This is a genomic window from Citrobacter sp. Cb031 (genome assembly GCF_030336725.1).
Taxonomy (GTDB): domain Bacteria; phylum Pseudomonadota; class Gammaproteobacteria; order Enterobacterales; family Enterobacteriaceae; genus Citrobacter; species Citrobacter braakii.
In genome coordinates, this window is record NZ_JAOWDA010000022.1 from 57,672 (window position 1) to 115,342 (window position 57,671).

The window sequence follows — 57,671 nt, forward strand, 5'->3', positions numbered from 1 at the left end:
TCTTTCAACGTGGTACGCGTCGCCCCACTCGGCGATCCTATCCATATCGAAACGCGTCGCGTAAGTCTGGTATTGCGTAAGAAAGATCTGGCGTTATTAGAAGTGGAAGCGGTTTCCTGTTAATACAGTGAGTCTATAAAAATGAAAAAACTAACCATTGGTTTAATTGGCAATCCTAATTCCGGCAAGACTACTTTATTCAACCAGCTTACCGGCGCACGCCAGCGTGTAGGCAACTGGGCTGGCGTTACCGTTGAGCGTAAAGAAGGTCATTTCGCAACGACGGACCACCAAGTCACGCTGGTTGATTTACCCGGCACCTATTCTCTGACGACAATCTCATCCCAGACCTCTCTCGATGAGCAGATCGCCTGTCACTATATTTTAAGCGGCGACGCGGATCTCTTGATCAACGTGGTCGATGCTTCAAACCTTGAACGCAACCTCTACCTGACGTTGCAACTGCTTGAGCTGGGCATCCCCTGCATCGTCGCGTTGAATATGCTGGATATTGCCGAGAAGCAGCAAATCCGTATCGATATCGATGCCCTCTCCGCTCGCCTTGGCTGCCCGGTGGTTCCGCTGGTATCCACCCGCGCCCGCGGCATTGAAGCGCTGAAACTGGCGATCGATCGCTACAAAGAAAACGACACCGTCGAGCTGGTTCATTATGCCCAGCCGCTGCTGCAGGAAGCGGATTCCCTCGCCGATGCGATGGCCAAAGATATGCCGTTAAAACAGCGCCGCTGGCTGGGCCTGCAGATGCTGGAAGGTGATATCTACAGCAGGGCCTACGCGGGTGATGCCGCGCAAAACCTTGATGCCGCCATTGCACGTCTGAGCGAGACAATGGACGATCCGGCACTGCATATCGCCGATGCGCGCTATCAGTGCATTGCCGCTATCTGCGATACCGTCAGCAACACCCTGACGGCAGAGCCGAGCCGCTTCACCACCGCAGTAGATAAAATCGTCCTCAACCGCTTCCTCGGGCTGCCGATTTTCCTGTTCGTGATGTACCTGATGTTCCTGCTCGCCATCAACATTGGCGGCGCGCTGCAACCGTTGTTTGACGTCGGCTCCGTAGCGCTCTTTATCCATGGTATTCAGTGGATTGGCTACACGCTGCACTTCCCGGACTGGCTCACTATATTTTTGGCGCAAGGTCTTGGCGGCGGGATTAACACCGTGCTGCCACTGGTACCGCAAATCGGCATGATGTACCTGTTCCTCTCCTTCCTTGAAGACTCCGGTTACATGGCGCGCGCCGCGTTTGTAATGGACCGTCTGATGCAGGCGCTGGGGCTGCCGGGCAAATCGTTTGTCCCGCTGATCGTCGGCTTTGGCTGTAACGTACCGTCGGTGATGGGCGCACGTACGCTGGACGCCCCGCGTGAACGTCTGATGACCATCATGATGGCGCCGTTTATGTCTTGTGGCGCTCGCCTGGCGATTTTCGCCGTCTTTGCCGCAGCGTTCTTTGGTCAGAACGGTGCGCTGGCGGTCTTCTCACTGTACGTACTGGGCATCGTTATGGCGGTATTGACCGGTCTGATGCTCAAACACACCATCATGCGTGGCGAAGCAACGCCGTTCGTGATGGAGCTGCCGGTGTACCACGTGCCGCACATTAAGAGTCTGATTATTCAGACCTGGCAACGCCTGAAAGGCTTCGTTCTGCGTGCGGGTAAAGTCATCATCATCGTCAGCATTTTCCTCAGCGCGTTTAACAGTTTCTCGCTGAGCGGAAAAATCGTCGACAACATCAACGACTCTGCTCTGGCTTCCGTCAGCCGCGTAATCACGCCGGTCTTCAAGCCGATTGGCGTTCACGAAGATAACTGGCAGGCAACCGTAGGTCTGTTCACCGGCGCGATGGCGAAAGAAGTGGTTGTCGGTACGCTGAACACGCTCTATACCGCAGAAAACATTCAGGAAGAAGAGTTCAACCCGGCAGATTTCCACCTCGGTGACGAGCTGCTCGGCGCGGTAGATGAGACCTGGCAAAGCCTGAAAGACACCTTCAGCCTGAGCGTACTGGCTAACCCTATTGAAGCCAGCAAGGGCGACGGTGAAATGGCTACGGGTGCAATGGGCGTGATGGGCGAAAAATTTGGCAGTGCTGCCGCCGCTTACAGCTACCTGATTTTCGTGCTGCTGTATGTGCCGTGTATTTCGGTAATGGGCGCTATTGCACGTGAATCCAGCCGTGGCTGGATGAGCTTCTCGATTCTGTGGGGCCTGAACATCGCCTACTCTCTGTCGACGCTGTTTTATCAGGCGGTCAGCTACAAAGAGCACCCGACCTACAGCCTGGTGTGCATTTTAGCTGTCATCCTGTTTAACATTGTGTTGCTGGGCCTGCTGCGTCGAGCTCGCAGTCGCGTGGATCTCGCACTGCTGGCGACCAACAGGACGGCAAGCTCCTGCTGTTCCAGCACCACTGGCGACTGCCACTAAGGTTATCGACAATGGCATCGCTTATTCAGGTTCGTGATTTATTGGCTTTGCGGGGACGCATGGAGGCAACTCAAATTAGCCACACGCTGCACACCCCGCAGCCCATGATTGACGCCATGCTGAATCAGTTAGAAAAGATGGGCAAAGCGGTGCGGATTCAGGAAGATGCCGACGGGTGTCTTTCCGGAAGCTGCAAGAGCTGCCCGGAAGGTAAAGCCTGCCTGCGCGAGTGGTGGGCTTTGCGCTAGTTCGATGCCGGATGGCGCTACGCTTCCGGTCTAAAAATGACTGCAAACGTCCTGGCCGGATAAAGCGTTTATGCTGATATCCGGCTTTTTGCGTAATGGATTCCACAAAGATGTCTCTGTTTCAGCAAAGCAGATCTATCCTCCAGCCTGGCGCGCATCGTTATCAACTCGTGGATGATTACTGGCGACCAGGGAAGTAGAGTCTCGTCATCTTGTTTCTCAGGTGACGGATCGCCATGAATACTGACACGACTGCTACGCCGCATGACGCGATTTTTAAAACGTTCTTAAACCACCCTGCTACCGCACGCGACTTTCTTCGACTCCATCTTCCAGCCTCTTTGCAAAAACTGTGCGATCTGAAAACGCTACAACTGGAATCGGGCAGCTTTATTGAGGACGATTTGCGCGCGTACTATTCCGATGTGCTGTGGTCATTAAAAACCCGCGAAGGCGATGGCTATATTTACACCATCATTGAGCATCAGAGTACCGCCGATGCCCATATGGCATTTCGGCTGATGCGTTATGCCATTGCGGTTATGCATCGTCATTTGGCTGCAGGTCACAAGAAACTCCCGCTGGTGATACCCATGCTTTTTTATCATGGCGCGGCTAGTCCATACCCCTACTCACTCTGCTGGCTGGACGAATTTGACGACCCAAAGGCTGCCAGACAACTTTATACCGCAGCGTTTCCACTGATCGATATCACCGTGGTTCCCGATGACGAGATCATGCAGCATCGCCGGATGGCGCTGTTGGAACTCATCCAAAAACATATTCGTAAACGCGATTTGATGGGGCTGGTAGAAAAACTGGCCATCCTGATTATTAAAGGACACGCTAATGACAGCCAGTTGAAAGCCTTGTTTAATTATCTAATGCAGGTCGGGGACACCACACATTTTACCGAGTTTCTTCATGAGGTCGCCGAACGTTTACCCCAACATAAGGAAAAGTTGATGACTATCGCCGAAAGATTACGACAAGAAGGGCATCTTAATGGTCTTCAGGAAGGTCATATGAAAGGGTTACAAGAGGGATTACAAGAAGGGTTACAAACGGGCTTACAACAAGGTAAACGAGAGGAAGCTTTACGTATTGCATCAACCCTGCAGGCTGATGGTATCGACCCGCTGACCATCTTCAGAATTACCGGCCTGACCGCTGAGGATCTGGCTACGCGCAGCCATTAATCTCAAGCCCGGTAAGCGTGGCTCTACCGGGCAACACAACAGATTTATAGGCGTTTTTTTAACGCCACCAGCGCTGCACAGAACTCTGCAGGATGCGAGATAAACGGTGCATGCGCCGCTTTAGCAAATATCAACGACTCGCTATGCGGCCACAGGGCATCGAGCATTGGGACCACTTTGCGCGGAACCAGTCCATCGAGATAGCCGTACAACCGCAGAAAAGGCATGTCCACAGCGCACAGAGGCTCACGCAGATCGACCGTTTTCAGAATCTCCAGTCCGCCATTGAGCACCTCGACCTTCGGCATGGGTAACGCCAGCACTGTTTTCTTCAGTGCCCGCGCATCCTGACGCGCGGTGTCCGTGCCCATCGTCTGCAACGCCAGAAAACGTTCCACCGTACGCTGGAAATCTTCGCTCAACTGCTGCTGGAAACCTGCCAGCACTTCTGGCTTGATACCCGGCCACTCGTCACGCGCGCTAAAGCAAGGGGAAGACGCCACGGTCACCAGCGCCTGAACACGTTCAGGATGGGTTAACGCCACCTGGCTTGCGACCAGCCCGCCCAGACTCCAGCCGAGCCAGATGGCTTTCTCCGGTGCCTGTTTTACTACCCGCTCAGTCATCTCTTCCAGCGACATTGCGCCGAACCCCTGGCTGCGACCAAATCCCGGTAAGTCGACAAGATGCAGCATGAAATGCGAACTCAATTCCTCGCTTATGCAATGCCACACTTGCGCATTCAGTCCCCATCCGTGCAGCAGCACAAGATGGCAATTTCCCGAACCCTGGGTCTGCCACCAGATGTCATTCATCAGTTATTGTTCTCTTTTAGCCTGAAAGGATGCTTCTATGCTAACAGTACCGGGATTGTGCTGGCTATGCCGAATGCCCCTGACGTTAGGGCATTGGGGGATCTGTTCAGTCTGCACACGGGCAACGCATCAGCACGTCAGCCGGTGCCCTCAATGTGGACTCCCTGCCGCACATACCGTCGTTCCCTGCGGGCGCTGTCTGCAAAAACCACCGCCGTGGCAGCGACTAGTTACCGTCAGCGACTATGCTCCGCCATTGAGCGGGCTTATCCACCAGCTCAAGTTTTCCCGACGTGGCGAAATGGCCCCCGCTCTTTCACGCTTGCTGTTGCTGGAGGTATTACAGGCCCGGCGTGTCAGCGGTCTTCCTCTGCCGGACAGGCTCGTCAGCGTCCCGCTCTGGCAACGCCGGCACTGGCGCAGAGGGTTTAATCAGAGCGACTTACTGTGTCGTCCCCTGGCACGCTGGCTAGGCTGCGACTGGGACAGCCGGGCCATCACGCGGGTTCGGGCAACCGCCACACAGCACCATCTCAGCGCCCGATTACGTAAACGTAACCTGAAAAACGCCTTTCGCCTTGAATTGCCAGTGCAGGGACTCCATATGGTCATTGTGGATGATGTCGTCACTACCGGAAGTACCGTCGCGGAAATCGCGCAGCTGCTTTTACGCAACGGCGCGGCGACTGTCCAGGTATGGTGCCTGTGTCGAACCTTGTAGAGCCTCGATGATGGGCGTATTATAACCAAGTAAAATAGTCAACTATTAGGCCATTACTATGATCCATATTTCCGATGCTGCACAAGCGCACTTTGCCAAACTGCTGGCAAATCAGGAAGAAGGGACACAAATCCGCGTATTTGTGATTAATCCCGGCACGCCTAACGCTGAATGCGGCGTTTCTTATTGTCCGCCGGACGCCGTGGAAGCAACCGACACCGCCATTAAATTTGACCTGCTGACCGCATATGTTGATGAACTGAGCGCACCGTATCTGGAAGATGCAGAAATCGATTTCGTTACCGACCAGTTAGGCTCCCAGCTGACCCTGAAAGCACCAAACGCCAAAATGCGTAAAGTTGCCGATGATGCGCCGCTGATGGAACGCGTGGAGTACATGCTGCAATCGCAGATCAACCCACAGCTGGCAGGTCACGGTGGTCGCGTCTCTCTGATGGAAATCACCGATGAAGGCTACGCTATTCTGCAGTTTGGCGGCGGATGTAACGGCTGTTCAATGGTGGATGTAACGCTGAAAGAAGGTATCGAGAAGCAGCTGCTGGCTGAATTCCCTGAACTGAAAGGCGTTCGCGATTTAACCGAACACCAGCGCGGCGAGCACTCTTACTACTAACGCCCCAACCTGTAGAGTTTCCGTAGGCCCGTTAAGACGCATCCGCGCCGCCATCGGGCATTGATGCCGGATGGCAGCGTAATCGCTTTATCCGGCCTACAACCTTGCATTTATCCGCATATTTCCTGCAACAATCCCCCTCATAATTTGACCAGCCTCTCATAATTTAAATTTTGCCTGCCCAGGTGATTTTCAAGCGCCGTATGTTACCCGTATCATTCGCATCAGCACCTAACACACACATAACAGCCAGCTAAACTGATTAGTTTTGAAGGCAACCAGCATTGGTGCTGAGAATGCTCTGTTCCCGGTCGGGACAATCGGAATTTGTCATTTAAACACTGACGTTACCCATAACAAAGTAAAGGCCAGGTAAATCATGCCATTAGTCATCGTTGCTATCGGTGTAATCTTGTTACTCCTCCTGATGATCCGTTTCAAAATGAACGGTTTCATCGCTCTCGTCCTGGTGGCGCTTGCTGTCGGATTGATGCAAGGGATGCCACTGGATAAAGTCATCGGTTCGATTAAAGCCGGCGTCGGCGGAACCCTTGGCAGCCTCGCCCTGATTATGGGTTTTGGCGCCATGCTGGGCAAAATGCTGGCGGACTGCGGCGGCGCACAGCGCATCGCAACCACCCTGATTGCTAAATTCGGCAAAAAACATATTCAGTGGGCGGTGGTATTAACCGGCTTCACCGTCGGTTTTGCCCTGTTCTACGAAGTCGGCTTCGTGCTGATGCTGCCGCTGGTGTTCACCATCGCCGCTGCTGCCAACATCCCGCTGCTGTATGTTGGCGTGCCGATGGCTGCTGCGCTGTCCGTAACTCACGGCTTCCTGCCGCCGCACCCAGGTCCGACCGCTATTGCCACCATTTTCCATGCAGATATGGGTAAAACCCTGCTGTTTGGTACGATTCTGGCAATCCCGACCGTTATTCTCGCCGGTCCGGTGTACGCTCGCTTCCTGAAAGGCATCGATAAGCCAATCCCGGAAGGTCTGTACAGCGCGAAAACGTTTACCGAAGAAGAGATGCCTGGCTTTGGGGTCAGCGTCTGGACCTCCCTGGTACCGGTTATCCTGATGGCGATGCGCGCCGTGGCGGAGATGATTCTGCCAAAAGGCCACGCTTTCCTGACGGTGGCAGAATTCCTGGGTGACCCGGTTATGGCAACGCTTATCGCGGTGCTGATTGCAATGTTCACTTTTGGTCTGAACCGTGGACGTTCGATGGATCAGATCAACGACACGCTGGTGTCCTCCATCAAAATCATCGCGATGATGCTGTTGATCATTGGTGGTGGCGGTGCCTTCAAACAGGTCCTGGTGGATAGCGGCGTGGACAAGTACATCGCGTCAATGATGCACGGTTCAAACGTTTCTCCGCTGCTGATGGCATGGTCTATCGCTGCGGTACTGCGTATCGCACTGGGCTCCGCAACCGTTGCAGCGATCACCGCTGGTGGGATTGTGGCACCGCTGATTGCAACGACCGGCGTAAGCCCTGAGCTAATGGTTATTGCGGTTGGTTCCGGTTCCGTCATTTTCTCCCACGTGAACGATCCAGGCTTCTGGTTGTTCAAGGAGTACTTCAACTTGACCATCGGTGAAACCATCAAGTCATGGTCAATGCTGGAAACCATTATCTCCGTCTGCGGTCTGGTAGGGTGTCTGCTGCTGGGTATGGTGGTCTGATAAAACTGTGCCGGGTGGCGCTTCGCTTACCCGGCCTACCTGCTATCACCCTAATAAAGCCGGGGAAATCCCCGGCTTTATTACTTCTTCTTCGCGGCCGCTTTTCGGCGCTTATCCAAATCCTTAATCAGCTTGTTCACACCGTCATCGGCAAACATCTGCTCCAGCGTGGCGGTGAGCTTACGCCGCCAGTTTTTGTACTGGTCGCTGGTCCCCGGAATATTGACGGGCTCAGCCATATCCAGCCAGTCTTCCGGTTGCAGGCCCAACAGCGCACTGTTGCTGTCAGCGATGTAGCGTTGCATGCCGCGATTAAGAATCGGCGTCATCGACATCAGTGACGCCTTGTGACCAGCACGTTTTGGCAGGCACCCGTATTTGTGCAGCGCGTCCAGCAGCCCCTGTTTCGCCAGTTCTCTGTCCTGATACAACCCACGCAGCACGACTTCATCCGGGTACAGACCCAGCGCCTTACCCAGCGTCAGATCGCCGCTATCCCAATAACCTTTAAGCGTAGGAAGGTCATGCGTCGCCGCGACTGCCATTGATTGTTCCGGGTACGCTTTCGGCGCGCGGAAGTTTTTCTCATGGTCATTCTCAAAATAAAGCACTTTGTATGAGTACACGCCGCTGTCACGCAGCTTGCTGACGATCTCTACCGGCACAGTCCCCAGATCTTCACCAATTACCATGCAGTGATGACGTTTACTTTCCAGCGCCAGAATTGAAAGCAGATCGTCGACCGGATAATGCACGTAGGCGCCGTGATCGGCAGTTTCACCGTAAGGGATCCACCACAGACGCAGCATCGACATAACATGGTCGATACGCAACGCACCGCAGTTCTGCATATTGGCACGCAGCAGTTCGATAAACGGTTCGTAAGCGCGTGCCGTGATGATATGCGGATCCATCGGCGGCAATCCCCAGTTTTGCCCGAGCGGACCGAGAATATCCGGCGGTGCGCCAACCGAGGCTTTCAGGCAATACAACTCGCGGTCGCACCAGGTTTCCGCCCCGCCTTCGGCTACGCCGACAGCCAGATCGCGATATAATCCAATCGGCATCGCAAAGCCCTGGCTGGTTTTCCAGCAATCAGCAAACTGGGTATACGCCAGCCACTGCAACCACAGGTAGAAATCCACTTCATCACGATGCTCTTCGCAAAAGCGTTTTACCTCTGGCGAATCCACCGACTGGAAAGCTTGCGGCCACACCGGCCAGCCCCAGCGCAGTGCGTCCTCTTTCACCTGATGCGCATGCAGCGCATCAAAGGCCGCCTGCCAGTACAGGCTATCCCCTTCCTGAATCACAAACTGGCGAAATGCCGCCATCTGCTCATCGTCACGTGCAGAGAAGCTTTTCCACGCCATACGCAGCGCTGTCATCTTCAATGCGGTAACGGCAGAATAATCAACCCACTCGGTATCACGCGCACGTTGCAGAGCTTGCTGAGTCGCGGGTTTCTGCCACCAGGCCTGCGCCTTTTTACTCAGGCGAAAATCGTCTACTGCGTTCACATCTATATAAATAACGTTCAACCAGCGGCGTGACGACGGGCTGTACGGACTGGCACTCTCCGGGTTCGCCGGATACAGCGCGTGAATCGGATTCAGGCCGATAAACGCGCCGCCGCGTTGCGCCACCTCCACCAGCATGGCACGGAGATCGCCAAAGTCGCCAATCCCCCAGTTTTTTTCTGAACGCAGGGTATAGAGCTGAACGCATGCGCCCCACAGCTTCTGCCCGGCTAACAGAGCCTGCGGCTCATAGCAGCGTTTCGGCGCGACGATGATGCGGCAATGGGTACGCAACTCCCCCTGGGTGAGGGTAAGCGTGTGATACCCTTCCGGCAGCTTCGCCGGAAGGTTGAACGATTTACCGCCGACGGCATGCCCTTTGTGCTGCACGCCCTCTTCGGTGGTCAGCAGCCAGGTAAACTCTCCGCGTCCCTCAACTGCCAGCGGCATTTTCTTACCAGCGGTATAGACCATGACATTCGGCACCGGGGTCACCGCCACCTGAGCGGTGGCGGTGGAGCGATGCATAGCGTCAAGCAAACGCCGCTTGGTTTCGACGCCAATAGACTGCGGTTTACCGTGGGCATTAATGTAATTGGGGCTAATCCCCGCCGCCAACGCGGCATTATCCAGACGTTTGCTTTCCATCGCGATTCCTTAACGTTTCGCCTGCCAGATACGAGTCTGATAATCGCGGATGGAGCGATCCGAACTGAACATGCCGCAACGCGCGGTATTCAGAATCGCCGCCCGGGTCCAGGCTTCCTGGTCACGATACAACACGTCAACCTGCTTCTGGGCTTCAACGTAGGCCGCGAAGTCCGCCATTACCAGATACGGGTCACCGCCCTGCTTGCCGATACTGTGCAGCATCTGGTCGAAGGCATGTTTATCGCCGTCGCTATACTTCCCGCTTTCCAGCTCTTTCAGAACAGCATCCAGCACTTTATCTTTCTTACGCCATTTCACCGGGTCGTACCCTTTGGCCTTGAGCGCCTTCACCTCTTCCACGGTATGACCAAAGATAAAGATATTCTCGTCACCGACCTTCTCGGCGATTTCGACGTTTGCGCCATCCAGCGTACCGACGGTTAACGCACCGTTCAGCGCCAGCTTCATGTTACCGGTGCCGGAAGCCTCTTTCCCTGCGGTGGAGATTTGCTCAGAGATATCCGCCGCTGGGATCAACATTTCCGCCGCCGAGACACAATAATCCGGCAGGAATACGACCTTCAGCTTGTCGCCCACTTGCGGGTCGTTATTGATGGTTTCTGCAACCTTGTTAATGGCGAAGATGATATTTTTCGCCAGGTAGTAACCCGGAGCGGCTTTCGCGCCAAACAGGAATACGCGCGGCACGCGATCGGCCTGCGGGTTCTCACGGATTTCTTTGTATAACGCCAGAATATGCAGCAAGTTGAGGTGCTGACGCTTGTACTCATGCAGGCGTTTAATCTGAATATCAAAGAGAGCGTTAGTCGTTATCTCAATACCGGTACGCGCTTTAATAAACTTCACCAGACGCACTTTGTTCGCCAGCTTGATGTCACGATACTGCTGACGAAACTTCGCGTCGTCGGCGTATTTTTCCAGGTTAATCAACTGATCGAGGTCGTTGGCCCACTCTTTTTTCAGCGATTTATCCAGCAGCGCGGCAAGTGCCGGGTTGCACTGCTTAATCCAGCGACGCGGAGTAATCCCGTTAGTGACGTTATGGAATTTGTTCGGCCAGAGCTGATGATATTCCGGGAACAGATCCTTCACCACCAAATCGGAGTGCAGCGCCGCCACGCCGTTAACCGCAAAGCCGCTGACCACGCACATGTTGGCCATACGCACCTGTTTGTTGTGCACCACCGCCAGCTTCGCCCAAACTTCAGCGTCACCCGGCCAGGTTTTATCGACCAGCGTCTTAAAGCGGTCGTTAATCTCTTTGATGATTTGCATATGGCGCGGCAGTAGTGCTTTCACCAGCTTCTCGTCCCAGCACTCCAGCGCCTCTGGCATCAAAGTGTGGTTGGTATAAGCAAAGGTCTTACTGGTAATAGCCCACGCATCGTCCCAGCTCATCTGGTGCTCATCAATCAGCACACGCAGTAGCTCAGGGATGGCGATGGTCGGGTGAGTATCGTTGAGCTGAATCACCTCAAAATCAGCCAGCTCATGCAGTTTACGCCCTGCCAGATGATGGCGGCGCAGAATGTCAGCTACGGAGCAAGCGCACTGGAAGTATTGCTGCATCAGGCGCAGCTTTTTACCCGCAGTGTGGTTGTCGTTCGGGTACAGCACTTTGGTCAGTTTTTCAGCGTCGATGCCCTGCTGCTCTGCGCGCAGGAAATCGCCGTCATTAAATTTGGTCAGGTTAAACGGATGTGCGTGGCTGGCCTGCCACAGACGTAGCGGTTGCGCCACGCCGTTACGGTAGCCGAGAACCGGTAGATCCCAGGCCTGGCCGGTGATAACAAACCCCGGCTCCCAGTGCCCTTCTTTGGTGACCTTGCCGCCAATCCCTACTTGCACATCCAGTGCTTCGTTGTGACGGAACCACGGATAGCTGCCGCGATGCCAGTCATCCGGGGCTTCCATCTGCTGCCCATCGGCAAATGACTGACGGAACAGGCCGTACTGGTAGTTGAGACCATAGCCCGTCGCCGATTGACCGACTGTCGCCATCGAATCAAGAAAGCAGGCCGCCAGGCGTCCCAATCCACCGTTACCCAGTGCCGGGTCGATCTCTTCTTCCAGCAGGTCGGTCAGGTTAACGTCATGCGCTTTCAGCTCATCGCTCACGGCCTGATACCAGCCGAGATTGAGTAAGTTGTTGCCGGTCAGACGGCCAATCAAAAACTCCATCGAGATGTAGTTAACATGGCGCTGATTTTTTGCCGGCTTCGCCGCAGGCTGGGCGCTGAGTAACTCAGCCAACGCCCCACTCACTGCCTGCCACCACTGGCGCGACGTCATTTCTTGAGCCGACAGTAAACCGAAGCGCTGCCACTGACGCGTCAGGGCAGCCTGAAATTGATCTTTGTTGAAAGTAGGCTGTGACATAGGGGTTCCAGATCCTTAGGTAATAAAACAACGTTATCGCTAGTTTGCCAGGCTCGTTGTTGACCTTCCTCATCCTGGCACGGATTAGGCAGGGAGGAGGAGCGGGGATGAGCATAAAAGTGTGATCGCTGCCACTTAAAGAGGGTGTTATCGCCCGTAAATTCGCGTAAGTCCGGCATAACGCCCCTGTAATGCCCAACGGACGACGCATTAATAACAAGAGATAAATCGACAATATCAAATAGAGGGGTGACGATGGGAAACAATCTGTAAACAGAGAAATAGTTTCTAACCTGAAATATCCAAGGTGGATAAGATAATTCACATAAAACTTTTAAGTCGGCCACAAAATTCGGCTCTTTACATTAAGCAACTGAGTAACCTTATAAAATGGGAGGTATTTTTCGGCTCAGCCAAAATACCGACGGATCCAGTCGCCACGCCTGTTGTGACTCTTTAAAGCAATTAATGTAATAGATGTTTAGATTTGTGACATAGTGCAAAATCAGACACACAAAAAGTCCGCTTAGCTTGCATAAAACACTAATCTGGCCGACCTTATATCTATTAATTACGAAGCGCAAAAAAAATCATTTTTCCCCATTTTCACACAGTGAAGTGACTAACTTATGTTGATTCCGTCTAAATTAAGTCGTCCGGTTCGACTCGACCATACGGTGGTTCGTGAGCGCCTGTTGGCTAAACTTTCCGGCGCGAACAATTTCAGGCTTGCCCTGATAACAAGTCCTGCTGGTTATGGAAAAACAACGTTGGTTTCACAATGGGCAGCGGGGAAGAACGACTTAGGCTGGTACTCTCTGGATGAAGGCGATAATCAACAAGAGCGCTTTGCCAGCTATCTGATCGCCGCTATCCAGCAGGCAACCGGTGGACACTGCACCACCAGCGAAGCGATGGTGCAAAAGCGCCAATACGCTAGCCTGACGTCACTGTTTGCGCAGCTATTTATTGAACTGGCCGAGTGGCACCGCCCGCTCTACCTGGTAGTGGATGATTATCATCTCATCTCCAATCCGGCAATTCACGAAGCGATGCGTTTCTTCCTGCGTCATCAGCCTGAGAACCTCACGCTGGTCGTGCTGTCGCGCAACCTGCCGCAGTTGGGTATTGCCAACCTGCGAGTACGCGATCAATTGCTGGAGATAGGCAGCCAACAGCTGGCGTTTAACCACCAGGAAGCCAAACAATTTTTTGATCGACGTTTGTCCTCACCTATCGAAGCGGCAGAAAGCAGCCGGATGTGCGATGACGTTGCTGGCTGGGCCACGGCGTTACAGCTGATTGCCCTCTCCGCCCGCCAGAACAACCATTCTGCGCACCAGTCCGCACGCCGCCTCGCCGGGATCAACGCCAGCCATCTGTCCGATTATCTGGTTGATGAAGTGCTGGACAGCGTCGACCTCGGCACCCGTCATTTCCTGCTGAAAAGCGCCATTCTGCGCTCAATGAACGACGCACTGATCGTCCGGGTCACTGGGGAAGAAAACGGCCAGATGCGGCTGGAGGAGATTGAGCGCCAGGGATTATTCTTGCAGCGGATGGATGACGTCGGTGAGTGGTTCAGCTACCACCCGCTGTTTGGCAGCTTTTTACGCCAGCGCTGTCAGTGGGAGCTGGCAAGCGAACTGCCCGAAATACACCGCGCCGCCGCTGAAAGCTGGATGGCGCAAGGCTTCCCCAGCGAAGCTATCCACCACGCGCTGGCGGCCGGCGACGCCCATATGCTGCGCGATATCCTGCTTAACCATGCGTGGGGACTGTTTAACCACAGCGAGCTGACGTTACTGGAAGAGTCGCTGAAAGCCCTGCCGTGGGAAAGTCTGCTGGAAAATCCGCGTCTGGTTCTGCTGCAAGCCTGGCTGATGCAAAGCCAGCACCGCTACGGCGAGGTTAATACCCTGCTGGCGCGCGCTGAGCAGGAAATGAAAGGCGACATGGAACCGACGCTGCACGCCGAATTTAACGCCCTGCGTGCGCAGGTCGCGATTAACGACGGAAATCCTGACGAAGCCGAGCGCCTGGCAAAGCTGGCGCTGGATGAGTTACCCATCGCCTGGTTCTATAGCCGTATCGTCGCCACCTCGGTACATGGTGAAGTCCTGCACTGTAAGGGCGCTCTCACGCGTTCTCTGGCGTTGATGCAGCAAACCGAGCAAATGGCGCGCCACCATGACGTCTGGCATTACGCACTGTGGAGTTTAATCCAGCAAAGCGAAATTTTGTTTGCCCAGGGCTTTTTACAGGCCGCCTGGGAGACTCAGGAAAAAGCGTTTCAGCTGATCAAAGAGCAGCATCTGGAACAGTTGCCGATGCACGAGTTCCTGGTGCGTATTCGCGCGCAGCTGCTGTGGGCATGGGCGCGCCTGGACGAATCGGAAGCGTCTGCCCGCGCGGGTATTGAACTGCTTTCCACATTCCAGCCGCAGCAACAGCTACAGTGCCTGGCGCTGTTGATTCAATGTTCGCTGGCCCGGGGGGATCTGGACAATGCGCGTAGCCTGCTCAACCGCCTGGAAAACCTGCTGGGTAACGGTCACTATCACAGTGACTGGATCTCGAACGCCGATAAGGTACGGGTGATTTACTGGCAAATGGTGGGCGACAAAAATTCGGCCGCCAACTGGCTGCGCCACACGCCGAAACCGGAATTCGCCAATAACCACTTCCTGCAAAGCCAGTGGCGCAACATCGCCCGCGCGCAGATCCTGCTGGGCGAGTTTGAACCGGCTGAGATTGTGCTGGAAGAGTTGAATGAAAATGCGCGCAATCTGCGCCTGATGAGCGATCTGAACCGTAACCTGCTGCTGCTTAATCAGCTCTACTGGCAGGCAGGACGCAAAAATGACGCACAGCGCGTGTTACTCGACGCGCTGCAGCTGGCGAACCGCACCGGATTTATCAGTCACTTTGTCATTGAAGGTGAGGCCATGGCGCAGCAACTGCGTCAGCTGATTCAGCTCAATACCTTACCGGAACTCGATCAGCACCGCGCCCAGCGTATTTTGCGTGAGATTAACCAGCATCACCGCCATAAATTCGCCCACTTCGATGAAGGATTCGTTGAGCGTCTGCTTACTCACCCGGAAGTACCGGAGCTTATCCGCACCAGCCCGCTGACCCAGCGCGAATGGCAGGTTCTGGGACTGATTTATTCGGGCTACAGCAACGAGCAGATCGCCGGAGAATTGGCCGTCGCGGCAACGACCATCAAGACGCACATCCGCAATTTGTATCAAAAGCTCGGCGTCGCACACCGCCAGGATGCGGTGCAACATGCGCAGAAACTGCTGAAAATGATGGGGTATGGGGTTTAGTTAATGCCTGATACGCTACGCTTATCAGGCTTGGAATTAACTTAGCACAGCTCTAACTGAATATGATGGTCCGCAATAACCTGCATCACGCCATCTGGCGGCAGCGTGTCGGTATACACCGCATCCACCATGCTGATACTGCCCATATTCACCATCGCGTTACGCCCAAACTTCGAGTGATCCACCACCAGCATCACATGCCGTGAATTCTCAATAATCGCGCGCTTGGTGCGAACTTCGTGATAATCAAACTCCAGCAGGGAGCCATCGCTATCGATACCGCTAATCCCTAAGATGCCGAAGTCCAGGCGGAACTGAGAAATAAAGTCGAGGGTCGCTTCGCCCATAATACCGCCGTCGCGGCTACGCAGTTCGCCACCGGCGAGTATGATGCGAAAATCCTCTTTCGCCATCAGCGTATTCGCTACATTGAGGTTGTTGGTCACAATGCGTAAATTGCTGTGATTGAGCAGCGCGTGAGCCACCGCTTCCGGCGTGGTGCCGATATCAATGAACAACGTAGAACCGTTCGGGATCTGCGTGGCAACTTTGCGGGCAATGCGCTCTTTTTCCGCCGTCTGTGTCGCTTTACGGTCATGCCACGGGGTGTTGACCGAGCTGGAGGGCAGCGCCGCGCCACCGTGATGGCGCAAAATCATGTTCTGATCGGCCAGATCGTTAAGATCGCGGCGAATCGTCTGCGGGCTGACGGAGAAATGCTCCACCAGCTCCTCAGTACTGACGTATCCCTGTTTCTTTACCAGCTCGATGATCGCGTCATGTCGTTGTGTTTGCTTCATTATTATTCCCTGAAATTACGTTCGTTTTCGTACATTCATAGTATCGGCAAACGCCATTGCCAGACCCACGGCCAGCCCGGCGATATGTGCGCCGTTCGCCATCGACATGCCGAACACATCAAACCAGCCGGCAACAATCCAGATCAAAGCAAAGATAATCAAACCACGCTGCAGGAAAATACCACTTTGTGGATCGCGCTCGCCGCGCAACCACACATAACCCATCAGCGCATATACCACGCCAGACAGCCCACCAAACCACGGGCCGCTAAATTTCTGCTGAACGTAGCCGCTTAGCAGGGCGCTGATCACGGTAATTACAATCAGTTTTCCGCTGCCCAGACGCTTTTCTACCGCACCGCCGAGATACCACCACCACAGCAGGTTGAACAGAATATGCATCAGCGAGAAGTGCATAAAAGCGTGGGTGAAATAACGCCAGAATTCAAATTTCAGCGAAGGGTCAAACGGCCATGCCAGCCAGAGCATCACGGTCTGGTCGCCCAGCGTGTTCATCGCGATAAACACCAGCACACACGCTGCCATCACCACCCAGGTTACCGGGCCTGCGCGTTCGCGCAATGTGGCCAGGAACGGATAACGCTGATAGCGCAGACCGCTGTCAGTATGACCCGACTGCCAGCTTGCCGCGAGGTAACGCGGATCGCCTGGATTCTCCAGAAATCGCGCCAGCTCAGCATGCACGCGCTCAGCCTGGGCCTCATCCGCCAGCCAGACATCCGTTTGCTGATGTTGTTGAATCGTCAGGATAACGCCCTGTGTCGCCATATAATCAACAAATGCCTGCGCCACGCGGGGGTTAGCAAAAGAGGTAATCATCAACATGGTTGCTGTCGCTTATTCCACACAAAAGAGGACAGTATATATACCCTTCTTACTTCGAGCTGCATCTTTGTTGGCTTTCCTCACTCACTCCGGTCACATACTGTTCGTACGCGCCCGGAGATTTGCTGCGTCGCCGTCGCGATGCAACTCGAATTAATTTGGGTATAGTCTTACGAACCGTATGCCACTTCTGCCGGAAAATGTCGATGCCAGGCGTCGAAGCCGCCGTCAACACTGTAAACCGCGTCATAGCCCTGCTGAAGAAGATATTGCGCCGCGCCTTTACTGCTGTTGCCGTGATAACACATTACTAACACGGCGGTGTCGAAATCATGCTCGCGCATAAATGACCCCAGCGTGTCGTTCGTCAGATGAAACGCCTGCGGGGCGTGACCCATCGCATAGCTTTGCGGGTCGCGGATATCCACTAACACCGCGGCCCCCTGGTGCAGCTTCTGATGCGCTTCTTCGACATTAATACATTCAAACTGATCCATTGCTCTCTCTTCTTTATATTGCAGGTGACGCTTTTCAGACATGTTACTTCTTAGTGTACGTCCCGACGGCAGTTAAACGCCATAATGTTATATGTATCACTGTAAATTGTTTATCCGATGTTACCAATGGCGCGATTCTTTGCTATTATGCTCGATAACGAACATTAATGAGCTATAACGAAAGTGCGAGAGGCCAGCATGGAAACCAAAGATCTGATTGTGATAGGTGGAGGCATCAACGGTGCCGGTATCGCGGCAGATGCCGCTGGACGCGGTTTATCCGTGCTGATGCTGGAAGCGCAGGATTTAGCCTGTGCCACCTCTTCCGCTAGCTCCAAACTCATCCACGGTGGCCTGCGCTACCTGGAACACTACGAATTTCGCCTGGTGAGCGAAGCGCTGGCCGAACGTGAGGTGTTGTTGAAAATGGCACCGCATATCGCCTTCCCGATGCGCTTTCGTCTGCCCCATCGCCCGCACCTGCGTCCAGCGTGGATGATCCGCATTGGTCTGTTTATGTACGATCATCTGGGCAAACGCACCAGTTTACCGAGTTCGACCGGTTTGCGTTTTGGCGCAGATTCCGTAATGAAACCTGAGATTGTGCGCGGTTTCGAATATTCCGACTGCTGGGTAGACGATGCGCGACTGGTTTTGGCAAACGCCCAAATGGTCGTACGCAAAGGCGGAGAGGTGTTAACCCGCACTCGCGCTACCTCCGCTCGCCGTGAAAACGGATTGTGGATTGTTGAAGCTGAAGATATCGATACCGGTAAAAAGCATACCTGGCAGGCGCGTGGTCTGGTCAATGCCACCGGCCCATGGGTGAAAGAGTTCTTCGACGACGGCATGCATCTGCCATCGCCGTACGGTATTCGTCTGATTAAAGGCAGCCACATCGTAGTGCCGCGCGTCCATACCCAGAAGCAAGCTTATATTCTGCAAAACGAAGATAAACGTATTGTGTTTGTCATCCCATGGATGGACGAATTCTCGATCATCGGGACGACTGACGTCGAATACAAAGGCGACCCGAAAGCGGTAAAAATTGATGAGAGTGAAATCAATTACTTGCTGAAGGTCTACAACGCGCACTTTAAGAAACAGCTGGGCCGTGACGATATCGTCTGGACCTACTCGGGCGTACGTCCGCTGTGCGATGACGAGTCCGACTCGCCGCAGGCTATCACCCGTGATTACACGCTGGATATCCACGATGAAAACGGCAAAGCGCCGCTGCTGTCGGTCTTTGGCGGTAAGCTGACGACCTACCGTAAGCTGGCCGAACACGCGATGGAAAAACTGGCGTCGTACTATCAGGGAATCGGTCCGGCGTGGACAAAAGAGTGCATTCTGCCAGGCGGTGACATCGGCGGCGATCGTGAAGATTACGCGGCCAAACTGCGCCGTCGCTACCCGTTCCTGACCGAGTCGCTGGCGCGCCATTATTCGCGCACCTACGGCAGTAACACCGAATGGATTATCGGGGAAGCCACCTCGCTTGCCGAGTTAGGTGAAGACTTCGGCCATGAGTTCTATGAGGCCGAGCTGAAATATCTGGTCGATCACGAATGGGTGCGCCGTGCGGAAGATGCGCTGTGGCGTCGCACGAAAGAAGGTATGTGGCTGAACGCTGAACAGCAGTCGCGCATGACCCAGTGGCTGGTGGAGTACATTGAGAAACAGCAGCTGTCGCTGGCGTCTTAAGATACTCGATATAAAACTGTAGGCCCGGTAAGCGTCAGCGCTACCGGGCCTTTTGCCGGATGGCGGCTAACGCCTTATCCATCCGGCCTACAGATCGTCCTGCCCTTGTTACAACCGCACCGAGTCGATATGCCAGATGTTTTCGGCGTACTCTTTGATCGTCCTGTCCGACGAGAAGTAGCCCATGTTGGCGATATTAATCATCGACTTGGTGGTCCACTCTTCCGGGTGGCGATACAGTTCGTCAACCTTATCCTGGCAGTCAACGTAGCTGCGATAATCCGCCAGAACCTGATAGTGGTCGCCAAAGTTGATCAGCGAGTCAACCAGGTCACGATAGCGCCCCGGCTCCTCAGGACTGAATACACCGCTGCCAATCTGCGTCAGCACCTGGTGCAGCTCTTCGTCTTTCTCGTAATACTCACGCGGCTTGTAGCCCTGGCTGCGTAAGGCTTCGACCTCTTCCGCCGTATTACCAAAGATAAAGATATTTTCTGCGCCCACATGCTCCAGCATCTCGACGTTGGCACCGTCCAGCGTCCCAATGGTCAGCGCGCCGTTGAGGGCAAACTTCATATTACTGGTACCAGAGGCTTCGGTCCCGGCCAGCGAAATCTGCTCAGACAGGTCGGCAGCAGGAATAATCACCTGCGCCAGGCTGACGCTGTAGTTAGGAATAAACACCACTTTCAGCTTGTCACCAATTTGCGGATCGTTGTTGATCACTTTCGCGACGTCGTTGATCAGGTGAATGATGTGCTTCGCCATATAATAGGCCGAAGCCGCTTTACCGGCGAAGATATTCACACGCGGCACCCACTCGGCGTCAGGATCGGCCTTAATGCGGTTGTAGCGGGTGATCACATGCAGCACGTTCATCAACTGGCGTTTGTATTCGTGAATACGCTTGATCTGCACATCAAACAGCGATTTCGGGTTCACCACCACGTTAAGCTGCTGGGCAATGAGCGTTGCCAGACGTTTTTTATTCTCCAGTTTCGCACGGCGCACCGCCTGATTTACCAGCGGGTAATCGCAGTGCTGTTCAAGCTCGCTTAGCTGGCTGAGATCGGTTCGCCAGGTGCGGCCAATGTTCTCATCCAGTACCTCAGAGAGCGATGGGTTAGCCAGCGCCAGCCAGCGGCGCGGCGTCACGCCGTTGGTGACGTTACAGAAGCGAGTCGGGAAAATCTTCGCAAAGTCAGCAAACAGCGACTGCACCATCAGGTTGGAGTGCAGCTCAGAAACGCCGTTAACCTTGTGGCTCACCACCACTGCGAGCCATGCCATACGCACCCGGCGGCCATTGGATTCATCGATAATCGACGTCCGTCCCAGCAGACTGGTATCGTTCGGATACTGTTCCTGCAACGTCTTCAGGAAGTAGTCGTTAATCTCAAAGATGATTTGCAGATGGCGCGGCAGAATTTTGCCCAGCATATCGACAGGCCAGGTCTCCAGCGCTTCGCTCATCAAGGTGTGGTTGGTATACGAGAAGACCTGGCAGCAGACCTCAAACGCATTATCCCAACTGAATTTGTGCTCATCGATCAGCAGACGCATCAGCTCAGGAATCGACAGTACCGGATGGGTGTCGTTGAGGTGAATGGCGATCTTATCCGCCAGGTTGTCGTAGGTTTTGTGCAGTTGATAATGGCGGTTCAGGATGTCCTGCACCGTGGAGGAGATCAGGAAATACTCCTGGCGCAAACGCAGCTCGCGTCCTGAATAGGTGGAGTCATCCGGATACAGCACGCGGGAGACGTTCTCGGAGTGGTTTTTATCTTCCACCGCCGCAAAGTAGTCACCCTGGTTAAATTTACCGAGGTTGATTTCGCTACTGGCCTGGGCATTCCACAAGCGCAGCGTATTGGTGGCGTCTGTGTCATAACCGGGAATAATTTGGTCGTAGGCTACCGCGAGGATCTCTTCAGTTTCTATCCAGCGCGTTTTCTTGCCTTCCTGCTGAATACGCCCGCCAAAGCGCACTTTGTAGCGCGTATTGTGGCGTTTGAATTCCCACGGGTTACCGTATTCCAGCCAGTAGTCTGGTGACTCTTTCTGTCGGCCATCAACAATGTTCTGTTTGAACATGCCGTAGTCATAACGAATACCGTAGCCGCGTCCCGGCAGACCCAACGTTGCCAGTGAGTCCAGGAAGCAGGCCGCCAGGCGCCCGAGGCCACCGTTGCCAAGACCAGGGTCGTTTTCTTCATCGATCAGATCTTCAAGATCCAACCCCATACCTTCCAGCGCATTTTTGACATCGTCATAAATACCCAACGATAACAGTGCATTGGAAAGTGTGCGGCCAATCAGAAACTCCATTGACAGATAATAAACCTGTCGAGTTTCCTGGGATAATTGCGCACGGTTAGAACGCAGCCAGCGCTCCACGAGACGATCGCGCACCGCGAACAACGTGGCGTTCAGCCACTCATGTTTATTGGCAATGACCGGGTCTTTACCAATCGTGAACATCAGCTTGTAGGCGATAGAATGCTTAAGTGCCTCTACGCTGAGTGTGGGCGATGCATAAGTAAATGGAGCATTCATATAGGTGATTCCTGGATATCTATTTCAAACGATAGTAAAGCTCACGGTATGACTTCGCCGCGACTTGCCAGCTAAAATCCATGGTCATGGCCTGACGTTGTACAAACCGCCACAGCGAAGGCCGGGACCACAATACGAAAGCACGCCGGATCGCGCGTAGCAGCGACCAGGCATTACTATCTTCAAATACAAACCCACTGGCGATACCATCCGCCAGGTTTTCCAGCGAACTGTCAGAGACCGTATCAGCCAGCCCACCGGTGCGCCGCACCAGCGGCAGCGTGCCGTACTTCAGTCCATACAACTGCGTTAAGCCACACGGCTCAAAACGGCTGGGGACCAATATAACGTCGGCCCCACCCATGATGCGGTGCGAGAAGGCTTCGTGATAGCCAATCTGTACGCCCACCTGTCCCGGATGTTCCGCCGCCGCGGCGAGGAAACCTTCCTGTAAAACCGGATCGCCCGCGCCGAGCAATGCCAGTTGTCCACCCTGCTCTAACAACCCCGGTAGCGCTTCCAGCACCAGATCCAGCCCTTTCTGACTGGTCAGGCGGCTGACTACGGCAAATAGCGGCACTTTGTCGTTAACCTTAAGTCCCATCGCGATCTGTAGCTGGCGTTTGTTCTCCGCCTTCTCTTCCAGCGTTTCACGCGTATACCGCGACGCCAGCAGCAGATCGGTTTCCGGGCTCCAGATTTTTTCATCAACGCCGTTCAGCACACCGGAAAGACGTCCTTCACGATGACGCTGCTGCAACAGACCTTCCATGCCGTAGGCAAACTGCGGCTCGGTAATTTCCCGCGCGTAGGTCGGACTGACCGCCGTAATGTGGTCGGCGTAGTACAACCCGGCCTTCAGGAAAGAAATCTGCCCGTTAAACTCCAGTCCGTGCACGTTAAAGAACGACCATGGCAATTGGATGTCATCCATATGCTTTGCATAAAACATGCCTTGATACGCCAGGTTGTGCACGGTGAACACCGATTTCGCCGGATGGCCGCGCGCCGCCAGATACGCCGGGGCCAGACCGGCATGCCAGTCGTGCGCATGCACCACATCCGGGCGCCAGAATGGGTCAAAGCCACAGGCCATTTCACTGCCGACCCAACCCAGCAGCGCAAAACGCAGCACGTTATCGGTATATGCAAACAGGTTAGTGTCGTGATACGGGCTACCGGGACGGTCATAGAGATGCGGCGCGTCAATCAGGTAAATGCCCACACCGTTGAAATGCCCGAACAACAGCGTAATACGTCCGGCGAAGGTATCGCGACGCGTCACTACCTGCGCATCGGGAATGCCGCGACGGATATCAGGAAACGCCGGGAGCAGCACGCGGGCATCCACACCGTCCGCGATTTGCGCTGCGGGTAACGCCCCAATAACATCCGCCAGTCCCCCGGTTTTTAACAAAGGGAACATCTCTGAACAAACGTGTAAAACCTGCATTATCGCTCCTGTTTGATCTGCAGTTTGCGCAGCATTTCACGCGTGACCAGTACAATACCTTCCTCTGAACGGTAGAAACGACGAGCATCTTCTTCCGCGTTTTCACCAATCACCATGCCTTCAGGAATAACGCAGGCGCGGTCGATAATGCAACGACGTAAGCGGCACGAACGTCCCACCCACACTTCAGGTAACAACACTGCCGAATCAATGTTACAGAATGAATTCACCCGCACTCGCGGGAACAGAACGGACTGCACTACCACCGAACCAGAAATAATACAGCCGCCAGAGACCAGCGAGTTCAGCGTCATTCCGTGGCTACCGGAACGGTCCTGAACAAATTTCGCCGGCGGCAGTGATTCCATATGTGTACGGATTGGCCAGTCCTGGTCGTACATATCCAGTTCAGGCGTCACCGAAGCCAGATCGAGGTTTGCTTTCCAGTAGGCTTCCAGCGTTCCCACATCGCGCCAGTACGGCTCGGATTCCGGGTCAGACTGTACGCAGGACAATGGGAATGGATGTGCATATGCCATGCCAGCTTCGGTGATTTTCGGGATGATGTCTTTGCCAAAATCGTGACTGGATTTTTCATCGAGGTCATCTTCCGCCAGCAGTTCATACAGATAATCGGCGTCGAAGATGTAGATCCCCATACTGGCAAGCGATTTGGTCGGATCATTAGGCATCGCTGGCGGGTTGGCGGGTTTTTCAACGAACTCGATAATTTTATCGGTGTCGTCCACGTCCATTACGCCAAACGCGCTGGCCTCTTCAATAGGCACTGGCATACAGGCCACTGTGCAACGCGCGCCTTTCTCAACGTGGTCGATCAGCATGCGTGAGTAGTCCTGCTTATAAATATGATCGCCCGCGAGGATCACCACATATTCCGCTTTATAGCGTCGAATGATGTCCAGGTTTTGGGTCACCGCATCCGCCGTACCGCGATACCAGTTTTCACCCTGCATCCTCTGCTGGGCAGGCAGCAGATCGACGAACTCGTTCATCTCTTCACTAAAGAACGACCAGCCGCGCTGAATATGCTGCACCAGCGTGTGTGACTGGTACTGAGTGATCACGCCGATACGGCGGATCCCGGAATTAAGACAGTTGGATAAGGCAAAATCGATAATGCGGAACTTACCGCCAAAGTGCACGGCAGGCTTGGCACGCTTATTGGTTAAATCTTTCAGGCGAGTACCGCGGCCACCGGCCAGGATCAGGGCAACAGATTTTAATGGCAGCTGGCGCGCCAACATTACACGATCGTTCTTCTCTAAACTTACCATGACTAACTCCTTTTTATCTTCTCTGGAACACACACAGTCCGTGCGCAGGTCCCTGCCAGACCGCCGTAAGAACCGGATTATCCTCTCCGGCAAATGGGGGAATGGCGTGCCATTCCCCTTCAGGTAAAACGATATCTGTCACCTCAAGCGTGGCGTTTATTGCAATCAGGAAACGATCTGAAAGCAGGATTTGCATCTGCCTCGGGCCGTTATGCCACTCATCCGCACTTAAGGGTTGTGCGTACTTATTCAGCCAACGAACATTGCCATCGCCCTCTTCCCACCAGCAATCGCCTGTTAATGCAGGTATTTGCCGACGCAGATGAATCAACGCGGCGGTAAATGTGGTTAGCCCACTGTTTGCCTGCTGCCAGTCCAGCCAGGTTAAGGCGTTATCCTGGCAGTAAGCGTTATTATTACCGTGCTGGCTATGACCATGCTCATCACCCGCCAGCAGCATCGGCGTCCCCTGGGAGAGCAACAGCGTGGTTAACAGCGCATGAATGCTGTCGCGCCGCCGCTCAATCAGGTCCAGCGAGCCGCCTAATCCTTCTTTACCATGATTGTCACTGTAGTTATTGCTAGTGCCGTCGCGATTTTCCTCACCATTCGCTTCATTGTGCTTATTTGTGAAGCAAACGCAGTCGCGTAGCGTAAAACCGTCATGCGCGGTCACCAGATTGACCGTGGCGCTGGGATTGCGGCCCGGGCGTTTAAACACGTCGCTGGATGCGGCAAAACGTCCGGCAAACTCGCCCAACGAGAGATTACGCTGGAGCCAAAAACGTCGCGTTGCATCGCGGAAATGGTCATTCCACTCGGCAAACGGCGGGGGGAAATTCCCCACCTGATACCCGCCTTCACCAATATCCCACGGTTCCGCAATCAGCTTGGCGCGTGAGAGCAGCGGACAGTTTTGGATCGCGGTAAACAGCGGAGCATCCTGACGAAACTCAGGCGTACGCCCCATGACGGAAGCCAAATCAAAACGAAAACCATCCACATGGCAGGTTTCAACCCAGTAGCGCAGGCACTCGCATGCGTATTCCACAACGCCAGGATGGCTCAGATTGATGGTGTTCCCACAACCGGTCCAGTTGTAGTAATCGCCATCATCTCTGATCCAATAATAGCTACGGTTATCAATTCCGCGCAGCGAGAAGACAGGTCCTTCGAGATCCAGCTCGGCGCTGTGGTTTAAAACGATGTCGAGAATGACCTCAATACCCGCTTTGTGCAGCGCTTTTACCGCGTCGCGAAACTCATCAAGCGCACTCTCCGGCGAGCTGGCATAGGCCGGATGCAGCGCATACATCGCCACCGGGTTGTAGCCCCAGTAGTTTGACAGGCCCAGTCGCTGAAGCCGCGGTTCGCTGGCGAAATGCGCCACCGGTAACAGCTCCAGCGCGGTAATGCCGAGGCGCTTGAAATAGTCGATCATCACCGGATGACCCAGCGCTTTGTAGGTCCCGCGCATCTCTTCCGGCAGGTCAGGATGCAAATACGTCAGCCCTTTGACATGCGCTTCGTAAATTACGGTATTGCCCCACGGCGTGCGCGGCGGGGCATCATCCTCCCAGTCATAATGGTCGGACACCACCACGCCCTTCAGCGCGATGGCGGCATTATCATGATGATCCGGTTCATTCAGCCCACCGTGCAGCAGTGGGTTATCTTTTAACTCGCCATCCACCCGACGCGCGCAAGGGTCAAGCAGCAGTTTCGCCGGATTAAACCGGTGGCCCTGCTGCGGTTGCCACGGACCATGTACGCGATAGCCATAGCGTAGACCGGGACGGGCGTTGGCCAGATAGCCGTGCCAGACATCGCCGCTACGCCCCGGCAGGTCGTAGCGGAGTTCGCAGCCTTGCTCATCGAATACGCATAATTCAACGCGTTCAGCGTGGGCCGAAAAGAGGGTGAAATTGACGCCATGGCCGTCATACGTTGCACCATGGGGGGTGGCGTTGCCGGTTGCCAGTTGCGTCATTATCCCTCCCGCACCAGCCAGATCGTTGCCAGCGGTGGCAACGTCAGGCTCAGTGAGTGCTGACGACCATGACTGGCGATTTCATCGCTGTGCACCGCGCCGCCGTTACCGGTATTGCTACCGTGATAATGCATCGAGTCGGTATTGAGGATTTCGCGCCATTTGCCCGGCTGATTGATACCGAAGCGATAGCCGTGGCGAGGTACTGGCGTAAAGTTGCTGATAACGATGATTTCATTACCGACTTTGTCACGACGAACGAAAGCCAGCACCGAACGTTCTTTGTCATCCACCACCAGCCACTCGAAGCCATAGGCGTCAAAATCAAGCTCGTGCAGCGCTTTGTGATGACGATAAGTAAGGTTCAGATCGCGCACCAAACGCTGTACGCCGTGGTGCCAGTTATCGCCGCCTTCCAGCAGATGCCAGTCGAGGCTGGCGTCGTGATTCCATTCACGCCCCTGAGCAAACTCGTTGCCCATAAACAGCAGTTTCTTACCCGGGAAGGCCCACATCCAGCCGTAGTAGGCGCGCAGGTTGGCAAACTTCTGCCATGCGTCTCCCGGCATGCGATCGAGAATTGATTTTTTACCGTGTACCACTTCATCGTGCGACAGCGGCAGGACAAAGTTTTCGGTGTAGTTGTACAGCATGCCGAAGGTCAGCTTATCGTGATGGAACTGACGATGAACCGGATCCAATTTCATGTAGTCCAGCGTGTCGTGCATCCAGCCGAGGTTCCACTTATACCAGAACCCTAAACCGCCCATATCCTGTGGCCTTGAAACGCCGGCAAAGTCGGTGGACTCTTCCGCCATGCTCACGGCCCCCGGCACCTGCTCGCCAAGAATACGATTGGTATTGCGTAAAAACTCAATGGCTTCGAGGTTTTCACGACCGCCAAATTCGTTCGGGACCCACTCCCCTTCTTTACGGCTGTAGTCGCGATAAATCATCGACGCCACGGCATCTACGCGCAGCGCATCGATACCAAAACGTTCAATCCAGTACAGGGCATTGCCCACCAGATAGTTACTGACTTCACGGCGACCGTAGTTGTAGATCAGCGTGTTCCAGTCCTGGTGATACCCTTCGCGCGGGTCGCTGTGCTCATACAGATTGGTGCCATCAAACTCTGCCAGACCAAAGTCGTCCGACGGGAAATGGCCCGGCACCCAGTCGAGAATGACGTTCAGTCCGGCCTGATGCGCGGCATTCACAAAATAGCGGAAATCATCACGCGTCCCGAAACGACGGGTCGGCGCATACATACCGGTAGGTTGGTAGCCCCAGCTACCGTCGAACGGATGCTCATTAATCGGCAACAGTTCGAGATGGGTAAAGCCCATCCACTTGACGTAAGGCACCAGTTGATCCGCCAGTTCGCGGTAGCTCAGCCAGAAGTTGTTATCGGTATGACGACGCCATGAGCCCAGGTGCACTTCATAGATAGAGATCGGCGCATCAAACTGGTTGGCTTTTTTTCGCTCCTCGCTTTGCACCACTTTTTCCGGCAGACCGCAGATAAGCGACGCGGTTTCCGGGCGCATTTGCGCTTCGAAGGCGTAAGGGTCCGCTTTGATTCGCAGCTTACCGTTCGCATCGATCATCTCGTATTTATACAGTTGACCATGCTGCGCGCCGGGGATAAACAGCTCCCAGATACCGCTTTCTTTACGCAGGCGCATCGGGTGGCGACGGCCATCCCAGTAGTTGAACTGCCCAACCACTGACACGCGTTGAGCGTTAGGCGCCCAGACGGAGAAGCGCGTACCGGTTACGCCATCCATGGTATCCGCATGCGCGCCCAGCGTTTCGTAAGGTCGCAAGTGCGTACCTTCAGATAACAGCCAGGCATCCATATCCTGGATCAGCGGGCCAAAACGATAAGGGTCATCAATCAGATTCTCCTGTCCATGCCAGACAACAGCTAACTGATAGCGAAAGAAATTTTTACGGCGGGGAAGTACAGCACAGAAAAAACCGCGAGAGTCGAGGCAGTCCAGCTTGCCGACTTTGCGTCCGGTTTTGGGTTCGATCACCCACACTTCGGTGGCGTCAGGTAATAGGGCGCGGACTTCAAGTCCAGCGTCAGTTTGGTGCATACCGAGTACGGAAAAAGGATCCGCAAAATGGCCTGCAATTAGCGCATTAATCACGTCTCTATCGATACGAACGGACATGGTTGTCATCCTGTTTTATGGTGTCACGCCTTCCAACTGATCTTCGACATCAGGTAGTGACACTTTTTTTGACCTGAACGGCGCAGCACAATTGTGCATCCTCTCTGCGTCGTCCCACCTTCAGGCAACAACTTAATACCTCCGGTACTAAGTCACCCTTAAAGAATAGCCAATGCTTTATCTTACTCCTGGTAAAAAATGAAACATCTGCGCTTACTCCTGTATTACGCAAAAAAATGGGTGACTCAGCACCCATTGTTAAAACACGCAATCACTCTGCCGGAAAGCCGTATTGACTGATCCGGCCAGGTGGTTCGCGTCGTTTGTAGGCCTGATAAACGTGGCGTCATCAGGCAGTCCCACATTACGCCAACTGACGCAGCATACGGCGCAATGGCTCCGCAGCCCCCCACAGCAACTGGTCGCCCACGGTAAAGGCTGACAGGAACTCCGGTCCCATATTCAGCTTACGCAGACGGCCTACTGGCGTGGTCAGCGTGCCGGTAACGGCCGCCGGGGTTAACTCACGCATGGTGATATCCCGATCGTTTGGCACGACTTTGGCCCACGGATTGTGCGCTGCCAGCAGTTCTTCCACGGTCGGAATAGACACATCTTTTTTCAGTTTAATGGTGAACGCCTGGCTGTGGCAGCGCAGCGCACCGACGCGCACGCACAGACCATCAACCGGGATCACGGAAGAGGTGTTAAGAATTTTGTTGGTTTCAGCCTGTCCCTTCCACTCTTCGCGGCTCTGACCGTTATCAAGCTGTTTGTCGATCCACGGAATCAGGCTACCGGCCAACGGTACGCCAAAGTTATCAACCGGCAGTTCACCGCTGCGGGACAGGGTCGTCACTTTACGTTCGATATCGAGAATAGCAGAGGAAGGGGTTGCCAGTTCATCGGCCACATGGCCATACAGATGCCCCATCTGGGACAGCAGTTCGCGCATATGGCGCGCGCCGCCGCCGGAGGCCGCCTGATAGGTCGCCACGGAAACCCAGTCAACCAGGTCATTGGCAAACAGGCCACCGAGGGACATCAGCATCAGGCTAACGGTACAGTTACCGCCGACAAAGGTCTTAATACCTTTGTTCAGGCCGTCAGTGATGACATCCTGGTTAACCGGATCGAGAATGATGATGGCATCGTCTTTCATACGCAGCGAAGAGGCCGCGTCAATCCAGTAACCCTGCCAACCGCTTTCACGAAGCTTTGGATAGATTTCGTTGGTATAATCGCCGCCCTGACAGGTCACGATGATATCGAGCGCCTTCAGCGCATCCAGATCAAAAGCGTCCTGAAGCGTGCCGGTCGTGGTTCCACCGAATGTCGGTGCCGCCTGCCCGAGCTGGGAAGTAGAAAAGAAAACAGGGCGAATGGCGTCGAAGTCACGCTCCTCAACCATGCGTTGCATGAGAACAGAGCCGACCATACCGCGCCAGCCGATAAAACCAACATTTTTCATAGCGTTTTTTTCCTGCAGAGATGTGTGCTGTGTATGCTAACCAGTATCCTACTGGCCTATCCTTCACCATACAAAAAGCAGCCAAAGTCGCAAGTGAAATTAATCAATGATAGCGAAGCCATCAGTAATGCGACTTATCTCGCTGCGCAAGCAAGCAGAAAGTCCGCGGTAATAGTAAGGGAATTTGAGTTATGAATGAAATTATTTCAGCGGCAGTTTTATTGATCCTTATTATGGACCCGCTCGGAAATCTGCCCATTTTCATGTCCGTATTGAAACATACCGAACCGAAACGCCGCCGCGCGATTATGATTCGCGAGCTGTTCATTGCGCTGTTGGTGATGCTGATATTCCTGTTTGCTGGCGAGAAAATACTGGCATTTCTTAACCTGCGCGCGGAAACCGTATCGATCTCCGGGGGCATCATTTTGTTCCTGATCGCCATTAAGATGATTTTCCCCAGCGCCACCGGGAATAGCACAGGGCTTCCGGCAGGCGAAGAGCCGTTTATCGTGCCACTGGCGATCCCGCTGGTAGCGGGTCCAACAATCCTGGCTTCATTAATGCTGTTATCACATCAGTATCCGAACCAGATGGGGCATCTGGTGATTGCGCTGCTGATCGCCTGGGGTGGTACTTTTGTGATTTTGCTGCAGTCTTCGCTGTTTTTACGCCTGCTGGGCGAGAAAGGGGTTAACGCACTGGAGCGCCTGATGGGGCTGATTCTGGTGATGATGGCTACCCAGATGTTCCTCGACGGCGTACGGATGTGGATGAAGGGGTGATCTCTACTTTTTGGCTCAGATAGCATCTTACCCGGAGAACAGTTCCGTTCACGTTATGCTCATTACTTCTCTGAGATCTCGTCACCAGTGAACGTGTTAAGGGGGCTACGCAGCCCCCTTAACAATCCAGGCTCTCCGGCACCGCTGTAATTTCAGGTATTCCTTACGCTTTTAACTCGCTGAAAAAACGTATTTTCATTTCTGCGAGGTGCCTTCCGGAATACCCTCTTGTCAGCATCGCGGATAAACATTATCTTCTCGCTGCACCTGCAAAATCAGGTGCCAGGATTGGTCCCCTGATTACCTCATTCGCGATAAAATTCACTTTTGTCGTGCGACCAGCTACACCTCAATGGTGGGCTGGACGGTGGCGTCGTAAGACGCGCCGGTATCCAATGAGGCCGGTAGGACCAACTCCGTTCAGCCCGCCACCAAAAGGTTGGTCCCTTAGGTGGCGGTAAAATTTGACTCATTGGAGGCTGCCCTATGGCGACTACCCCTCTCTTTTCACACTCTTTATTTACCCTGCCCTTTAGCCATGCCACGGATTTCACCGAACTGGCGGATAACTGCGAGCGTTTTGTCGAAGGGCTGGTTGAATGCCATGACCCGGTTGAAAAACTGGCGGTTTGTGCACGTCTGTCGGCCTGTCTCGCGTTATTGCAACCGACCTTAACGGAGCCTGTACCGCAGCATCTACAGTCCAGTCTGACGGTAGAAACATTCCCGACCCGTTTTCCCCTTTTCGAGCCGGAACCAGACCAGATGGGGCGCTACTGTCAGTTATTAACGCACCTGCTGATGAGTAAAACGCTGTCTGACGAGATGGAACGAGTGGCGGGTGACTTACTGCAGGATCTGGTGGGCTATTTCGCCGATACGCTAAAAGCGCCGCGCTGGCTGAAAACAGAAGAAGGGCTGGTCGTGCTATAAAAAAGCCGGGTAGCGCTTGCGCTTACCCGGCCTACGGTGTGGATGTGTGCTCATTTCCAGGCCCGGTAAGCGCAAGCGCCACCGGGCAATGCCATCAGCTCAACAGCTGAAAGGCAATCATACCGACAATCGCACCGACCGTGCCGAGGATGGTTTCCATCATCGTCCAGGTCTTCAGCGTTTGCGCTTCGGTCGCACCGGTAAATTTACCGAATAACCAGAAACCGGCGTCGTTAACGTGGCTGACCACGATAGAGCCGCCCGCGATACAGATAGACAGTGCCGCCATCTGGGCACCGGAGTAGTTCAGTTGCTCAATCACCGGCATCACCAGACCGACCGCCGTTAAGCAGGCCACAGTCGCGGAACCCTGAATGATACGCACCGCCGCCGCCAGCACGAAGCAGGTGATGGCAATCGGCAGGCCCATACCGGTTAACGCTTCGCCCAGCGCCGGACCGACGCCAGAATCAACCAGAACCTGTTTGAACACACCGCCCGCACCAATCACCAGCAGAATAATCCCCGCCGGCTGCAGCGCATGGCCACAGATCTCCATCACGCGGTCTTTTGGCATGCCCTGGCGCACCGCCAGACCGTAAATCGCCACCAGACAGGCAACCAGAATCGCGGTAAACGGGTGACCGATAAACTCGAACCATTCATAGGTTGTAGAACCGACCGGAACAAAGCGTGCGGCGATAGTTTTCAGCCCCACCAGCACCAGCGGCAACAGGATAAGCGATAAGCTGAAGCCAAAGGATGGCATTTTGCCTTCGCCCAGATGCGGCTCGGAAATATCTTCCGGTACGTGCAGCTCGACGTAACGGCTGATGAAATTCCCCCACAGCGGCCCGGCGATAATCATGCCCGGAATCGCGGCACACAGGCCAATCAGGATCATCCAGCCAAAGTCGGCGTGCATCTGAGAGGCCAGCAGCATCGGCGCAGGCCCTGGCAGCAGGAATGCCGCAGCAGCCGCTACGCCCGCAAACAGCGGGATCACAAGCTTAACCAGGTTTGTCCCCGTATGGCGCGCCATTGAGAATGCCACGCTAATCAGCAGCACAATCGCCACCTCAAAGAACAGCGGCAGCGCGCAAATCAGACCGGCCAGGCCAATCGCATAATGTGCGCGGCTGTGACCGAAGGATTTCAGCATTTTGACGGCAATCTGATCGACAGCTCCGGTCTCATGCAAAATCTTGCCGAACATCGCCCCCAGCGCCACAACAATCGCCAGGAAACCGAGCGTGCCTCCCATCCCTTTTTCCATGGTCGCCGCGATTTTATCGAGCGGCATACCGGAAAAGAGACCTGCACCAATGGATACCACCATCAAAGCAACGAAGGCGTGCATACGCGCCTTCATCACTAAAAACAGCAATAATAAAACGGACCCTACTGCTGTTAAAACAAGCGTTAATGTACTCACTACTTACTGCCCTGGTTAATAACCTCAATGGTGCTGGCGACCACACCGTCCAGTGGTTGATCGATATCGACCACCAGTACATCGTTTTCATTCGCACCCGGTTCTTCCAGCGCTTCAAACTGGGTCACCAGCATCTGCGTTTTGAAGAAGTGACCTTTACGCGCTTTCAGGCGGCTTTCGATAACGTCAAAATCCCCTTTCAGATAGATGAAAGAGAGGTTCGGGTTACCGTCGCGTAGCTGGTCGCGATAGACTTTTTTCAGGGCGGAACAGACGATCAGCGAAACCTTGTTGGTACGCTGCATCGCAAAGGCGGCGTCATTCAACGCCTGTAACCACGGTTTGCGGTCGTCATCGTTGAGTGGCTCACCAGAAGCCATTTTCATGATGTTGCTGCGCGGATGGAGAAAATCGCCATCAAGAAACGCGGCCTGCAGTTGATGCGCCACTTCGCTGGCGACAGCAGATTTACCGCTGCCCGATACGCCCATCAGAACGTAAACGTGGTGATCATGATTAGTCGTGCTCAAAGCGTTGCCCCCACTGGTACAAGAATCAGGAAATTGTTACGGGTAACTGTTATCGGTAACATTGTCCAGCCGGATAAATAGAGAAGCAATATCCATTCGTGCTCGAAGTGTATAAGTGTGAGCTACTTCAAACTTGTTGGCTTAAATAGATCCGCCCGGTGACAAGGTGAAACCTAAATCTAACATTTTAGGTGTGACGGCCTCACCGCGGATGCGCGCCAGCAGACGTTCTGCGCCAATACTGCCCATGCGTTCACGCGGCGTGAGCACGCTCGCCAGACGCGGCTCCATCACCTGCCCGATGTCGTGACCGTGGAATCCGGCAATCGCCATGTCATCAGGGATTTTCAGCCCTAAACGCTGGCATTCGAAGGCCGCCCCTACCGCCAGGTCATCGTTGGTACAAAAGACACCATCAAGCTGCGGGTATTCACGCCGCGCCTGACGGATAAGTTCAATACCGGAGGAGTAGGAAGAGGACTGCTCCACCATCACGCTGTACGGCACCAGGTCGGCATCGCGCATTGCCTGCTCGTAGCCTCTCTGTTTGATGATAGTACGTTCATCAAGGCGTGCGCCAAGATAGGCAACATGACGGTGCCCGCGGGCGATGATAGCGGCTGTCATCTGACGCGCGGCTTCGAAGTTGTCGAAGCCCACGGCAATATCAAGACATGGGGACTGGCTGTCCATCAGCTCAACCACCGGGATACCGGCAACCTCAATCATTTTCAGCGTACGGGGCGTATGGCTACGTTCGGTGAGGATCAGGCCATCAATATTCCACGACAGCATCGATTCCAGACGCTCTTGTTCCATCTCAGGCTTATAGCCGTAGTGCGCCAGCATGGTTTGATAACCATGAGCGTCAGTGACAGCCTCAATGCCGCGTAGCACTTCAGCAAAAACCTGGTTAGTAAGAGACGGTAACAGCACGCCGATAGCGCGGCTGGTGGCGTTAGAAAGGATATCAGGAGCGCGATTGGGAATATAACCCAGCTCATCAAGTGCAGCGGCAATTTTGCCCCGCAGCGCCACGGAGACCTGCTCCGGGTTACGCAAAAAGCGGCTGACCGTCATTTTGGTTACGCCCACGCGGTCGGCTACATCCTGAAGTACGGGTCTTTTCTTTTTCATCGTCCTGAAGCGTTAAAAAGGGATAGATTCCCCCAGTTTACCACGGACGTGCGTGAACCTTCGCAGAGAAAAAAAGGAGTTTTTTAATGTGAGAAATACACAAAATCATTCGAGTTGCATCAAGGCGGCGACGCAGTAAATCCCCGGGAGCGTACATTAAGTACGCGACCGGGGTGAGCGAGGAAAGCCATCACAGATGCGGCTTGAAGGATGCCGTGTATTTTTATACAGGCGGCAGGTCAAACAGTAACACTTCGCTGTCGCTGTCGGCATGAATAGAAATGGCCTGCTCATCCCAGATTGCCAGACCATCGCTGGTGGTCGCTTTGGTCCCGTTAATTGTCACGTTACCTTTTACTACCTGGATCCAGACGCGGCGTTCAGCGGCAATCTGATGCACCGACTGCTCATCTTTGATCAGTGCCCAACGGTAAAGCTCCATATCCTGGTACACTTTCAGCGACCCATCACGGGCATCCGGCGACAGCACAAGTTGTTTACCCTGAGCGGCATCAAAACGGCGCTGCTCATAGCGTGGGGTAATACCGTTTTCCTGCGGCATGATCCAAATCTGATACAGATGCAGCTTCTCTGTATTGCTCGGGTTGTACTCCGAGTGACGGATCCCCGTCCCGGCGCTCATTATCTGGAACTCACCGGCCGGAACCTGCTCTTTGTTCCCCATGCTGTCCTGATGTTCCACCGCGCCTTCCAGCACGTAAGTCAGGATTTCCATGTCTTTATGGGGATGAGTACCAAAGCCCTGGCCTGCGTCGATCACGTCATCGTTAATCACGCGCAGTGCCGAGAACCCCATAAAGTTTGGGTCATAGTAGTTGGCAAAAGAGAAGGTATGCCAGGAATCGAGCCAGCCATGATTAGCGTGGCCACGGTCATTAGCTTTGCGTAAGTAGATCATTGTGTTCACCCCCAGATGTTTTCGATGGAGTAAGTGTGGACTCAATCCGCCGGGGATCATAGAGGGTGAAAATTGACTCCTCTGTTCAAAAAAAATGAACAAGTCCAGAGGAGTCTGCGCAGGCTATTTGGCGAGAGTTATCGTCGCCGGAGAAGCCTGTTCAAAGGCGCGTTCGAGGAGTTCCAGGTTGGTAAGAACTTCAGATTCCTTGACGTAATTAGGCGTACCGGCTGTCAGCGTCTGGTAAAGCGCATCATAGACGCGACCATAGTCCCCCACTTCCGGCTGCACCTCTTCTTTTACCGTCAGGCCGTCATCATTGACGTACTCCAGCATCCCAATGGAATCGTCAGCAGCGAAACCTGGCTCACCTGGCATGATATTGGCCTTCAGGCTGGTTTCCTGCTGGTCGATGCCGTACTTCACAAACGAGCCTTTGGTACCGTGAACGATAAACTTCGGATAGTCGATTTTCACCAAGTGACTGGTTTTAACAATGGCTTTCAGAGAGCCGTAGAACAGCTGTGCTTCAAAGGTATCGTCCGGGTTCGCTTTGTTGCGCAGGCTGCGGATGTCATAGGCCACGCAATCGGGACGACCGAACAGCGAGATAATCTGATCCATGGTGTGTACGCCCAGACCATAGAATGCGCCGTCCTGCGGCAGTCCCGGCTTGGTTTCCGCCACGGGGCGGTAGTAATCGAAATGGCTTTCAACCTCAACAATTTCGCCGAGCTTGCCGCTCTCAATCGCTTTTTTAGCGGTGAGGAAGCAGGAATCAAAACGACGGTTCTGATATGGCGTAACGGTCAGCCCTTTGCTTTGCGCCAGTTCGAACAGTGCTTTTGCTTGCGCAAGCGTCGGCGTGAAGGGTTTCTCAACCAGCACGTTTTTACCCGCTTCCAGCGCGCGTTTGGCGTATTCAAAATGGCTGTCAGCATGGGTACAGACGATCACCAGCTTCACCTGCGGATCGTTTAAGATCTCGTCAAGGTCACTGGTGAAGTGAATATGTGAATATTGTGGCGCCTGCTCTTCCGGCTTGGCGTGGCGGCGAAAAATGTGCGCGACATGCCAGCTATTTTTGCGGTTGAGGACGTACGGCAAATGGTAGCGAGTGGTGCTTTTACCAAAACCAATAAATGCGCAGTGTAAGGCCATGAGACGATCCTTTCGAAGGTGATTGTCTACACCATAGCGCAAAGCGGCTGGAGACTGAATGTTGGATTCTTTGCCGGATGGCGCTTGAACTGCACCACAGGGCGACAGGATCGGCCGTCGGCGTCGCAGGCAGTTTGTTCACGGCAAGCGCGCAGGGCCCGGAGCGTACTAAATGTACGTGAGGAGCACGAGCACTTCCCGGGGACGAAATGGCAAGTAAGCCAGGCAGACACAAAACCTCAAAAAAAAAGCCAGCAAAAGCTGGCTAAAGTAATACTGGAAGCAATGTGAGCAATGTCGTGCTTTCAGGTTCTCCGTAGGGGTTCCCCTGAACGCAGAGCAATAATAATCATTCTCATTCGCACTTGTCTACTTCTTTTTGCAAAAAAATGCAGTTGACGGAATTTTCTTTCTCAGCGAGTGTAAATACACAATTAACCCTGCTGGAGATAAGGAATGAGTGAGATAGTGATACGCCACGCTGAACCGAAAGATTACGACGCAATTCGTCAGATCCACGCCCAGCCGGAGGTGTACCACAACACGCTACAGGTTCCTCATCCTTCCGTGGAGATGTGGCAGGAGCGGCTAGCCGATCGACCCGGTATAAAACAGCTGGTCGCTTGCATTGATGAAATTGTCGTTGGTCATTTGTGCATCGACGTTGCCCAGCGTCCGCGGCGCAGCCACGTGGCCGATTTTGGTATCTGCGTGGATGCTCGGTGGCACAATCGCGGCGTTGCCAGCGCGTTGATTCGCACGATGATCGACATGTGCGACAACTGGCTGCGCGTCGAGCGTATTGAGCTAACGGTATTTGTTGATAATGAGCCGGCCGTGGCGGTGTATAAGAAATACGGCTTTGAAATCGAAGGCACAGGTAAGAAATACGGCCTGCGCAATGGTGAATACGTTGATGCCTACTTTATGGCGCGCGTGAAATAAAATTAAGGGCGAGTTTTATCGCCCTTCTTATTGAAAGGACGCAAGAGTGAAAAAGTACCTTCTCCTGGTGTTGCTGGCAGCACTCTCCCCTGCTTTCGCCACTACCGTACAAAATCTCGATTCCGTGCCCAGCGCCATTCAACACCCGGAAGGTAAACAGATTTTTGCTGAGCAAATGGCGGGAGCAACCCCTGCCAAAGGATTTGGCGAGCTTCCACAGGGATTATCTGAGAACGCGTGGATTGCCTGGGTTGCGCCGAATGAAGATCCTGACAACCTGATCCTCACGGGTGCCAAAGCCTGGGGCAAAGACGGCAAATATATCGGTGTCGCCTGTTTCGCCGACAATCCGGCCGACGCCGGGCAGGCAAAGAAATACGCGGATAACAACTGTCCGGAAAACTACAGCAACGGGCACGCCAATAAATTATATCTCGGCGTTTTTTCCTGGCAGAACCAACAGCTAACGCCGCTTGCACGCTCGGAAAAACCATTAAACCAACTCTCTGAGTGGAATAAAACCGCCGAAAAAGAGAGCGATGATGAGTCCGTCAGACCGCTGGCCTATTATACAAAACTGGATCTGGCACCGTACCGGATCGCACCCGATACGCTGGCGTTTGGGGTGCGCGGTGGATACTCTGAGGCGTATTCCGGCGGCGGCGCATTTTATGAAGTGCTGGAACTCTATGCGATCAAAGACAACAGGATAATCAACGTATATTCCGACCTTGTTTATCAATATACGGACATCGCCGGAGAGTGGAATAAAGACGGTACAAGACAGCACGACATCAGCGAAAGTAAATATATCCTCAAAATGCGTTCGGCAAAAACGCACGGGTTTTATGATTTAGAGCGCGTAAACCTGCAGGATAAAAGCAGCCAAATATTCCGCTGGTCTGAATCGCTGCAGCGATATGCGCCATAACCAACCAATAAGGCCGACATCGTTCTGAACGCTGTAGGCCATTATCCGTTATATCTCGCCGTTAAATTCAGGAGCAGAAGCGCTATCCGACCCTGGCATAGAGTTTTTGATTGCAGTCCATCGTTTCCCCCGCCGTCATGTTCAGGCCTAACAACCACCTGAATCATATGGTTATTCACCTTTTTATCTTCATCGCTATTTTTCGTAACGTTAATAATATTAATATTACATTTTTGTTTTTTTTTGGTTTCTGCCATCACTTTATGGTGACAATCACAACAATATACTTCTCCTGGGACTAACTTAACCACGGTGAGGTAAAAAATGAAATTTGAACGCCATCATAGAATATTGAAAGAAATCAGTATTTCGGGAGTTGTAAAAGTTTCAAATCTGGCGAAAAGTCTCAAGGTAACAAAAGAAACCATTCGCTCAGATCTCAATGAACTTGCCGGACAGGGATATCTCACTCGCTGTCATGGTGGTGCATTTATTACCCTTGATTCTCTTGATAACGTTGCAAAAAACGAAATTGCTTATGTGCTGGAAAAATATGAGTCAGCGCAGAAAATAAAAAAAGGTCTCTCTGCCATGAAAAATAATGTATGTGTTATTGGCTCGTTCAATGTTGATATTATCAGTTACCTACCGAGACTACCCTCGACAGGAGAATCATTACTTGCCGATAAATTTATTTTTTCGCCAGGCGGTAAAGGATGTAATCAAGCATTAGCGGCAAGCTATGCTGATTCTGATGTGCATTTTATTACTAAAGTAGGGTCAGACCATTTTAGTGATTACGCCATTAACTTTATAAACTCATCAAAAATCCATAAAAGTGTAATCTACCAGACCAAAGAAACACAAACTGGTACAGCTACCATCATGGTGAATGGAGATACCGGGGATAACGTCATCGCTATCTATCCCGGTGCTAATATGACAATTTCACCTGATGAAATCACCATACAAAAAGAAGCCATTATTCATTCAGATATTGTTCTTGTACAACTGGAGACAAATTACGAGGCGCTTCAGCAAACAATTCGTCTCGCACAAAAAAATGACATACCGGTAATTATCAATCCAGCGCCATACAATGAAATGGTCAATACCATCATTGATGACATCGATTATATTACGCCAAATGAAACCGAAGCTGGTCTCCTGGCAAATATGTCCGTCAATGATATTGAGTCAGCCAAATGTGCAGCGAAGATTATTCATCAGAAAGGTGTAAAAAATACCATTATTACTTTAGGTAGCAAAGGATCTCTCGCTTATGACGGAACGCAATTCATCTATTCTCCGGCATTCCCGGCAGTTGTAAAAAACACCGCAGGAGCAGGCGACGCCTTCAATGGCGCACTCGCATCTGGCCTTGCTAAAGGAAAATCACTGGCATCCGCATTATGCTACGCCAGCGCATTCGCCTCGCTTGCTGTTGAAACACCCAATGCCTCTGACATGCCAGAAAACGAATCCGTTCTACATCGCATTCAGAGTTCACATTACAAACAAACTATCTCAACTCACTAAATCAAGGAGCAGACTATGAACAATACGCAGAAAAAACTAAAGGTGCTCTTTATTGGAGAATCCTGGCATATTCACATGATTCATTCAAAAGGTTATGACAGTTTTACCTCCAGTAAATATGAAGAAGGCGCTACATGGTTACTGGAATGCTTAAAGAAAGGTGGTGTGGAAATTGATTACATGCCTGCTCACACCGTACAAATCGCATTTCCAGAAAGCATTGATGAACTAAACCGTTATGATGTCATTGTCATTAGCGATATCGGCAGCAATACATTCCTGTTGCAAAACGAGACATTCTATCAGCTCAAAATAAAGCCAAATGCTCTGGAATCAATTAAAGAGTACGTCAAAAATGGTGGTGGTCTGCTTATGATTGGCGGCTATCTGTCATTTATGGGTATTGAGGCAAAGGCCAATTACAAGAACACCATTCTTGCCGAGGTCTTGCCAGTTATTATGCTTGACGGCGATGACCGAGTAGAAAAACCAGAGGGTATCTACGCTGAGGCTGTCTCGCCTGAACATCCTGTTGTGGACGGATTCTCAGACTACCCGATATTTCTTGGATATAACCAGGTTGTCGCCAGAGAAGATGCTGATGTCGTATTAACAATAAATAATGACCCTCTATTAGTGTTCGGTAAATACCAACAGGGTAAAACCGCCTGTTTTATGAGTGACTGTTCGCCGCACTGGGGAACTCAGCAATTCATGTCCTGGCCGTTTTATACCGACCTGTGGGTTAACACGCTTCAATTCATCGCCAGAAAATAAAAAAACAATGGAGTAACGAAAGTTACTCCTTTTATAAAATATAAGGATTGATGTATGAACAAGAATAAGTACTCAACCCCCTTACTGATGCTTGCAACCATCTTAGCCGGTATGCTTTCCCCAATGCAGTCTGCCGTTAATGGGCAATTGGGACACTGGTTGCAGGATGGTAATGCTTGCGCAGTAATCTCTTTCGCCAGCGGTCTGGTCGTCATGTTTTTTATTATTATTGCGCGTAAAGAAACACGCCATCAATTCGCGTCGATCCCTACGCTGATTAAAAAGCGGAAAATCCCCTTGTGGAATTGGTTTGCCGGGTTATGCGGGGCGATGGTCGTATTTTCTGAAGGCGCATCAGCCAGCGCGTTAGGCGTTGCCACTTTTCAAACTGCATTAATTTCCGCCCTGCTCCTTTCCGGCCTGCTGTGCGACCGTTTTGGCGTCGGTGTGGATGAGAAGAAATATTTCACGCCATGGCGCGTTACTGGCGCATTGTTCGCTGTTATTGCCACGATTTTTGTCGTGTCGCCACAGTGGCACTCAACCTCGTTTATCCTGCTGGCTATCCTTCCATTTTTGGCAGGATTACTCGCTGGCTGGCAGCCTGCGGGGAATGCCAAAGTCGCCGAGGCAACGGGATCCATGCTGGTTTCCATTACCTGGAACTTCATCGTCGGCTTTTGTGTCCTGGGTGCAGCGCTGGCGATACGTGTCGCATTAGGGCATGTCACCGTCCAGTTACCCGATACGTGGTGGATGTATCTCGGTGGCCCGCTGGGTCTGCTGTCCATCGGGCTGATGGCAATTCTGGTCAGAGGCTTAGGACTATTAATGCTGGGTGTCGCCTCTACCGCGGGTCAGTTACTGGGATCGGTGTTGATTGATGAGTTAATCCCATCATTAGGCAATACGGTCTATCTGGTCACCATCATCGGTACATTATTCGCGTTAGTAGGTGCAATTGTTACCACCATCCCCGAATACAGAGCATCCAAAATGGCGAAAAAAATGGAGGTGTCAGGATGAAAGGCTTCCTGCAAACCGTAACGGGCCCAGTGGCACACTCAGAAATGGGTCTGACGCTACCGCATGAGCACCTGTTTAACGATTTGTCATCCGTTGTTGACGAGCCACAGTATGCTTTTTCACAGCAGTTGGTGGGAAAGAAAGTCAGTGCTGACCTGCAGTGGGGACTGAAACACGACCCGTACTGCTGCGCCGATAACATGGACAGAAAAGAGATTGATGATGTCATCTTTGAAATCAATAACTTCATGTCACTGGGAGGCAGGACGATTGTCGACGCGACGGGTTCTGAATCTATTGGTCGGGACGCCACTTCATTGCGGGAAGTGGCATTAAAAACTGGTTTGAATATCGTTGCTTCATCAGGACCTTATCTGGAAAAGTTTGAAAGCGCCAGGATCCACAAACCTGTCGAGTTATTAGCCTCACTTATTGATAAGGAACTGAATCAGGGGATTGGCGAGACGGATATTCGCGCCGGTATGATCGGTGAAATTGGCGTATCACCCGCTTTTACCCAAGCTGAGCGCAACAGCCTGCGCGCAGCGTCTCTGGCACAACGTAATAATCCCCATACGGCAATGAATATCCATATGCCAGGGTGGCTGCGGCTGGGTGATGAGGTACTGGATATTGTCCTTGAAGAGATGAACGTCTCTCCGGCAAAAGTTTCGCTGGCGCACTCAGACCCTTCAGGAAAGGATGTTGCCTATCAACTTAAAATGCTTGACCGCGGCGTATGGCTTGAATTTGACATGATTGGTCTGGACATTACTTTCCCCAAAGAAGGTATCGCCCCAAGTGTTCAGGACACCGCAGATGCGGTAGCACATCTGATTGAACTGGGTTACGCCGACCAGATCGTATTAAGCCATGATGTTTTTCTCAAACAGATGTGGGCAAAAAATGGGGGGAATGGTTGGGGATTTGTCCCAAATGTTTTCCTCGCCTATCTGGCTGCCCGTGGCGTAGATAACGATACTCTTCGCAAGCTCTGTATTGATAATCCGGCGCGGTTACTCACGGCATAACTAACATATAGCCCGGCGCCTGATGCCGGGCTATTAATCAACAATCAGTAACCCGCCGTTAAATCATCCACAGAACGCGGGTCGGACGCGCCATACAGTGCGCCATCCGGTCCAACCATAATGCTCTGCGTGCTGCCCATCGCTTCTTTCAGCGCTACTTTCTGTCCTTTTTGCTCCAGCAGTTTGATTGTATCCGGGCTGAAGCCCTTCTCAATACGAAGCTCATCCGGCAACCACTGATGATGGAAGCGTGGTGCGTTGGTCGCTTCGGCGACGTTCATCCCGAAATCAATGCTGTTGACCACCATTTGCAGCACAGTAGTGATAATTCGACTCCCGCCTGGGCTGCCGGTAACCAGCCAGGTTTTCCCATCTTTTACCACGATAGTCGGCGACATAGATGACAGCGGACGCTTCTTCGGTCCGACCGCGTTGGCATCGCCGCCTACCAGACCGTATACATTCGGTACGCCCGGCTTGGCAGAGAAGTCGTCCATTTCATTATTGAGCAGAATGCCAGTGTTACCCGCCACAATACCGGTCCCGAAGGTGGTATTCAGGGTATAGGTCACCGCCACGGCATTGCCGTCTTTATCCACCACCGAGAAGTGAGTGGTCTGATTGCTTTCATACGGGGCGAGCTTGCCAGGTTTAATCTGGCTGGAAGGCTTAGCCTTGTTGATATCAATCTGATCGGCAAGCGTTTTAGCATAGGCTTTGTTGGTCAGTGCCTGCCATGGCACTTTCACAAAATCGGGATCGCCCAGATACTCCGAGCGGTCAGCGTAGGCATATTTCTCCGCTTCAGCCATGACCTGCATGGCGTCGGCGCTGCCAAACCCGTACTTCTTCATATCAAAGTTTTCAAGAATATTGAGGATCTGCACGATGTGAATACCGCCAGAGGACGGCGGCGGCATGGAGAAGACCTGATACCCGCGATAGTCACCGCTAATCGGCGTACGCTCCACGGCTTTATAGCTGGCTAAGTCCTCTTTGGTCATCAGCCCACCGTTCTTCTGCATTTCCCCGGCGATCTGATCGGCAATAGCCCCTTTATAAAACGCATCCGGGCCGCTTTCGGCAATCATTTCCAGGCTTTTCGCCAGGTTCTTTTGTACCAGCTTATCGCCTTTTTTCAGTGGCTCGCCGTCTTTCCAGAAAATGGCTTTGCTGTTCTCGTGATTAGGGAGCACTTCACTGCCATAGGTTTTCAGATCGTCGGCCAGTGCGTCATTAACCACAAAGCCCTCTTCCGCCAGCTTCATCGCCGGACGTACCACTTTGTTCAGCGGCATCGTGCCGTATTTCTCCAGCGCCAGCGAAAAACCCGCGACGGTACCCGGCGTACCGGATGCCAGATGCGACGTCAGCGACTTTTTCGCATCGGCGTTGCCCTGCTCATCAAGGAACATGTCGCGGGTCGCGCCAGCAGGGGCCATTTCGCGAAAATCAATCGCCGTGGTGTTACCGTCTTTGGTACGCAGCAGCATAAAACCGCCACCACCCAGATTGCCCGCCTGGGGATGCGTCACCGCCAGCGCGTAGCCAACGGCCACGGCGGCATCGACGGCATTCCCACCCTGTTTAAGAATATCCACCCCCACCTGAGTGGCAAGCGCATCCACGGAGGCCACCATCCCCTGCTGCGCGCGCACGGGATGGAACACATCCTCCTCAACACCGTATGATACCGGCGGCGGTGCAGCCGGAGCGGCAGCAACGCTAAAACAACTTCCTGAGAGCAGAGCAGCAATGGCTACCCGGCGTAAAAACGTCGGTTTTATCATCGTTATTCTCCAGATGTATGGGGGTCAGCCCCCACTAAGCCTGGTGCATAACTCTGAAATAATCATCGTAACGGCGAGAAAGGAGTAAACTTAAGAGATCCCCGAGAGGAGAAAAGCGATGAAACGACTCTTACTTTTAGCCATGCTGTTGCCGTTTGCAGGCTTTGCACAGCCCATCAACACCATGAATAACCCGAATCAACCCGGTTATCAGATCCCGAGCCAGCAGCGTATGCAAACCCAAATGCAATCGCAGCAGATTCAGCAGAAAGGGATGCTCAATCAGCAGTTGCAAACGCAGACGCGTATGCAACAACAGCATATGGAAAACCAAATCAATTCCAACTCCCAGCGCGTCCTTCAGTCTCAGCCTGGAGAGTTTAATTCCAGCCAGCAGCAAATGCTGCCCAACAGCAACGGTGGAATGTTAAGTGGAACCCGTAACCCGGACAGCTCGCTGAATAAGCAACATATGCTGTCGGAGAAAAAGAACGGCGACATGCTGAAGCCCTCCAGCACGCCGCAGCCTAACGTTCCGTTAAAAACAATTGGGCCTTAACAGGGCTGGAAATCCGGACCAATCGTATCAATGGCATCGGTACAGATGCAGTCCACTCCCCAGCGTAGCAGTTCCGCCGCGCGCTGGGGTCGGTTGACGGTATACACCAGAATACGCAGTCCTGCGTCGCGCAGCGCATCCACGCGCGCTTCATCCAGCAGCTTGTGATTAAGATGAATAGAGACGCAACCCAGCCGCGTTGTCAGCTCACGCCAGTCCTCGCGCCACTCATCAAGCAGTAAGCCTCTCGGCAGTTCAGGCGCCGCCTGCTGCGCCGCTGCAAGCGCGTCAATTTCAAAGGATGACAACAGCGGTGGTGTCATTCCCGCCCACAGTTCCCGAGCGGCCAGCGCTACGGCTTTGCCGGTTAACGTTCCGGTGCCGGTGGTGGGTTTAATTTCAATATTCGCCATCATACCGTGCTGACGGCAGCGCTCGGCCACTTGCGAGAGCAGCGGTAGCGGTTCGCCTTTAAACTCACCGCTAAACCAGCCACCGGCGTCCACGCGCAATAAATCCTGCCAGTTCAGCTCGCCTGCCACACCCCAACCATTGCTGGTGCGTTCCAGGTTGTCGTCATGCAGCAAGAAGATCTCACCGTCTTTCGACAATTTAGCGTCAAACTCAATCATGGTATGCCCGTATCGCGCCCCCATGTCGATCGCCGCCAGGGTGTTTTCCGGTGCCAGCTTACCGCCGCCGCGATGGGCGACGATATGGGGGTAAGGCCAGTTACTCATACGCGTTGTCCTGTTTCGCCATCAAAAAGATGCAGATGATTTTCTGGCAGATGCAGCCACAGCGTGCTGCCTGCCGTCGGGCGATGCTGATGCGCCAGTCGCACCACCAGCTTTTGCTCACCCCAACGTCCGTGTGCCAGGTTATCCGCTCCCAGCATTTCCAGCGTGTCGACGACCAACGGCACGCCGCCTTCGGCCTGCGAGCTTAGCGCAATATGCTCCGGGCGGATACCCAACGTCATGTTGCGCCCACCAGACTCCCTCGCGCTTCTGCCGAGGGGCAACGTCATGCCGTCATCCAGCTCAAAATGGGTGCCCGAGGCGCTGATGCGCCCGTCCAGCAGATTCATCGCCGGGCTGCCGATAAAACTCGCCACAAAGCGGCTGGCAGGCTTTTCATATACCTCAACCGGCGTGCCGATCTGCTCGGCAATGCCTTTGTTCATCACCATCACCCGCTGGGCGAGGGTCATCGCTTCAACCTGATCGTGCGTCACATACAGTGAGGTGGTTTTCAGTCGGCGATGCAGATGTTGTAACTCCAGACGCATCTGTACGCGCAGCTTGGCATCGAGGTTAGACAGAGGCTCATCAAACAGGAATACCGCTGGGTCACGGACAATCGCCCGCCCCATCGCCACACGCTGGCGCTGACCGCCGGAAAGCTCGCGCGGACGACGCTTGAGCAGTTCACCCAGCTCGAGAATACGCGCCGCCTCTTTCACCCGTTCGGCAATATGCTCCTTGCCCATCCCGCGGATTTTCAGCCCCCAGGCCATATTTTCTTCCACGCTCATATGTGGGTAGAGCGCGTAGTTCTGAAAGACCATCGCAATGCCGCGATCCTTAGGCTCCATTTCGGTGACGCGTTTATTATCAATCCAGATATCGCCGCCGCTCACCCGTTCAAGCCCGGCCACCATCCGTAGCAGCGTTGACTTACCGCAGCCGGATGGGCCAACCATCACGATAAATTCTCCGTCCGCGACATCCAGTGTCAGCGGTTTAATCACCTGGGTTTTGCCGTCCCAGCTTTTGGTTACTGCCTGTAGTTTTAAACCAGCCATTTTTATTTCTCACTATCGACCAGGCCACGTACGAAGGCACGCTGCATGGCTAACACGATGATTACCGGAGGGATGAGCGTCAGCAGCATGGCTGCCATTACCTGATTCCACTGCGTGGTGCCTTCACCAGTAGCAATCATGCCTTTGATACCTGCCACCGCAGTGCCCAAATTGACATCGGTAATAATTAACAACGGCCACAAATACTGGTTCCAGCCGTAGATAAAGGTGATCACAAACAGCGCCGCCAGATTGGTTTTTGACAGCGGTAGTACAATATCGCGGAAAAAACGCATCGGTGACGCGCCGTCAATACGCGCCGCCTCAACCAGTTCATCCGGCAGGGTCATAAAAAACTGCCGGAACAAGAACGTCGCAGTCGCCGATGCCATTAACGGCAGCGTCAGACCCGCATAGCTGTCGAGCATTTTCAGGTTGGCGATCACTTCCACCGTCGGGAAAATACGCACCTCGACCGGCAGCATCAGCGTGATAAAAATCATCCAGAAGAACAGGTTACGCAGTGGAAAGCGGAACCAGACGATGGCGAATGCGGAGAGCATAGAGACGGTGATTTTCCCTACTGTAATACTGAACGCCATGATGAAACTGTTGAGCATCATCAGCCAGAACGGCGCGCTGTTAACGCCCACGCCGTTGACCCAGATGTATTTCATGTTTTCCAGCAGTTGTGTGCCGGGAACCAGCGTCATCGGCGTTTCAAAGACTGCTTTGTTATCCAGCGTCGCCGCAACAAACGCGACGTACAGCGGAAACAGGATCACCATGATCCCCATAATCAACATGGCATGGCTGAATATTGTCAGCCCACGACGATTCTCAATCATTGGTAACGCACCTTACTTTCCACATAGCGGAACTGCACCACCGTCAAAATAATGACCAGGAACATCAGCACTACCGATTGGGCGGCCGAGGCGGAGAGATCCAGCCCGACAAAGCCTTCGCGATAGATCTTATAAATCAACGTAGTGGTCGCCTGTACCGGCCCACCCGCCGTGGCGGCATCGATCACCGGGAAGGTATCAAAGAAGGCATAAACCAGATTCACCACCAGCAGAAAGAAGCTGACCGGTGCAATCAGCGGCAGCGCCAGCTTAAAGAAGCGGCGAACCGGTCCCGCACCATCAATCGCGGCGGCTTCAATCAGCGACCGCGGAATAGACTGTAGTGCGGCAAAGAAGAACAGGAAGTTGTAACTAATCTGCTTCCAGACCGACGCAAACACCACCAGAAACATCGCCTGACCGCTGTTTTGCGCATGGTTCCAGTCATAGCCAAACTCACCGAGAAAATGGGTAATCAGCCCGCGCCCTGGGTTAAACAGGAAGATCCACAATACGGCGGCGACGGCGGGCGCGACGGCGTAAGGCAACAGCATCAGCGTCTGGTAAAAACGGCTACCGCGTACCACGTAATTCACCAGCGCCGCAAAAAATAACGACGCCAGCAAACCGCTTACCGTGACTAACGTACTGAACTTAATGGTGGTCCAGAATGAATCAAGGTAGTACGGGTCATGAAACAGCGCGATAAAGTTTTCCAGTCCGACAAACTGGCTAGAAAGACCAAACGGATCAACGGATTGTAGTGAATACCACAGCGCTTCACCGGCGGGCCAGATAAAGAAAATAACGGTGATAACCAACTGCGGGGCCACCAGCAAATAGGGAAGCCAGCGCGAGCGGAACACCGGACGGGATGAAGACATGTAGGTTCTTTTCCTGGAAGGTGCCAGATTGCGGTGCACACACCGTATCCGGCCTACAAACTACACGCATTTGTAGGCCGGGTAAGTCGCAGCCGCCACCCGGCATTTCACATTACGATTTAGTCGATTGCTCAAAGCGGCGCAGTAACTGATTGCCACGCTCAACGGCAGCATCCAGCGCCTGCTGCGGGGTTTTCTTCCCGGTCCAGACGCTTTCCAGTTCTTCATCTACGATGGTGCGGATCTGCGGCATGTTGCCCAGACGCAGCCCTTTGGTGAACGGCAACGGTGGCTTGTTCAGCATCTGGCGGGTGGCGATATCAGCCCCAGGATTCTTATCATAGAAGCCCTGCTCGCGGGTCAAGTCGTACGCGGCGGTGGTAATGGGCAGGTAGCCGGTCTTCTGGTGCCATTCGGCAGCAATTTCAGGCTTCGCCAGGAAGTTGAGGAACTGCGCCACGCCTTCGTAGGTTGCTTTGTCTTTACCCTGCATCACCCACAGGCTGGCTCCCCCGATAATCGCGTTCTGCGGCGCGCCCTTCACATCGGCATCGTACGGCATCATGCCGACGCCATAGTTGAATTTGGCGTAGTGGCGGATATCAGCCAGAGAACCGGAAGAGGCAGTGGTAATGGCACAATCCCCGTTATAGAACTTCTCGGTAGACTCGTCTTTACGCCCGAAGTAGCTGAAATCTCCTTTTTTGTTCAACTCTTCCAGCAGGGCGATATGTTTCACCTGTTCCGGTTTATTGAATTCCAGCACCGCGTCAGTACCGTCAAAGCCGTTGTTTTTGGTAGCCACCGGCAGACCATTCCAGGCGCTGAAGTTTTCAATCTGAATCCATCCCTGCCAGCCGCTGGCGTAACCGCACTTCATGCCTGCTGCTTTCAGCTTCGCGGTGTATTCCGCCAGATCCTGCCAGGTTTTTGGCGGCTGCTCAGGGTCTAAACCGGCTTTTTTGAAGGCATCTTTGTTGTAGTACAGCACCGGCGTGGAGCTGTTAAACGGCTGGGAGAGTAAGTGTCCGCTTTTAGAGTCGGTGTAATAACCGGAAACCGTTGGTACGAACTGAGACTCATCGAAGTTAATACCAGCCTCTTTGAATACTTCATAGACCGGTTTAATGGCTTTCGAGGCCATCATCGTTGCCGTGCCCACTTCATAAACCTGCAGTAGCGCAGGTGCGTTTCCGGTACGGAAAGCCGCAATACCTGCGCTCAGGCTCTGCTCGTAGTTGCCTTTGTACTGCGGAACAATTTTGTAGTCGGGATTGGCGGCATTAAAACGTTGCGCCAGTGAATCAACTTCTTTACCCAGTTCACCTTCCATTGAGTGCCAGAACGGGATAGTGGTGACGGCCAGAGCCTGACCTGCAAACGCCAGGCTAAGTGCCAGTCCTAAAGCTGTATGTCGTAACGATATCATCGGTTATCTCTCTTGTTGTGCCGGATGCGCGATATCACGCGTTTTATGCTCGCGGGGGTAACATGACATGCTCGAATGACAGAAAAATAACTTTTTTATTACAAAAAAAAGATAGTAAGGCGACAAACAGATGGCAAGGCGGTGAAAGCGTAGTGACAGGAAAATGCGGGGTGGTGCACAACAAAGCCGGGTAGCGCTATGTCTTACCCGGCCAGGATGACGTTATCTGTTGCAGCCAGCAAAGAACATTAATCTTTACGCCAGCGTCGTTCATATTCATTCTGTAAACGCTGCTGTTCCCGCCGCTCACGTTCGCGCTGAATATCCGATTTCTCATCTTCCCAGCCCGGGCAGACAGAGGAGGTGAACACTTCACAGGGCGAGCTGGACTGCGCTAACGAGTTGTCCGGTTTCTCTTCCCAGATTGAAGGGTCGCGCGGGTCGAACGCTGGCGGTGCTAAGGCCAGGGTATTTGATGAAAGCGTCAAAAACAAACCGCCAATCATCATGCAGATACCGGAACGTATCATCCTTTCTCCATGTTCACTTTTATTATTGATAACTATTCTCAATAATAACATAGAGCAATAAAAAGGGGCCATATCAGGCCCCCTTGTCCATTCAGAGAATGTTAACCGCCCAGATACGCGCTGCGCACTGCTTCGTTAGCCAGTAACGCATCACCAGTGTCTTCCAACACCACATGACCGTTTTCCAGCACGTAGCCGCGATCGGCGAGCTTCAGCGCCTGGTTAGCGTTCTGTTCGACGAGGAAGATTGTCATCCCCTGCTCGCGCAGTTGTTCGATGGTGTTGAAGATCTGCTGGATGATAATCGGCGCCAGACCCAGCGACGGCTCATCAAGCAGCAGCAGCCGCGGCTGACTCATCAGCGCACGGCCTATCGCCAGCATCTGCTGTTCACCGCCGGACATCGTGCCCGCACGCTGAATTCGACGTTCATGCAGGCGGGGAAACAAGTCATACACCCACTTGATGCGTTCCTGAAACTGGTCCTTTTCGGCAAAGAAGCCGCCCATCGCCAGGTTCTCTTCCACCGTCATGCGGGAAAACACGCGACGCCCTTCCGGAACAATCGCTACCGCTTCGCGCATGATTTTCGCCGTCTGCCAGTCGGTAATGTCTTTACCATCAAAAACAATTCGCCCACTTGTCGCTCGCGGATCGCCGCACAGCGTACCAAGCAGCGTGGTTTTTCCCGCGCCGTTGGCGCCGATAAGCGTCACGATTTCACCCTGATTGATATACAAGCTGACGTCGTGCAGCGCCTGTATCTTGCCGTAGTGGGCGCTGACTTTGTCAAAGGACAACATGACTTTTTCCATATTATGCGTCACCACCATTATGCTTCACCTAAATAGGCGCGGATCACGTCCGGGTTGTTACGAATCTGTTCCGGCGTCCCGTTCGCCAGCGGCGTGCCCTGATTCACCACGTAAATACGGTCGGAAATACCCATCACCAGCTTCATGTCGTGCTCAATCAACAAAATAGTGGTGTTGTGATGGTTACGCAGTTCAGCAATCAGCTCGTCCAGCTCTTTGGTCTCTTTCGGGTTGAGGCCTGCGGCGGGTTCGTCGAGCATCAGGATTTCCGGCTGGGTCACCATGCAACGTGCAATCTCCAGACGGCGCTGGTCGCCGTAGGCCAGGTTACTGGCCTGACGGTTGGCGTGCTCCAGCAAACCAATACGCTCCAGCCAGGTGGCGGCGCGATCCAACGCTTCACTCTGCGCGCGACGAAACGACGGGGTTTTTAACAAGCCGGAGAAGACGCCGGTTTTCAACTGCTGATGTTGCGCCACCAGCAGGTTTTCAATCACCGTCATTTCGCGAAACAGACGCACGTGCTGGAAAGTACGCACCACGCCCATCCGCGCAATTTGTTGACCCGGCAGCCCTTCCAGATGCTGGTCGCGCAGCTTAATCGTCCCACCCGTCGGCTTATAAAAACCGGTCAGGCAGTTAAAGACCGTGGTTTTTCCCGCGCCGTTTGGCCCGATTAACGAGACGATCTCCTGTGGCCTCAGCTCCAGTTCAACGTTGTTTACCGCCAGCAGACCGCCGAAGCGCATCATCAGGCCGTTGACGGATAATAATGGCTGACTCATGCCTGCTCTCCTTTTGCTTCCCCGTTTTTCAGCTTCAACTGCGGACGGGTCATCGGCAACAAGCCCTGCGGACGCCAGATCATCATCAGTACCATTAAACCACCCAGCATTAACATGCTGTATTCATTGAAATCACGCATCAGCTCGCGTGACACCACCAGCAGGATGGCCGCGAGGATCACTGCGAACTGTGAGCCCATTCCGCCCAGTACCACAATCGCCAGCACAAAGGCCGACTCGGCAAAGGTGAAGGATTCCGGGCTGACAAAACCCTGACGCGCGGCAAACAACGTACCGGCAAAACCGGCAAACGCGGCGCTGATGGTAAAAGCGGTCAGCTTGATGCGCGTAGGGTTTAAGCCCAACGAGCGACAGGCAATTTCATCTTCGCGCAGCGCTTCCCACGCACGACCCAACGGCATACGCAGCAGACGGTTGATGACAAACAGCGAGAAGACCACCAGCAGCAGCGCCACCAGATAAAGGAAAATCACGCGGTCAGAGGGATCGTACTTCACGTTAAAGAAGTTGCTGAAGGTATCCCAGCCACCTTCACGGGCAGTACGGCTGAACTCCAGACCGAAAAAGGTCGGTTTCGGGATCTGGCTGATACCGTTCGGACCACCGGTCACTTCGGTGTTGTTGAGCAGCAGGATACGGACGATTTCGCCGAAGCCTAAAGTCACAATCGCCAGATAGTCACCGCGCAGGCGCAGTACCGGGAAGCCGAGCATAAAGCCCGCAGCAGCGGAAACTAGCCCCGCCAGCGGCAGACAGGTCCAGAAGCCGAGTCCGTAATAGTGGTTCAGCAGCGCGAAGGTGTAAGCACCGATGGCATAGAAGCCGCCGTAACCCAGCACCAGCAGACCGGAAAGCCCCACCACCACGTTTAAGCCGAGGCCGAGGATGATATAAATCATCGTCAACGTGGCAATATCAACCGTACCGCGCGACACCATAAACGGCCACGCCACGGCAATCACCAGCAGCGCGACCAGGAACAGCTTCTGTTTAACGGTGGAGCCATCAATCGCCGGCAGAATAAACTTCGGTCCGGAGACACTCTTCAGGCCCTTCTGGAAAGCTGGACGCAACAGTTGGAAGAGAAAAACCACGCCAGTGCCGATAAACACCCACTGCCAGCGGATATCCGCGGCGCTATCCACCACCAGTTTGGTGCCGTCAAGCTCCAACTGGACGCCCATAAAGACGCCCGCCAGGATGAAGAACATAGCGGCAGAGAGCAGCGCCATTGCAAAATGCATCGGTTTCATACTTTCTCTACCTCCGGGCGACCCAGAATACCGGTCGGCATCACCAGCAGCACCAGAATCAGCAGCGCGAATGAAACCACGTCTTTGTATTCGGTACTCAGATAAGCAGAGGAGAGCGCTTCCGCGACACCCAGAATCAGGCCGCCGATCATCGCTCCAGGAATGCTGCCGATGCCGCCCAGTACCGCCGCGGTAAAGGCTTTCATTCCGGCCATAAAGCCGATATAGGGGTTAATTACGCCGTAGAACTGGCCGAGCAGTACGCCCGCTACCGCCGCCATTGCCGCGCCAATCACAAAGGTCAGCGCAATCACGCGATCGGTATTTATGCCGAGCAGGCTGGCCATTTTCAGGTCTTCCGCGCAGGCACGGCAGGCACGGCCCATACGGGAGTAACGGATAAACAGCGTCAGCGCCAGCATCGCCAGGAAGGTTACAATCCAGATAACCAACTGCATGGTGGTGATGGAAGCAGAGAAGTTTTCGCTACTGCCGACAGTCCACTGGCCGTTAAACAGGCTGGGCAGCGCCACATCGCGCGAACCTTCCGTCAGGCTGACGTAGTTTTGCAGGAAGATGGACATCCCGATAGCGGAAATCAGCGCGATCAGGCGCTTAGAGCTGCGCACGGGCCGATACGCTACGCGTTCAATGCTCCAGCCGTAGGCGCTGGCAATCACAATCGCGCCGACAAAGCCCGCCGCGACCAGTAGCCAGCTGGAATCAATACCCATCATCATTAGCGCAGCGATGATCATAAAGGAGACATAGCTGCCAATCATATACACCTCGCCGTGGGCGAAGTTGATCATGCCGATAATGCCGTACACCATCGTGTAACCGATAGCGATCAGCGCGTAGGTGCTTCCCAGCGTGACGCCGTTAAACATCTGCTGCAAGAAATAGAGGAACTGCTCGGACATAAGGTAACCTTTCTTAACCCGCCCGTTTTGCACGGGCGGTGGGATAACTCGTCTTCAGCTATTACTTCGCGACGGTCGATGATCCGTCCGCGTGCCACTGGAAGACACCAAACTCAAATCCCTTCAAATCGCCTTTTTCGTCCCATTTCAGCGGCCCAATCACGGTGTCAGCCCCGTGTGCTTTCAGATCTTTCACCAGCTCCAACGGCTCTTTGCTACCGCTGCGATCCATTGCTGTCGCCAATGACTGGACGGCTGCATAAGTGATCCACACGTACGGCCCGGTTGGATCTTTCTTGTCAGCTTTGAGCGCATCGACGATAGCTTTATTCGCCGGATCCTGGTCATAGCGTTTTGGCATGGTCACCAGCATGCCTTCAGCGGCATCACCGGCAATATTAGACAGCGACGCATTGCCCACGCCCTCAGGTCCCATAAACTGGGTATTCAGCCCGACGGAGCGAGCCTGGCGCAGCATTTGTCCCATTTCCGGGTAGTAGCCGCCGTAATAAACAAAATCGATATTTTCTTTTTTCAGGCGGGCGATCAGCGCAGAAAAATCTTTTTCCCCGGCAGTGATCCCGTCAAAGAAGACGATATTGGCTTTGCCCGCTTTCAGGCTCTCCTGCACTGAACGCGCCAGGCCTTCACCGTATTGCTGTTTATCGTGAATGATGGCGATGCGTTGCGGCTTCACCTTCTCCAGAATGTATTTCGCGGCGGTCGGCCCCTGAGAGGAGTCCAGGCCCGCTGTACGCATAATGTGTGCGTAACCGCGCTGGGTCAGTTCCGGGTTGGTCGCGCCCGGGGAAATCATCAGAATGCCTTCGTCTTCATAGATATCTGATGCGGGCTGCGTGGAAGATGAGCACAGATGACCAATAACGTACTGAATGCCGTCATTGACGATTTTGTTCGCTACCGCAACGGCCTGTTTCGGATCGCAGGCGTCGTCATATTCGACGGCAACCAGTTTGTCGCCTTTGACCCCGCCTTTGGCATTGATATCTTTAATGGCCTGACGTGCGCCATTAAATTCCATATCACCCCACTGCGCGACCGGACCTGACATCGCCCCGACAACAGCGACCTTGATATCCTCCGCCATGACCGCGTGTGACATTGCCAGTGCTATCACCCCTGCGATGATTGTTTTCGCATTCCGTTTCATTTTCCTGAATCCCCATTCGTGATGATGTATATATTTTGTATTTATGTGGTTAAAAAGCAGACTGTGCTTTTTTTGAACTGTACTATTTTTACCAGTCTCGTTAATGGTTTAGCGCAGTTTTTTAAGCAAATTACGGCTAAAATCTCTATTTTTCAGTCGATTAAGAAAAGATAATATTCTGCTTTTCACTATAGATAAACAAAAAAAAGTGCATTTGTCAGCATAAAATAACGGCACAAAGAGCGGAATAAAATGCTGCATTCCAGGGTATTATCCTGCCTGTTTTTCAATCTCTACTGTTTCAATCTGTCATTGTCGTTGTTACAAAACTATTAACCTGGTTAATCGCATTAAAAAGAGAAAGCATCCGGGCGAATTATTTCGGTACACTGATTCCATCTTTTGTGATTTGGACATGCTGTTAATGAAGCTGACCATCGTTCGTTTAGATAACTTTAGCGACCAGGACCTGATTGATCTGGGCAAAATCTGGCCGGAATATTCCGCCTCATCATTAAGCGTAGATGAAACGCACCGGATCTACGCCGCACGCTTTAACGAGCGTCTGTTAGGTGCCGTGCGGGTAACCCTGAGCGGCACACAAGGCGCACTGGATTCATTGCGCGTGCGCGATATCACTCGCCGTCGCGGCGTCGGGCAGTATTTGATCGAAGAAGTGATCCGGGAAAACCCTGACGTGAGTTCGTGGTGGATGGCCGACGTCGGCGTTGAAGACCGCAGCGTGATGGCCGCATTTATGCAGGTGTTAGGGTTTACGGCCCAGGAAAATGGCTGGGAGAAACGGTAGAAAACCGCCCCCAACCAATTGTATTACGAGTATTTTCCCAAGAATTTTGTGTTGCAGGCAGGCGGCAAGTTATAAAATCCCCGGAGCTTACATAAGTAAGTGACCGGGGTTGAATAACGCAGCCAACACACCTGCGGCACGAAAGGCGCCGGGAAAATCACTTGGCGTCTGTCGCCGTCCCGTTTGCATGCCAGTCAAACACGCCGAATTCGAAGCCTTTCAGGTCGCCCTTCGCATCCCATGACAGCGGCCCCATCACGGTTTCCACTGAGTTTGCTTTCAGATACTTGGCAATTTCAGCCGGATCATCAGACTGGTTCAGACCGGCCTGCAAAGATTGCAGCGCGGCGTAGGTGGTCCATACGAATGCGCCGCTCGGATCCTGTTTCTTGGCTTTGATAGCATCTACGATGGGTTTGTTC

General features: G+C 53.4%; 49 protein-coding genes (2 of these 49 cut by a window edge). 19 read left to right on the forward strand and 30 right to left on the reverse strand.

Features of this window, described 5'->3' with window-relative positions; genetic code table 11:
• The 4 genes from feoA to OGV93_RS07715 form a co-directional block, all read left to right on the forward strand.
• Positions 1-123 carry the 3' portion of a ferrous iron transporter A gene (feoA, locus tag OGV93_RS07700; RefSeq protein ID WP_003023519.1) on the forward strand. Its footprint begins 105 nt before the window's first position, so only the last 123 of its 228 coding nucleotides appear in the window; the start codon falls outside the window, past its left edge; it ends in the stop codon at positions 121-123.
• A gap of 18 nt (positions 124-141) precedes the next feature.
• Entirely contained in the window at positions 142-2,460 is a 2,319-nt protein-coding gene (gene feoB, locus OGV93_RS07705) for a Fe(2+) transporter permease subunit FeoB (protein WP_016157644.1), read from the forward strand.
• Between the two features lie 11 nt (positions 2,461-2,471).
• Positions 2,472-2,708, forward strand: coding sequence for a [Fe-S]-dependent transcriptional repressor FeoC (gene feoC, locus OGV93_RS07710; RefSeq protein WP_003023516.1), 237 nt, complete (start codon positions 2,472-2,474; stop codon positions 2,706-2,708).
• A 236-nt stretch (positions 2,709-2,944) separates the two neighbouring features.
• Positions 2,945-3,907 (forward strand): Rpn family recombination-promoting nuclease/putative transposase, encoded by a 963-nt coding sequence (locus OGV93_RS07715; protein ID WP_104652057.1) that lies wholly within the window; start codon positions 2,945-2,947, stop codon positions 3,905-3,907.
• A 44-nt stretch (positions 3,908-3,951) separates the two neighbouring features.
• On the opposite strand, the gene bioH is transcribed toward OGV93_RS07715, so the two are convergent.
• Positions 3,952-4,722 carry a pimeloyl-ACP methyl ester esterase BioH gene (gene bioH, locus OGV93_RS07720; protein ID WP_200011859.1) on the reverse strand — a complete coding sequence of 257 codons (771 nt, stop codon included), beginning with the start codon at positions 4,720-4,722 and terminating at the stop codon, positions 3,952-3,954.
• 37 nt (positions 4,723-4,759) lie between these two features.
• Here bioH and gntX point away from each other — a divergent pair, with 37 nt between their 5' ends.
• The 3 genes from gntX (at position 4,760) to gntT (ending at position 7,773) form a co-directional block, all read left to right on the forward strand.
• Complete coding sequence (gntX, locus tag OGV93_RS07725) at positions 4,760-5,443, forward strand: DNA utilization protein GntX (protein ID WP_016154807.1); 684 nt, start codon at positions 4,760-4,762, stop codon at positions 5,441-5,443.
• Between the two features lie 58 nt (positions 5,444-5,501).
• On the forward strand, positions 5,502-6,077 hold the full coding sequence (gene nfuA / locus OGV93_RS07730) for a Fe-S biogenesis protein NfuA (RefSeq protein ID WP_003023509.1): 576 nt from the start codon (positions 5,502-5,504) through the stop codon (positions 6,075-6,077).
• Positions 6,078-6,456: 379 nt separating this feature from the next.
• A complete protein-coding gene (gene gntT / locus OGV93_RS07735) occupies positions 6,457-7,773 on the forward strand; it encodes a gluconate transporter (protein WP_003023507.1) in 1,317 nt (438 codons plus the stop codon).
• 80 nt (positions 7,774-7,853) lie between these two features.
• Here the strand turns inward: gntT and malQ are convergent, their stop codons facing one another.
• Positions 7,854-9,941, reverse strand: coding sequence for a 4-alpha-glucanotransferase (gene malQ / locus OGV93_RS07740; RefSeq protein WP_287109489.1), 2,088 nt, complete (start codon positions 9,939-9,941; stop codon positions 7,854-7,856).
• A gap of 9 nt (positions 9,942-9,950) precedes the next feature.
• Positions 9,951-12,344 (reverse strand): maltodextrin phosphorylase, encoded by a 2,394-nt coding sequence (malP, locus tag OGV93_RS07745; protein WP_287109490.1) that lies wholly within the window; start codon positions 12,342-12,344, stop codon positions 9,951-9,953.
• Positions 12,345-12,973: 629 nt separating this feature from the next.
• On the opposite strand from malP, the gene malT reads away from it, so the two are divergent.
• On the forward strand, positions 12,974-15,679 hold the full coding sequence (gene malT, locus OGV93_RS07750; RefSeq protein ID WP_287109491.1) for an HTH-type transcriptional regulator MalT: 2,706 nt from the start codon (positions 12,974-12,976) through the stop codon (positions 15,677-15,679).
• Between the two features lie 41 nt (positions 15,680-15,720).
• Here the strand turns inward: malT and OGV93_RS07755 are convergent, their stop codons facing one another.
• The 3 genes from OGV93_RS07755 to glpE all read right to left on the reverse strand — a co-directional run bounded on the left by OGV93_RS07755 (position 15,721) and on the right by glpE (position 17,822).
• Entirely contained in the window at positions 15,721-16,479 is a 759-nt protein-coding gene (locus tag OGV93_RS07755; RefSeq protein ID WP_287109492.1) for a DeoR/GlpR family transcriptional regulator, read from the reverse strand.
• A 15-nt stretch (positions 16,480-16,494) separates the two neighbouring features.
• Positions 16,495-17,325 carry a rhomboid family intramembrane serine protease GlpG gene (gene glpG / locus OGV93_RS07760; protein ID WP_080859330.1) on the reverse strand — a complete coding sequence of 277 codons (831 nt, stop codon included), beginning with the start codon at positions 17,323-17,325 and terminating at the stop codon, positions 16,495-16,497.
• A 170-nt stretch (positions 17,326-17,495) separates the two neighbouring features.
• Positions 17,496-17,822 (reverse strand): thiosulfate sulfurtransferase GlpE, encoded by a 327-nt coding sequence (gene glpE / locus OGV93_RS07765; protein ID WP_003023495.1) that lies wholly within the window; start codon positions 17,820-17,822, stop codon positions 17,496-17,498.
• Between the two features lie 198 nt (positions 17,823-18,020).
• Between glpE and glpD the strand changes: the two genes are divergently transcribed.
• Positions 18,021-19,529, forward strand: coding sequence for a glycerol-3-phosphate dehydrogenase (gene glpD / locus OGV93_RS07770; RefSeq protein WP_047415950.1), 1,509 nt, complete (start codon positions 18,021-18,023; stop codon positions 19,527-19,529).
• 108 nt (positions 19,530-19,637) lie between these two features.
• On the opposite strand, the gene glgP is transcribed toward glpD, so the two are convergent.
• The 6 genes from glgP to asd form a co-directional block, all read right to left on the reverse strand.
• Positions 19,638-22,085: a glycogen phosphorylase gene (gene glgP / locus OGV93_RS07775; RefSeq protein WP_287109493.1), complete on the reverse strand. Its 2,448-nt coding sequence runs from the start codon at positions 22,083-22,085 to the stop codon at positions 19,638-19,640.
• Positions 22,086-22,104: 19 nt separating this feature from the next.
• Positions 22,105-23,538, reverse strand: a complete 1,434-nt coding sequence (gene glgA, locus OGV93_RS07780; protein WP_016154814.1) for a glycogen synthase GlgA — start codon at positions 23,536-23,538, stop codon at positions 22,105-22,107.
• Complete coding sequence (glgC, locus tag OGV93_RS07785) at positions 23,538-24,833, reverse strand: glucose-1-phosphate adenylyltransferase (RefSeq protein ID WP_016154815.1); 1,296 nt, start codon at positions 24,831-24,833, stop codon at positions 23,538-23,540. The genes glgA and glgC overlap by 1 nt, the downstream gene beginning before the upstream one ends.
• Positions 24,834-24,846: 13 nt before the next feature.
• A complete protein-coding gene (gene glgX, locus OGV93_RS07790; protein ID WP_049040644.1) occupies positions 24,847-26,823 on the reverse strand; it encodes a glycogen debranching protein GlgX in 1,977 nt (658 codons plus the stop codon).
• Positions 26,823-29,006, reverse strand: coding sequence for a 1,4-alpha-glucan branching enzyme (glgB, locus tag OGV93_RS07795; protein WP_016154817.1), 2,184 nt, complete (start codon positions 29,004-29,006; stop codon positions 26,823-26,825). Before glgB ends, glgX begins: the two co-directional genes overlap by 1 nt.
• 364 nt (positions 29,007-29,370) lie before the next feature.
• Positions 29,371-30,477, reverse strand: coding sequence for an aspartate-semialdehyde dehydrogenase (gene asd, locus OGV93_RS07800; protein WP_016154818.1), 1,107 nt, complete (start codon positions 30,475-30,477; stop codon positions 29,371-29,373).
• 191 nt (positions 30,478-30,668) lie between these two features.
• Here asd and yhgN point away from each other — a divergent pair, with 191 nt between their 5' ends.
• Entirely contained in the window at positions 30,669-31,262 is a 594-nt protein-coding gene (gene yhgN / locus OGV93_RS07805; RefSeq protein ID WP_003023480.1) for an NAAT family transporter YhgN, read from the forward strand.
• Positions 31,263-31,748: 486 nt separating this feature from the next.
• The gene (locus OGV93_RS07810) at positions 31,749-32,195 is read left to right on the forward strand and encodes a hypothetical protein (RefSeq protein ID WP_287109494.1); all 447 of its coding nucleotides are present in this window, start codon (positions 31,749-31,751) and stop codon (positions 32,193-32,195) included.
• A 94-nt stretch (positions 32,196-32,289) separates the two neighbouring features.
• On the opposite strand, the gene gntU is transcribed toward OGV93_RS07810, so the two are convergent.
• From gntU to OGV93_RS07835, 5 genes are all read right to left on the reverse strand, one after another.
• The gene (gene gntU, locus OGV93_RS07815; protein WP_016154820.1) at positions 32,290-33,630 is read right to left on the reverse strand and encodes a gluconate transporter; all 1,341 of its coding nucleotides are present in this window, start codon (positions 33,628-33,630) and stop codon (positions 32,290-32,292) included.
• Positions 33,630-34,160: a gluconokinase gene (gene gntK, locus OGV93_RS07820; protein WP_003023475.1), complete on the reverse strand. Its 531-nt coding sequence runs from the start codon at positions 34,158-34,160 to the stop codon at positions 33,630-33,632. Before gntK ends, gntU begins: the two co-directional genes overlap by 1 nt.
• 141 nt (positions 34,161-34,301) lie before the next feature.
• On the reverse strand, positions 34,302-35,297 hold the full coding sequence (gene gntR, locus OGV93_RS07825; protein WP_016157654.1) for a gluconate operon transcriptional repressor GntR: 996 nt from the start codon (positions 35,295-35,297) through the stop codon (positions 34,302-34,304).
• 223 nt (positions 35,298-35,520) lie between these two features.
• Entirely contained in the window at positions 35,521-36,216 is a 696-nt protein-coding gene (yhhW, locus tag OGV93_RS07830) for a quercetin 2,3-dioxygenase (RefSeq protein ID WP_016154822.1), read from the reverse strand.
• Between the two features lie 123 nt (positions 36,217-36,339).
• Positions 36,340-37,377 (reverse strand): oxidoreductase, encoded by a 1,038-nt coding sequence (locus OGV93_RS07835; RefSeq protein ID WP_191220638.1) that lies wholly within the window; start codon positions 37,375-37,377, stop codon positions 36,340-36,342.
• Between the two features lie 456 nt (positions 37,378-37,833).
• Here OGV93_RS07835 and yhhY point away from each other — a divergent pair, with 456 nt between their 5' ends.
• From yhhY to OGV93_RS07865, 6 genes are all read left to right on the forward strand, one after another.
• The gene (yhhY, locus tag OGV93_RS07840) at positions 37,834-38,322 is read left to right on the forward strand and encodes an N-acetyltransferase (protein ID WP_101700390.1); all 489 of its coding nucleotides are present in this window, start codon (positions 37,834-37,836) and stop codon (positions 38,320-38,322) included.
• Positions 38,323-38,368: 46 nt separating this feature from the next.
• Positions 38,369-39,253 (forward strand): hypothetical protein, encoded by an 885-nt coding sequence (locus tag OGV93_RS07845; protein WP_287109495.1) that lies wholly within the window; start codon positions 38,369-38,371, stop codon positions 39,251-39,253.
• Positions 39,254-39,577: 324 nt separating this feature from the next.
• Positions 39,578-40,792 (forward strand): PfkB family carbohydrate kinase, encoded by a 1,215-nt coding sequence (locus OGV93_RS07850; RefSeq protein ID WP_049283108.1) that lies wholly within the window; start codon positions 39,578-39,580, stop codon positions 40,790-40,792.
• Between the two features lie 15 nt (positions 40,793-40,807).
• Complete coding sequence (locus tag OGV93_RS07855) at positions 40,808-41,569, forward strand: glutamine amidotransferase (RefSeq protein ID WP_049283109.1); 762 nt, start codon at positions 40,808-40,810, stop codon at positions 41,567-41,569.
• A gap of 54 nt (positions 41,570-41,623) precedes the next feature.
• The gene (locus OGV93_RS07860; RefSeq protein WP_049283110.1) at positions 41,624-42,595 is read left to right on the forward strand and encodes a DMT family transporter; all 972 of its coding nucleotides are present in this window, start codon (positions 41,624-41,626) and stop codon (positions 42,593-42,595) included.
• Positions 42,592-43,626, forward strand: coding sequence for a phosphotriesterase family protein (locus OGV93_RS07865; RefSeq protein ID WP_200083968.1), 1,035 nt, complete (start codon positions 42,592-42,594; stop codon positions 43,624-43,626). The genes OGV93_RS07860 and OGV93_RS07865 overlap by 4 nt, the downstream gene beginning before the upstream one ends.
• Before the next feature lie 44 nt (positions 43,627-43,670).
• Here OGV93_RS07865 and ggt read toward each other — a convergent pair whose 3' ends face one another.
• Positions 43,671-45,416, reverse strand: coding sequence for a gamma-glutamyltransferase (gene ggt / locus OGV93_RS07870; RefSeq protein WP_046274514.1), 1,746 nt, complete (start codon positions 45,414-45,416; stop codon positions 43,671-43,673).
• A gap of 118 nt (positions 45,417-45,534) precedes the next feature.
• On the opposite strand from ggt, the gene OGV93_RS07875 reads away from it, so the two are divergent.
• The gene (locus tag OGV93_RS07875) at positions 45,535-45,975 is read left to right on the forward strand and encodes a DUF2756 family protein (protein ID WP_016157658.1); all 441 of its coding nucleotides are present in this window, start codon (positions 45,535-45,537) and stop codon (positions 45,973-45,975) included.
• On the opposite strand, the gene ugpQ is transcribed toward OGV93_RS07875, so the two are convergent.
• From ugpQ to livK, 11 genes are all read right to left on the reverse strand, one after another.
• Positions 45,972-46,715, reverse strand: a complete 744-nt coding sequence (ugpQ, locus tag OGV93_RS07880) for a glycerophosphodiester phosphodiesterase (protein ID WP_019078127.1) — start codon at positions 46,713-46,715, stop codon at positions 45,972-45,974. The genes OGV93_RS07875 and ugpQ overlap by 4 nt on opposite strands.
• On the reverse strand, positions 46,712-47,782 hold the full coding sequence (locus tag OGV93_RS07885; protein WP_016154829.1) for a sn-glycerol-3-phosphate import ATP-binding protein UgpC: 1,071 nt from the start codon (positions 47,780-47,782) through the stop codon (positions 46,712-46,714). The genes ugpQ and OGV93_RS07885 overlap by 4 nt, the downstream gene beginning before the upstream one ends.
• A gap of 2 nt (positions 47,783-47,784) precedes the next feature.
• Positions 47,785-48,630, reverse strand: a complete 846-nt coding sequence (gene ugpE, locus OGV93_RS07890) for a sn-glycerol-3-phosphate ABC transporter permease UgpE (protein WP_003023450.1) — start codon at positions 48,628-48,630, stop codon at positions 47,785-47,787.
• Positions 48,627-49,514, reverse strand: coding sequence for a sn-glycerol-3-phosphate ABC transporter permease UgpA (gene ugpA, locus OGV93_RS07895; RefSeq protein ID WP_213239358.1), 888 nt, complete (start codon positions 49,512-49,514; stop codon positions 48,627-48,629). The genes ugpE and ugpA overlap by 4 nt, the downstream gene beginning before the upstream one ends.
• Positions 49,515-49,626: 112 nt before the next feature.
• Positions 49,627-50,943, reverse strand: a complete 1,317-nt coding sequence (gene ugpB / locus OGV93_RS07900; protein ID WP_016154831.1) for a sn-glycerol-3-phosphate ABC transporter substrate-binding protein UgpB — start codon at positions 50,941-50,943, stop codon at positions 49,627-49,629.
• A 248-nt stretch (positions 50,944-51,191) separates the two neighbouring features.
• A complete protein-coding gene (locus OGV93_RS07905) occupies positions 51,192-51,473 on the reverse strand; it encodes a hypothetical protein (RefSeq protein ID WP_155574538.1) in 282 nt (93 codons plus the stop codon).
• Between the two features lie 101 nt (positions 51,474-51,574).
• Positions 51,575-52,288, reverse strand: a complete 714-nt coding sequence (gene livF / locus OGV93_RS07910; protein ID WP_085951092.1) for a high-affinity branched-chain amino acid ABC transporter ATP-binding protein LivF — start codon at positions 52,286-52,288, stop codon at positions 51,575-51,577.
• Positions 52,289-52,305: 17 nt separating this feature from the next.
• Positions 52,306-53,073 carry a high-affinity branched-chain amino acid ABC transporter ATP-binding protein LivG gene (gene livG, locus OGV93_RS07915; RefSeq protein WP_003023438.1) on the reverse strand — a complete coding sequence of 256 codons (768 nt, stop codon included), beginning with the start codon at positions 53,071-53,073 and terminating at the stop codon, positions 52,306-52,308.
• On the reverse strand, positions 53,070-54,347 hold the full coding sequence (gene livM, locus OGV93_RS07920; protein ID WP_016157662.1) for a branched chain amino acid ABC transporter permease LivM: 1,278 nt from the start codon (positions 54,345-54,347) through the stop codon (positions 53,070-53,072). Before livM ends, livG begins: the two co-directional genes overlap by 4 nt.
• Positions 54,344-55,270: a high-affinity branched-chain amino acid ABC transporter permease LivH gene (livH, locus tag OGV93_RS07925; protein ID WP_003023435.1), complete on the reverse strand. Its 927-nt coding sequence runs from the start codon at positions 55,268-55,270 to the stop codon at positions 54,344-54,346. The genes livM and livH overlap by 4 nt, the downstream gene beginning before the upstream one ends.
• A gap of 61 nt (positions 55,271-55,331) precedes the next feature.
• On the reverse strand, positions 55,332-56,441 hold the full coding sequence (gene livK / locus OGV93_RS07930) for a high-affinity branched-chain amino acid ABC transporter substrate-binding protein LivK (protein WP_016154836.1): 1,110 nt from the start codon (positions 56,439-56,441) through the stop codon (positions 55,332-55,334).
• A 424-nt stretch (positions 56,442-56,865) separates the two neighbouring features.
• On the opposite strand from livK, the gene panM reads away from it, so the two are divergent.
• A complete protein-coding gene (gene panM / locus OGV93_RS07935; protein ID WP_016154837.1) occupies positions 56,866-57,249 on the forward strand; it encodes an aspartate 1-decarboxylase autocleavage activator PanM in 384 nt (127 codons plus the stop codon).
• Positions 57,250-57,406: 157 nt separating this feature from the next.
• Here the strand turns inward: panM and livJ are convergent, their stop codons facing one another.
• Positions 57,407-57,671, reverse strand: partial view of a branched chain amino acid ABC transporter substrate-binding protein LivJ gene (gene livJ, locus OGV93_RS07940; RefSeq protein WP_101700395.1) — the final stretch only. The gene runs 839 nt beyond the window's last position; the window shows 265 of its 1,104 coding nt (coding positions 840-1,104); its start codon lies beyond the right edge, outside the window — the gene reads right to left on this strand; its stop codon occupies positions 57,407-57,409.

Excerpts from the sequence above, each read along its gene's own strand:
- nfuA (WP_003023509.1), top strand. The coding sequence starts at position 5,502 with ATGATCCATATTTCCGATGCTGCACAAGCGCACTTTGCCAAACTGCTG.
- OGV93_RS07715 (WP_104652057.1), top strand. The coding sequence starts at position 2,945 with ATGAATACTGACACGACTGCTACGCCGCATGACGCGATTTTTAAAACG.
- glpG (WP_080859330.1), bottom strand. The coding sequence starts at position 17,325 with ATGTTGATGATTACCTCTTTTGCTAACCCCCGCGTGGCGCAGGCATTT.
- OGV93_RS07850 (WP_049283108.1), top strand. The coding sequence starts at position 39,578 with ATGAAATTTGAACGCCATCATAGAATATTGAAAGAAATCAGTATTTCG.
- OGV93_RS07865 (WP_200083968.1), top strand. The coding sequence starts at position 42,592 with ATGAAAGGCTTCCTGCAAACCGTAACGGGCCCAGTGGCACACTCAGAA.
- ggt (WP_046274514.1), bottom strand. The coding sequence starts at position 45,416 with ATGATAAAACCGACGTTTTTACGCCGGGTAGCCATTGCTGCTCTGCTC.
- feoC (WP_003023516.1), top strand. The coding sequence starts at position 2,472 with ATGGCATCGCTTATTCAGGTTCGTGATTTATTGGCTTTGCGGGGACGC.
- OGV93_RS07810 (WP_287109494.1), top strand. The coding sequence starts at position 31,749 with ATGGCGACTACCCCTCTCTTTTCACACTCTTTATTTACCCTGCCCTTT.
- glgC (WP_016154815.1), bottom strand. The coding sequence starts at position 24,833 with ATGGTAAGTTTAGAGAAGAACGATCGTGTAATGTTGGCGCGCCAGCTG.
- malT (WP_287109491.1), top strand. The coding sequence starts at position 12,974 with ATGTTGATTCCGTCTAAATTAAGTCGTCCGGTTCGACTCGACCATACG.
- ugpQ (WP_019078127.1), bottom strand. The coding sequence starts at position 46,715 with ATGAGTAACTGGCCTTACCCCCATATCGTCGCCCATCGCGGCGGCGGT.
- gntT (WP_003023507.1), top strand. The coding sequence starts at position 6,457 with ATGCCATTAGTCATCGTTGCTATCGGTGTAATCTTGTTACTCCTCCTG.
- glgB (WP_016154817.1), bottom strand. The coding sequence starts at position 29,006 with ATGTCCGTTCGTATCGATAGAGACGTGATTAATGCGCTAATTGCAGGC.
- glgA (WP_016154814.1), bottom strand. The coding sequence starts at position 23,538 with ATGCAGGTTTTACACGTTTGTTCAGAGATGTTCCCTTTGTTAAAAACC.
- malP (WP_287109490.1), bottom strand. The coding sequence starts at position 12,344 with ATGTCACAGCCTACTTTCAACAAAGATCAATTTCAGGCTGCCCTGACG.
- OGV93_RS07875 (WP_016157658.1), top strand. The coding sequence starts at position 45,535 with ATGAAACGACTCTTACTTTTAGCCATGCTGTTGCCGTTTGCAGGCTTT.
- OGV93_RS07905 (WP_155574538.1), bottom strand. The coding sequence starts at position 51,473 with ATGATACGTTCCGGTATCTGCATGATGATTGGCGGTTTGTTTTTGACG.
- glgX (WP_049040644.1), bottom strand. The coding sequence starts at position 26,823 with ATGACGCAACTGGCAACCGGCAACGCCACCCCCCATGGTGCAACGTAT.
- OGV93_RS07755 (WP_287109492.1), bottom strand. The coding sequence starts at position 16,479 with ATGAAGCAAACACAACGACATGACGCGATCATCGAGCTGGTAAAGAAA.
- feoB (WP_016157644.1), top strand. The coding sequence starts at position 142 with ATGAAAAAACTAACCATTGGTTTAATTGGCAATCCTAATTCCGGCAAG.
- ugpE (WP_003023450.1), bottom strand. The coding sequence starts at position 48,630 with ATGATTGAGAATCGTCGTGGGCTGACAATATTCAGCCATGCCATGTTG.
- livG (WP_003023438.1), bottom strand. The coding sequence starts at position 53,073 with ATGAGTCAGCCATTATTATCCGTCAACGGCCTGATGATGCGCTTCGGC.
- glgP (WP_287109493.1), bottom strand. The coding sequence starts at position 22,085 with ATGAATGCTCCATTTACTTATGCATCGCCCACACTCAGCGTAGAGGCA.
- ugpB (WP_016154831.1), bottom strand. The coding sequence starts at position 50,943 with ATGATATCGTTACGACATACAGCTTTAGGACTGGCACTTAGCCTGGCG.
- glpE (WP_003023495.1), bottom strand. The coding sequence starts at position 17,822 with ATGGATCAGTTTGAATGTATTAATGTCGAAGAAGCGCATCAGAAGCTG.
- OGV93_RS07885 (WP_016154829.1), bottom strand. The coding sequence starts at position 47,782 with ATGGCTGGTTTAAAACTACAGGCAGTAACCAAAAGCTGGGACGGCAAA.
- OGV93_RS07860 (WP_049283110.1), top strand. The coding sequence starts at position 41,624 with ATGAACAAGAATAAGTACTCAACCCCCTTACTGATGCTTGCAACCATC.
- yhgN (WP_003023480.1), top strand. The coding sequence starts at position 30,669 with ATGAATGAAATTATTTCAGCGGCAGTTTTATTGATCCTTATTATGGAC.
- panM (WP_016154837.1), top strand. The coding sequence starts at position 56,866 with ATGAAGCTGACCATCGTTCGTTTAGATAACTTTAGCGACCAGGACCTG.
- livM (WP_016157662.1), bottom strand. The coding sequence starts at position 54,347 with ATGAAACCGATGCATTTTGCAATGGCGCTGCTCTCTGCCGCTATGTTC.
- yhhY (WP_101700390.1), top strand. The coding sequence starts at position 37,834 with ATGAGTGAGATAGTGATACGCCACGCTGAACCGAAAGATTACGACGCA.
- gntR (WP_016157654.1), bottom strand. The coding sequence starts at position 35,297 with ATGAAAAAGAAAAGACCCGTACTTCAGGATGTAGCCGACCGCGTGGGC.
- livK (WP_016154836.1), bottom strand. The coding sequence starts at position 56,441 with ATGAAACGGAATGCGAAAACAATCATCGCAGGGGTGATAGCACTGGCA.
- ugpA (WP_213239358.1), bottom strand. The coding sequence starts at position 49,514 with ATGTCTTCATCCCGTCCGGTGTTCCGCTCGCGCTGGCTTCCCTATTTG.
- livF (WP_085951092.1), bottom strand. The coding sequence starts at position 52,288 with ATGGAAAAAGTCATGTTGTCCTTTGACAAAGTCAGCGCCCACTACGGC.
- malQ (WP_287109489.1), bottom strand. The coding sequence starts at position 9,941 with ATGGAAAGCAAACGTCTGGATAATGCCGCGTTGGCGGCGGGGATTAGC.
- OGV93_RS07855 (WP_049283109.1), top strand. The coding sequence starts at position 40,808 with ATGAACAATACGCAGAAAAAACTAAAGGTGCTCTTTATTGGAGAATCC.
- OGV93_RS07835 (WP_191220638.1), bottom strand. The coding sequence starts at position 37,377 with ATGGCCTTACACTGCGCATTTATTGGTTTTGGTAAAAGCACCACTCGC.
- asd (WP_016154818.1), bottom strand. The coding sequence starts at position 30,477 with ATGAAAAATGTTGGTTTTATCGGCTGGCGCGGTATGGTCGGCTCTGTT.
- bioH (WP_200011859.1), bottom strand. The coding sequence starts at position 4,722 with ATGAATGACATCTGGTGGCAGACCCAGGGTTCGGGAAATTGCCATCTT.
- livH (WP_003023435.1), bottom strand. The coding sequence starts at position 55,270 with ATGTCCGAGCAGTTCCTCTATTTCTTGCAGCAGATGTTTAACGGCGTC.
- glpD (WP_047415950.1), top strand. The coding sequence starts at position 18,021 with ATGGAAACCAAAGATCTGATTGTGATAGGTGGAGGCATCAACGGTGCC.
- yhhW (WP_016154822.1), bottom strand. The coding sequence starts at position 36,216 with ATGATCTACTTACGCAAAGCTAATGACCGTGGCCACGCTAATCATGGC.
- gntX (WP_016154807.1), top strand. The coding sequence starts at position 4,760 with ATGCTAACAGTACCGGGATTGTGCTGGCTATGCCGAATGCCCCTGACG.